40 protein-coding genes and 2 pseudogenes (1 of these 42 only partly in view) are annotated in these 45,446 nt (G+C 68.8%); 19 read left to right on the top strand and 23 right to left on the bottom strand.

The window, feature by feature from the left end; all coding sequences use genetic code 11:
- From MMG85_RS08220 to MMG85_RS08235, 4 genes are all read left to right on the top strand, one after another.
- Positions 1-507 carry the 3' end of a methyl-accepting chemotaxis protein gene (locus MMG85_RS08220; protein WP_241045601.1) on the top strand. It extends 684 nt beyond the left edge of the window, so only the last 507 of its 1,191 coding nucleotides appear in the window; its start codon lies beyond the left edge, outside the window; the stop codon is at positions 505-507.
- Between the two features lie 132 nt (positions 508-639).
- Positions 640-1,275 carry a histidine kinase gene (locus MMG85_RS08225; RefSeq protein ID WP_241045602.1) on the top strand — a complete coding sequence of 212 codons (636 nt, stop codon included), beginning with the start codon at positions 640-642 and terminating at the stop codon, positions 1,273-1,275.
- 65 nt (positions 1,276-1,340) lie between these two features.
- A complete protein-coding gene (locus MMG85_RS08230; protein ID WP_241045632.1) occupies positions 1,341-2,987 on the top strand; it encodes an EAL domain-containing protein in 1,647 nt (548 codons plus the stop codon).
- Complete coding sequence (locus MMG85_RS08235) at positions 2,980-3,246, top strand: GIY-YIG nuclease family protein (protein ID WP_241045603.1); 267 nt, start codon at positions 2,980-2,982, stop codon at positions 3,244-3,246. The genes MMG85_RS08230 and MMG85_RS08235 overlap by 8 nt, the downstream gene beginning before the upstream one ends.
- Before the next feature lie 122 nt (positions 3,247-3,368).
- Here MMG85_RS08235 and MMG85_RS08240 read toward each other — a convergent pair whose 3' ends face one another.
- From MMG85_RS08240 to flgA, 4 genes are all read right to left on the bottom strand, one after another.
- Positions 3,369-4,520 (bottom strand): ATP-binding protein, encoded by a 1,152-nt coding sequence (locus MMG85_RS08240; RefSeq protein WP_241045633.1) that lies wholly within the window; start codon positions 4,518-4,520, stop codon positions 3,369-3,371.
- A gap of 188 nt (positions 4,521-4,708) precedes the next feature.
- A complete protein-coding gene (locus MMG85_RS08245) occupies positions 4,709-5,053 on the bottom strand; it encodes a flagella protein (protein WP_055944397.1) in 345 nt (114 codons plus the stop codon).
- A gap of 5 nt (positions 5,054-5,058) precedes the next feature.
- Complete coding sequence (gene flgM, locus MMG85_RS08250) at positions 5,059-5,367, bottom strand: flagellar biosynthesis anti-sigma factor FlgM (RefSeq protein ID WP_055944394.1); 309 nt, start codon at positions 5,365-5,367, stop codon at positions 5,059-5,061.
- A 168-nt stretch (positions 5,368-5,535) separates the two neighbouring features.
- Complete coding sequence (gene flgA, locus MMG85_RS08255; RefSeq protein WP_241045604.1) at positions 5,536-6,186, bottom strand: flagellar basal body P-ring formation chaperone FlgA; 651 nt, start codon at positions 6,184-6,186, stop codon at positions 5,536-5,538.
- 1,078 nt (positions 6,187-7,264) lie between these two features.
- Here flgA and MMG85_RS08260 point away from each other — a divergent pair.
- The 12 genes from MMG85_RS08260 to flgL all read left to right on the top strand — a co-directional run bounded on the left by MMG85_RS08260 (position 7,265) and on the right by flgL (position 20,325).
- Positions 7,265-8,218, top strand: a complete 954-nt coding sequence (locus MMG85_RS08260) for a chemotaxis protein (protein WP_241045605.1) — start codon at positions 7,265-7,267, stop codon at positions 8,216-8,218.
- Between the two features lie 114 nt (positions 8,219-8,332).
- Entirely contained in the window at positions 8,333-8,719 is a 387-nt protein-coding gene (flgB, locus tag MMG85_RS08265; protein WP_055944391.1) for a flagellar basal body rod protein FlgB, read from the top strand.
- Positions 8,720-8,730: 11 nt separating this feature from the next.
- Positions 8,731-9,138 carry a flagellar basal body rod protein FlgC gene (gene flgC / locus MMG85_RS08270; protein WP_055944388.1) on the top strand — a complete coding sequence of 136 codons (408 nt, stop codon included), beginning with the start codon at positions 8,731-8,733 and terminating at the stop codon, positions 9,136-9,138.
- 27 nt (positions 9,139-9,165) lie between these two features.
- Positions 9,166-9,849: a flagellar hook capping FlgD N-terminal domain-containing protein gene (locus tag MMG85_RS08275; RefSeq protein WP_241045606.1), complete on the top strand. Its 684-nt coding sequence runs from the start codon at positions 9,166-9,168 to the stop codon at positions 9,847-9,849.
- A 37-nt stretch (positions 9,850-9,886) separates the two neighbouring features.
- A complete protein-coding gene (gene flgE, locus MMG85_RS08280) occupies positions 9,887-11,107 on the top strand; it encodes a flagellar hook protein FlgE (protein ID WP_055944383.1) in 1,221 nt (406 codons plus the stop codon).
- 110 nt (positions 11,108-11,217) lie between these two features.
- Positions 11,218-11,970, top strand: coding sequence for a flagellar basal body rod protein FlgF (locus MMG85_RS08285; RefSeq protein ID WP_241045607.1), 753 nt, complete (start codon positions 11,218-11,220; stop codon positions 11,968-11,970).
- Positions 11,971-13,297: 1,327 nt separating this feature from the next.
- The gene (gene flgG / locus MMG85_RS08290) at positions 13,298-14,083 is read left to right on the top strand and encodes a flagellar basal-body rod protein FlgG (protein ID WP_055944376.1); all 786 of its coding nucleotides are present in this window, start codon (positions 13,298-13,300) and stop codon (positions 14,081-14,083) included.
- A 31-nt stretch (positions 14,084-14,114) separates the two neighbouring features.
- Positions 14,115-14,801 (top strand): flagellar basal body L-ring protein FlgH, encoded by a 687-nt coding sequence (flgH, locus tag MMG85_RS08295; protein ID WP_241045608.1) that lies wholly within the window; start codon positions 14,115-14,117, stop codon positions 14,799-14,801.
- Between the two features lie 8 nt (positions 14,802-14,809).
- Positions 14,810-15,991, top strand: a complete 1,182-nt coding sequence (locus tag MMG85_RS08300; RefSeq protein WP_277399794.1) for a flagellar basal body P-ring protein FlgI — start codon at positions 14,810-14,812, stop codon at positions 15,989-15,991.
- Positions 15,992-16,226: 235 nt separating this feature from the next.
- Positions 16,227-17,228 carry a flagellar assembly peptidoglycan hydrolase FlgJ gene (flgJ, locus tag MMG85_RS08305; RefSeq protein ID WP_345778844.1) on the top strand — a complete coding sequence of 334 codons (1,002 nt, stop codon included), beginning with the start codon at positions 16,227-16,229 and terminating at the stop codon, positions 17,226-17,228.
- Positions 17,229-17,242: 14 nt separating this feature from the next.
- Positions 17,243-19,126, top strand: coding sequence for a flagellar hook-associated protein FlgK (gene flgK / locus MMG85_RS08310; RefSeq protein ID WP_241045609.1), 1,884 nt, complete (start codon positions 17,243-17,245; stop codon positions 19,124-19,126).
- On the top strand, positions 19,123-20,325 hold the full coding sequence (flgL, locus tag MMG85_RS08315) for a flagellar hook-associated protein FlgL (protein ID WP_055944367.1): 1,203 nt from the start codon (positions 19,123-19,125) through the stop codon (positions 20,323-20,325). The genes flgK and flgL overlap by 4 nt, the downstream gene beginning before the upstream one ends.
- Positions 20,326-20,809: 484 nt before the next feature.
- On the opposite strand, the gene MMG85_RS08320 is transcribed toward flgL, so the two are convergent.
- The 8 genes and pseudogenes from MMG85_RS08320 to MMG85_RS08355 all read right to left on the bottom strand — a co-directional run bounded on the left by MMG85_RS08320 (position 20,810) and on the right by MMG85_RS08355 (position 32,087).
- Entirely contained in the window at positions 20,810-21,421 is a 612-nt protein-coding gene (locus MMG85_RS08320; protein WP_241045610.1) for an alpha-ketoglutarate-dependent dioxygenase AlkB, read from the bottom strand.
- Between the two features lie 7 nt (positions 21,422-21,428).
- Positions 21,429-24,686 (bottom strand): error-prone DNA polymerase, encoded by a 3,258-nt coding sequence (locus MMG85_RS08325; protein ID WP_241045611.1) that lies wholly within the window; start codon positions 24,684-24,686, stop codon positions 21,429-21,431.
- Positions 24,683-26,101 carry a DNA polymerase Y family protein gene (locus MMG85_RS08330; protein ID WP_241045612.1) on the bottom strand — a complete coding sequence of 473 codons (1,419 nt, stop codon included), beginning with the start codon at positions 26,099-26,101 and terminating at the stop codon, positions 24,683-24,685. Before MMG85_RS08330 ends, MMG85_RS08325 begins: the two co-directional genes overlap by 4 nt.
- A gap of 9 nt (positions 26,102-26,110) precedes the next feature.
- Complete coding sequence (imuA, locus tag MMG85_RS08335; protein ID WP_241045613.1) at positions 26,111-26,737, bottom strand: translesion DNA synthesis-associated protein ImuA; 627 nt, start codon at positions 26,735-26,737, stop codon at positions 26,111-26,113.
- A 1-nt stretch (position 26,738) separates the two neighbouring features.
- Positions 26,739-27,344 (bottom strand): transcriptional repressor LexA, encoded by a 606-nt coding sequence (gene lexA / locus MMG85_RS08340; RefSeq protein WP_241045614.1) that lies wholly within the window; start codon positions 27,342-27,344, stop codon positions 26,739-26,741.
- A gap of 171 nt (positions 27,345-27,515) precedes the next feature.
- A complete protein-coding gene (locus MMG85_RS08345; protein ID WP_055944350.1) occupies positions 27,516-28,634 on the bottom strand; it encodes an HDOD domain-containing protein in 1,119 nt (372 codons plus the stop codon).
- 205 nt (positions 28,635-28,839) lie between these two features.
- Positions 28,840-29,562: pseudogene (locus MMG85_RS08350) on the bottom strand (ribonuclease H-like domain-containing protein); the annotation flags it as partial.
- Between the two features lie 104 nt (positions 29,563-29,666).
- Positions 29,667-32,087 carry a DEAD/DEAH box helicase gene (locus tag MMG85_RS08355; RefSeq protein WP_241045615.1) on the bottom strand — a complete coding sequence of 807 codons (2,421 nt, stop codon included), beginning with the start codon at positions 32,085-32,087 and terminating at the stop codon, positions 29,667-29,669.
- Between the two features lie 176 nt (positions 32,088-32,263).
- Between MMG85_RS08355 and MMG85_RS08360 the strand changes: the two genes are divergently transcribed.
- The 3 genes from MMG85_RS08360 (at position 32,264) to MMG85_RS08370 (ending at position 33,776) form a co-directional block, all read left to right on the top strand.
- On the top strand, positions 32,264-32,617 hold the full coding sequence (locus MMG85_RS08360; RefSeq protein ID WP_055944345.1) for a hypothetical protein: 354 nt from the start codon (positions 32,264-32,266) through the stop codon (positions 32,615-32,617).
- 274 nt (positions 32,618-32,891) lie between these two features.
- Entirely contained in the window at positions 32,892-33,299 is a 408-nt protein-coding gene (locus MMG85_RS08365) for a hypothetical protein (RefSeq protein WP_241045616.1), read from the top strand.
- A gap of 150 nt (positions 33,300-33,449) precedes the next feature.
- The gene (locus MMG85_RS08370) at positions 33,450-33,776 is read left to right on the top strand and encodes a hypothetical protein (RefSeq protein ID WP_241045617.1); all 327 of its coding nucleotides are present in this window, start codon (positions 33,450-33,452) and stop codon (positions 33,774-33,776) included.
- A 33-nt stretch (positions 33,777-33,809) separates the two neighbouring features.
- Here MMG85_RS08370 and MMG85_RS08375 read toward each other — a convergent pair whose 3' ends face one another.
- From MMG85_RS08375 to MMG85_RS08425, 11 genes and pseudogenes are all read right to left on the bottom strand, one after another.
- Positions 33,810-35,315, bottom strand: a complete 1,506-nt coding sequence (locus MMG85_RS08375; RefSeq protein ID WP_241045618.1) for an ATP-binding protein — start codon at positions 35,313-35,315, stop codon at positions 33,810-33,812.
- 3 nt (positions 35,316-35,318) lie between these two features.
- Positions 35,319-35,759 carry a response regulator gene (locus MMG85_RS08380; RefSeq protein ID WP_241045619.1) on the bottom strand — a complete coding sequence of 147 codons (441 nt, stop codon included), beginning with the start codon at positions 35,757-35,759 and terminating at the stop codon, positions 35,319-35,321.
- Positions 35,756-37,558 carry a sensor histidine kinase gene (locus MMG85_RS08385; protein WP_241045620.1) on the bottom strand — a complete coding sequence of 601 codons (1,803 nt, stop codon included), beginning with the start codon at positions 37,556-37,558 and terminating at the stop codon, positions 35,756-35,758. The genes MMG85_RS08380 and MMG85_RS08385 overlap by 4 nt, the downstream gene beginning before the upstream one ends.
- Before the next feature lie 103 nt (positions 37,559-37,661).
- Entirely contained in the window at positions 37,662-38,801 is a 1,140-nt protein-coding gene (locus MMG85_RS08390; protein WP_241045621.1) for a GGDEF domain-containing protein, read from the bottom strand.
- A 181-nt stretch (positions 38,802-38,982) separates the two neighbouring features.
- A complete protein-coding gene (gene mtnA / locus MMG85_RS08395) occupies positions 38,983-40,041 on the bottom strand; it encodes an S-methyl-5-thioribose-1-phosphate isomerase (protein ID WP_241045622.1) in 1,059 nt (352 codons plus the stop codon).
- Positions 40,042-40,090: 49 nt separating this feature from the next.
- Positions 40,091-40,840 carry a DUF3011 domain-containing protein gene (locus MMG85_RS08400; protein WP_241045623.1) on the bottom strand — a complete coding sequence of 250 codons (750 nt, stop codon included), beginning with the start codon at positions 40,838-40,840 and terminating at the stop codon, positions 40,091-40,093.
- Between the two features lie 108 nt (positions 40,841-40,948).
- Positions 40,949-41,920, bottom strand: coding sequence for an EF-P lysine aminoacylase EpmA (epmA, locus tag MMG85_RS08405; RefSeq protein ID WP_241045624.1), 972 nt, complete (start codon positions 41,918-41,920; stop codon positions 40,949-40,951).
- A 157-nt stretch (positions 41,921-42,077) separates the two neighbouring features.
- Positions 42,078-44,414, bottom strand: coding sequence for an NAD-dependent DNA ligase LigA (gene ligA, locus MMG85_RS08410; protein ID WP_241045625.1), 2,337 nt, complete (start codon positions 44,412-44,414; stop codon positions 42,078-42,080).
- Positions 44,415-44,449: 35 nt separating this feature from the next.
- Positions 44,450-44,797 (bottom strand): type II toxin-antitoxin system PemK/MazF family toxin, encoded by a 348-nt coding sequence (locus tag MMG85_RS08415; protein WP_241045626.1) that lies wholly within the window; start codon positions 44,795-44,797, stop codon positions 44,450-44,452.
- A 14-nt stretch (positions 44,798-44,811) separates the two neighbouring features.
- Positions 44,812-45,063, bottom strand: coding sequence for a hypothetical protein (locus MMG85_RS08420; RefSeq protein ID WP_241045627.1), 252 nt, complete (start codon positions 45,061-45,063; stop codon positions 44,812-44,814).
- A gap of 276 nt (positions 45,064-45,339) precedes the next feature.
- Positions 45,340-45,446, bottom strand: a pseudogene (locus MMG85_RS08425) (IS110 family transposase); the annotation flags it as partial.

The raw sequence follows: 45,446 nt of genomic DNA on the forward strand, positions 1-45,446 counted from the left end.
CGCTCCACCGCCTTCAACGAACAGATCCGCAAGCTGGCGCACAGTTCCAAGGAATCGATCGCCAAGGTGCGCGACACCGTCTCCAACATGGCCTCGCGCGACCTCGACCGTTCGCGGGAAGCCCGCTCGGAAGCGGCCGGCATGCTCAACCAGGTGGCGGCGATCAACGCCTCGCTGGGCGATGGCATGCGCGAGGTCTCGATGTGCGGCCACGCCATCGACGCCAGCGTCGCCGACGCGGTCCGCTCGCTGCAGTTCGAGGACATCGCCACCCAGTCGCTGGGCAGCGCGACCACCCACCTGGACCGCCTGACCGCGATCAACAAGGAAGCCGTCGCCCTGCAGGAACTGCTGCACCGCACCGGCGGCGCTACCGACAACGAACTGCTGAGCGCGCTGCGCCTGATCGGCAACCGCCTGCGCGACCAGCGCACGGAATGGGAGCGCCCGCCGCACAAGCCGGTCGCGCAGCAGAACATGGGCGCCGGCACGGTCGAGCTGTTCTGATCGCGGCAGACGCGGCACACGATTGACCACGACGGGGCGGCCACGGGCCGCCCCGTCGCGTTTCCGCACCCTGCCCGCCCGACCTCGAAGTCGCGCTGGCATACTGCGGCCACGCCCGCACCGTCGCTGCCGATGCCGAACCCGCCTTCCTCCTCTGCCTTGCTGCTGCAGCTGTTCCGCCTGCAGGAAGCCGAGCGCCATCGCGTCGGCCGGGCCCTGCACAACCAGGTCGGGCAGGCGCTGTCGGCGATCCGCATGGGCGCCCACCTGGTGCAGTCGGAAGACGATGCCGACCTGCGCGCGGAGGACTTGCAGGAGATCATCCGCGCCAGCGACGACGCCGTCGCCATCGTGCGCGACCTGCATGCCACGCTGCATCCGCCGCAACTGGATTCGATCGGCCTGGACGCCGCGCTGCGTGCCGAGCACGAACGTGTGTTCCCCGGCGCCGCCCTGACCCTGGCACCGCTGCCGCACGCGCCGGCAGCCGACCACGCCCTGGTCGCGTTCCGCATCGCCCAAGGGGTGATGCGTGCCGTCGCGCAGGCGGGAAGCACACTGGCCGTGTCGCTGGCAGGCAGCGCGGAGGGATCGGGCGCCTTCACGCTGGACCTGCAGGCCGAGGGCGCGACCGACCTGCCCGAGCTGCCGCTGCTGCAGGCACTGGCGGGCGCGGCCGGCGGCGGCCTCGATGCCGTTTCCGGCACGCACTGGCGACTTCGCCTACCCTATGGCCCCACGTCCGCAACGCCTGCCGATCCCGCGTGAATACCGAGCACGCCCACCTGCCCCGCCTGCCGCGCCTGGGCGCCGGCGAACCCGACCTGCAACGCATGGTCGACACGGCGACCGCGGACGGTACGCCGCTGATGCTGCTGTACCTGGACATCGACCACTTCCGCTCGATCAACGAGAACATGGGCGTGGAAGTCGGCGACGAAGCGCTGGCGATCCTCAGCGACCGCCTGCAGCGGGCGCTCGGCCCGGAAGCGCGGGCGTGGCGCCACGGCAGCGACGAGTTCATCGTGGCGGTGCCGCGCGTGGCCGGCACACTGCCGCCGGAGCGCTTCGGCGACATGCTGCGCGAGCAGATCGAACTGCCGATGACGGTGCTGCCGTACACCCTGTTCCTGACCGGCACGCTGGGCGTGGCGCTGTGTCCCGAACATGCCGACACCGCCTCGGGCCTGCTGCAATGCGCGGAAAGCGCGATGGAACAGGCCAAGCACGAAGGCATGAACCTGGTGCGCCTGTACCGGCGCGGCGCGGCGATCACCGCGCGCAGCGACAGCATCATCGCGCGGCAGATCGTCAACGCCATCCACCACAACGAACTGCGCCTGTTCTACCAGCCGCAGATCAACGCGCACGACGGCCGCGTGGTGGGCATGGAAACCCTGCTGCGCTGGTACTCCCCCGCGCTCGGCCTGCTGGTGCCGGAGCGCTTCATGCACGTGGCCGAGAAACTCGGCGTCATCGTGCAGATCGGCGACTGGGTGCTGCGCAACGCCTTCAAGCAGGCGCGCGTGTGGCGCGACTGGGGCTTCGACGACTTCGAGATCGCGGTCAACGTGTCGACGCTGCAGCTGCTGCGTCCCAGTTTCGTGTCCGAGGTGCTGGAAGCGATGCAGGAGGCCGGCATCCCGCCGCAGATGGTGGTGCTGGAAGTCCGCCAGAACGCGCTGGCCAAGGACATGAACCTGGTCCATCGCACGCTGGCGCATCTGCACCGCGAAGGCGTGCGGCTGACGCTGGACGACTTCGGGATGGGCGATTCCAACCTGGATTCGCTGGTCCGCTTCTCGGTGGACAAGATCAAGATCGACCGCAACTTCGTGAAGGGCGTGCCGTCCAGCCCGCGCGAGGTGGCCATCACCTGCGCCATCATCGCGATGGGCCACCAGCTGGGCATGAAGGTCATCGCGCATGGCGTGGAGACCGACACGCAGCTGGGCTTCCTGCGCCGCAACCAGTGCGACATGTTCCAGGGCCACCTGTTCGGCGAACCGATGTCGGCCGAGGATGCCGGCGCCGTGCTGCGCCGCCGCTACCTGCGCGCGGACGCGTTCGCCGCCACCAAGCCGGACCGCACCCTGCTGCTGCTGGACGACGAGGAGAACATCCTGCGCTCGCTGGTGCGCCTGTTCCGCCGCGACGGTTACCGTATCCTCGCCGCCAGCAACGTCACCGACGCCTTCGAGCTGCTGGCGACCAACGACGTGCAGGTCATCCTGTCCGACCAGCGCATGTCGGACATGAGCGGCACCGAGTTCCTCGGCCGCGTGCGCCTGCTGTATCCGGACACCGTGCGGCTGGTGCTGTCCGGCTACACCGACCTGGCCACGGTGACCGAGGCGATCAACCGCGGCGAGATCTACCGCTTCCTGACCAAGCCATGGAACGACGACGACCTGCGCGAACACATCCGCCAGGCCTTCACCACCTACGAGAACCAGCCGCACCACCGCGCGCATGCCTGACGCTTTCGCGCCGATGCTGGAGGGCTGGTGCCTGTATCTGCTGGAATGCCGCAACGGCACGTACTACGCCGGCATCACCAACCGGCTCGAAGCACGCTACGCCGCGCATGTCGCCGGCACCGGCGCCAAGTACACCCGCGCGAACCCGCCGCTGCGCGTGCTGGCGACTCGTGGCTATCCCGACCGCAGTGCCGCCTCGCGCGCCGAGGCGCAGCTGAAGCGGCTGCCCCGGGCGAAGAAGCTGGGGTTCTTCGAATAGTCGGCCGTCATTCCGGCGAACGCCGGAATCCATCTTGATCCTGCGCTTGCTGCTCAACAGAGGAAGATCAACATGGGTCCCAGCGTTCGCTGGGACGACGAAACATCACGGAACAGGACCACTCACACCGCGTCGAGACTCGGCTGCCGGATCGGCAGGGTGATGCGGAAGCAGGCGCCGGCGCCGGGCACGTTGCGTGCCTCGATGCGGCCGTTGTGCTTCTTGACGATGCCGTAGGAGATCGACAGGCCCAGGCCGGTGCCGCTGCCGACCGGCTTGGTGGTGAAGAACGGGTCGAAGATGCGCTGCAGGATCTCGTCCGGGATGCCGTGGCCGCTGTCCTGGATGTCCACCCAGACCTCCTCGCCCTCCACGCCGGTGGTGACGTGGATCGTGCCGCGTTCGTCGATGGCATGGCTGGCGTTGAGCAGGATGTTCATGAACACCTGGTTCAACTCGGACGGGCGGCACTGCACCAGCGGCAGCTTGCCGTAGTGCTTCTCCAGCGTGACCTTGTACTTCAGCTCGTTCCAGATAATGTTGATGGTGGAATCCAGGCCGGCGTGCAGGTCGGCGGATTTCCAGCTGTCGTCGCGTCCGGAGTACGAGAAGTCCTTCAGGTTGCGCACGATGGCGGTGACGCGTTCGATGCCCTCGCGCGATTCGGACATCAGCTGCGGCAGGTCGCCGGTGATGAAGTCGATGTCGGCGCGCGCACGCAGGTCTTCGATCTCGGGCAGCATCGTCTTGGGATCGGGCAGGCGCAGCGCGCGCTCGTAGACCTCGATCAGCGAGAACAGGCTGTGCAGGTATTCCTGCAGCGAGCCGAGGTTGGAGTGCACGTAGCCGATCGGGTTGTTGATCTCGTGCGCAACGCCGGCGGCGAGCTGGCCGATCGAGGCCATCTTCTCGGACTGCACCAGCTGTTCCTGTGCACCAGCCAGCCGCACCAGCGTCTGCCGGAGCTGGGCGTGGCGGCGCTGCAGTTCCTGCTGGCGCGCATGCGCCTCGCTGACGTCGTGGAACACGACCAGGCAGTGGCCGCCGCCGGGATTGTCGTGGAAGTAGGCCCGCACCTGCAGCACCAGGCCGTCGTCGAGCGTCAGGTCGGCGTTCCAGCGACCGGTCTCGCGCGCGGTGCGGATCGCATCCGCCGGCAGCAGGCGCGACAGGGCGGCAAGGGGATCGACATGGTCGTTGACCAGCGCGCGTGCCGCCGCGTTGGCATGCAGCGGACGCGCATCGCCACGGCAGAGCAGATAACCATCGTCCATCAGTTCGGCCAGCGCCTTGAGGTCGGCGAAGGTCGGAATGTCGTCCACGGCGCAGGCGCCGGGGGACGTGTTCAATGGCGGGACTGTGGCCACGGATGCATCGGGTGGCGGCGATGGGGCGCCAGTATCCGGCGCGGCCGCGGGAGCGGCAAGGTGCGGTGTCGCAGTTTGCGGATCCGGCACCGGGCTCAGGCGACCGCGAGCGGACGCGGCGCGGACGTCGTGGACGTCTGCCCCTGCGCATCGTAGGCGCCGTGGCTTTCGGTGCGGCCCAGATGGCGCAGCGCCCAGTTCACTTCACGACGGCGACGCGCCAGCAGGATGCCGTTGGCATGGTTCTTCTCGGCCAGCTCGGCCAGCTGCTCGCGCAGGTCTTCCGGGAAGCCGAAGCCGGCGGCCGCGGTTTCCAGTGCGCGCAGCGCATCCAGCTTGTCCTGCGTGCAACGCACCAGCGCTTCCACGTCGTGCTCGACGATGGCGCGCCGTTCCCCTTCCAGGGCCGCGGACAGTCGCTGGAGGGAGGCATGGCTCATTGCGCTCAGCCGCCCAACTGGTCTTCCAGGCCCAGCATGCCGTCGGCGATCGCCTCGGCATTGACCTTGTAGGTACCGGCCTGCAGCGCTTCACGCACGGCCTGCACGCGGGATTCGTTGATCGCGGGCGCGTTGGACAGCTCGCGCTGCATCGCCTGCAGGCTGGCGGCCTCGCCGGTCAGGCGCAGACTGTCGCCGCCGGCACTGGCTTCGACCGGCCGCGAACGTTCGGCACCCGCCGGCGCAACACGGCCGCCAACGGGGCCGGTGGTGCGGACGGCGGCAGGGGGAGTGCCTTCGATTTTCTGGCTCATTTCATTCACCTGTCACAGGGTTCATAGGAGTTATCGGCCGCGGCCCTTCCGACTTTAGTGACGGAGGCCACAATCCGCGGAAGTGCCGGATCGTGCCCGGCCTGCTTCCACCCACGTTCGATATCGGCCACCCCCGGCATACCTTGAGGGCGATGTGGCCATGATGCGTCATCGGCTGACCCAGACGTCGCCGCCCGGCCCCACCACGCCCTGCACCACGCGGCGCGAGGACAGGTTTTCCACGGTGACCCGCTCATTCTCGCCGCCATCGGCGAGCGCCTTGCCGGCCACGCGCACTTCCACCCCGCCGCGACGGGACACCAGCGCCACGTTGTCGCCGCGCCGCACCAGCCGCTGCGCAACCAGGTCGGTCGAGGCCAGCACCGCGCCTGCCGAGAGCATACGACGCGCGACCCGGCCCACCGCCTGTGCCGGATCAGCGACGGCGGCGCCGACGATGCGCGAGGCATCGCGACGCTCGGCGACGAAGGCGTCGGCGGTGATCGTTTCGCCCGGGGCGACGCCTCGCGCCAGCACCAGCACGGTCTGGCTGCGGCGCACGCGCACGGGCACGAACAGGCGCCACCCGGCGTCCTGCGGGCAACTGACTTCCACGCTGTTGCTGCCCTGGATGCGCGCCACCAGCGCCGCACCGCAACGCGGCAGGCGCAGAGCGGGATCCAGCGTGGCCTCGGCTTCGCTGCCGGCAGGCAACGCGCCCAGGGCGGCGGCCTTGATGCTGTCGACCGGCTGGAAGTCCGCGGCCAGCACGCTGCACGCGGTCAGGCCGCCGATCAGGGCGAAGGTGAGGCGCAGCATGGGCGGCATCCGGAGGTTCATCGGCGGGGAAGCTGCAAGCGGTGTGCCAGAGCCCTCGACTGTCGCGGGGTCCGAGGTGTTGTCTTTCTGACGCGCTTGAGCCCCTCTCCCCGCGGGAGAGGGGTTGGGGAGAGGGCCAACGAAGCCAGCGCGTTCAGGCTTCCTGTACTGCGACCATCTCCACGATGGCTCTTGGTTTTGATGGTCTTGCGACAGGGGTTTTCTTCTCGGGCACATGGCGCCGCTCGCCGCGGGGGCAGACGCTCAAACCCCCTCTCCCTGCGGGAGAGGGGTTGGGGAGAGGGCCAACGAAGTCAGCGCGTTCAGGCTTCCCGTGCTGCGACCACATCCGCGATGGCTTTTGGTTTTGATGGCCTTGCGACAGGGGTTTTCTTCTCGGGCACATGGTGCCGCTCGCCGCGGAGGCCTTACTTTCTTTGCTTGTGCAAAGAAAGTAAGCAAAGAAAGCACACCCCGGCGGTCCGCCCGCCGCTACGCGGCGGGTGCGCAGTCCCGGCGGGAATTTTCGTGCGGGGCATCGTGCCCCGTACGAAAACGCCGCACATCCTTGTGCGGCGCCCCTTTGGGGTTTTACCCGCCGTGACTGCCGGACCTCAGGGGGCCCGACAGCCAAAGCCGACGCGTCGCCGTTGCTCCTGCTTTTCGGGGCCCCCATGAGGCACGGCGGGTGGGCCGGGTAAAACCCTAAGGGCGCCGCCCCGGATGGGCGGCGTTTTCGTATGGCACATGGATGTGCCTTACGAAAATTCCCGGACCGCTCGCGGACCCTGCGCAAAGCGCAGGGCGTGCCGCCTGGGGCGTGTTTCTTTGGTTCCTTTCTTTGCACGAGCAAAGAAAGGAATGCCCCCGCGGCGAGCGGCACCATACATGCGGGAATAAAGCCCCATCCCGCAAGGCCATGAAGCCAAAACCCATAGCGGATGCGGGCCACGCCATGGAGATCGAAGAAGCGGACCTCGTTGGCCCTCTCCCCAACCCCTCTCCCGCAGGGAGAGGGGCTTCAACAAGCGCCGCTCCCCCGGCTCAAGTGCCCTATCCCGCGGCCGATATGCTGTGCATGACCCAGGATCTGCTCAACCGCATCGACCAACGCACCCGCCTGGCCGGCCACAACCGCCTCGCCCTGCTGCTGTTCCGCCTGGGCGGGCGTCAGCTTTTTGGCGTCAACGTCTTCAAGGTGCAGGAAGTCCTGCGCCGGCCCTCGCTGTTCCAGCTCCCCGGCCTGCCGGGGGAGTTCGTCGGCGTGGCCGACGTCCGCGGGCGGTCGGTGCCCGTGCTCGACCTGGGCCTGAGCATCCGCCACCCCGAGCGCGACCCCAATCCCGAGAACGCCCCCAACTACCTGGTGGTCACCGAGTTCAACCGCTCGGTGCAGGGCTTCCTGGTCAGCGGCGTGGAGCGGATCGTCAACATCGCGGTGGAGGACATCCATCCGCCGCCGGAGCTGGGCGCGGAAAACAGCTACCTGACCGCCGTGACGCGCTTCCAGGGCGAGCTGATCCAGGTGATAGACGTGGAAAGCGTGCTGGCCGACATCTGCCAGTCGCGCATGGACGCCACCCTGGCGCCGGAGATGGCCCTGCCCGCCGATGCACCGCCGATGCAGGTGCTGGTGGTCGACGACTCGCGCGTGGCGCGCTCGCAGATCCGCAGCGTGCTGGAGCAGTTGGGCGTCACCGCCACCCTGCTCTCGGACGGCCGGCAGGCACTGGACCACCTCTTGCAGGTGCATGCCGCCGGCGAGAACCCGGCCGAGCGCTACGCCATGGTCATCTCCGACATCGAGATGCCCGCCATGGACGGCTACACCCTGACGACGGAAATCCGGCGCCACCCGGGCCTGGCCGGCCTGTACGTGCTACTGCACACGTCCCTGTCGGGCGTGTTCAACAACGCGATGGTCGAACGCGTGGGCGCCAACGCCTTCGTGGCCAAGTACAGCCCCCACGAACTGGCCGAACACGTGCTGTTCCGCCTGAACCAGGTGGTCCAGGCCCGACTCGCGGCGTAAAGCGCCCCTCATCCGCCCTTCGGGCACCTTCTCCCCGCGTCGCAGGGAGAAGGAAGCGCGCGTTCTGGCACACGCCTTGCAACTGCCCCGGCAACGGTCTGCCGGAGCGGTGCCATGTCCAATCCCATCTCCAGTTACCTCGGTGTCCACGCCGCGGCGTTGCCGCTGCGTGAGCAGCGCATGCAGCTGATCGCCAGCAATCTGTCCAACGCCGACACGCCCAACTTCAAGGCCAAGGACCTGGACTTCCAGGCTGCCCTGGAACAGGCCGCCGCCAAGGCCGCGCCGCTGAGCAGCACAAACGAGCAGCACATGACGCTGCTCAACGCCTCGCCGCGCATCTTCGAGCGCGACGGCGTGCAGCCCAGCCTCGACGGCAACACCGTCGACGCCGACACCGAGCGCGCCGCCTACGGCCGCGCGGCGCTGGAATACCGCGCCTCGCTCAGCTTCATCGAATCCAAGGTGCGCACCATGCTCACCGCGATCACCGGCCAGTAAGGGGGAATGCCATGAGCAACCTGCCGATCTTCGACGTCGCCGGTTCCGCGCTGCAGGCGCAGTCCGTGCGCCTTAACACCATCGCCAGCAACCTGTCCAACGCCGATTCCATCGCCTCCTCGCCGGAGGCGGTGTACAAGCCGATCGAACCGATCTTCCAGGCGCGCAAGCTCAATGCGGACGGGTCGCTGACCTCGGTGCAGGTGAAGGAAATCACCCAGAGCGAGGCACCGCCGATCAAGCGCTACGAGCCCGGCCATCCGATGGCCGATGGCGATGGCTACGTCTATGCGCCGGATGTCGATCCGGTCGCGCAGATGGTCAACCTGATCTCCGCCTCGCGCGGCTACCAGGCCGGCGTGGAAGTGCTGAACACCGCCAAGGAACTCGCCCTGGCCACGCTGACGATGGGCCGCTGACGCGCCCTCCCCTGACCGAGCACACCCATGACCACTGTCAACGGCGATCCGTTTGCCGCCCTCAACACCAGCACCACCGGCGCCGCGACCACCGCGAAGAAAGCCGACACCCTGGGCCAGGCCGACTTCATGCGGCTGATGACCGAGCAGCTGAGCAACCAGGACCCGCTGAAACCGCTGTCCAACAGCGAGTTCGTCGCCCAGCTGGCGCAGTTCTCCACCGTGCAGGGCATCAGCGACCTCAACGGCACCGTCAACGGCTTCACCGCCGCACTGACCGGCGACCAGGTGCTGAAAGGCGCCGCGCTGGTCGGCCACTCGGTGGTGGTGCCGTCCGAATCCATCGCCCTGCCGGCCACCGGCAACGCCAGCGGCCTGGTGATGTCGCCCGGCGCCGGCAAGGTGACGTTCGAGATCAAGGACGCCAGCGGCATCGTGGTGGACACCATCGAAGTGGACGCCACCGGCAAGGGCGAAACCGCGTTCGCCTGGGATGGCGTGAAGGCCAACGGCGAACGTGCCGACGCCGGCGCGTACACGATCAAGGCCACGCACACCGCCAGCGATGGCACCGGTACCGCCCTCAACACCTACGTCGACGCCACCGTGGACAGCGTGACCATCGGCTCCGACGGCCTGTACCTCAACCTGCCCGGCCTGGGCACCGCCCCGCTCGACTACGTGCTGCGCATCGGCAAGTCGGCGTCCTGACACCCACGCTCCCACCGCATCCCGCAAGGAGTCTTCCATGGCATTCAACAGTTCCCTGTCCGGCATGAGGGCGGCCAACGCCGACCTCAACGTCACCTCGCACAACATCGCCAACGTCAACACCACCGGCTTCAAGGAGTCGCGCGCGGAGTTCGCTGAGGTGTTCTCGTCCACCGGCTACGGCCTGATGCGCAACGGCATCGGCGCCGGCGTGAGGCTGACCAACGTGGCCCAGCAGTTCTCGCAGGGCGACATCAACCAGACCGGCCGTTACCTGGACATGGCGGTGGACAAGGAAGGCTTCTTCACCGTCAGCAACAACGGTACCAACGTCTACACGCGCGCCGGCAACTTCCAGCGCGATCCGAACGGCTTCGTCACCACGCCGGAAGGCTACCGCCTGCAGGTGTTCCCGCCGCGTGCCGACGGCATCGGCTTCGACACCGGCAACATGACCGACCTGCGCCTGCTGACCACCGACAGCCCGCCCTCGCCGACCACCGCCGTGGAACTGGGCGTCACCCTGCCCGGCAACGCCGCGCAGCCGACGATCGCCCCGTTCTCGCCGACCGACAGTGCCAGCTACAACGAAACCACCTCGGTCACCGTGTACGACTCGCTGGGTGTGGCCCACCAGCAGACCGTGTACTACGTGAAGACACCGAACCCGAACGAGTGGCAGATGCACACCTATGTGGATGGCGCTTCGATGGGCGCGCCGACCACCGTGCAGTTCGACAACAACGGCACGCTGACCGCACCGGCCAATGGCCAGGTGGCGCTTGCCCCGTTCACGCCCAGCACCGGTGCCGGCGTGTTGAACATGACGCTGAACATCAGCGGCACCACGCAATACGGTGAGCAGTTCGCCAAGCGCATCCAGAACCAGGACGGCTACGCCACCGGCAAGCTCAACGAGTTCAGCGTGTCCGAAACCGGCGTGGTCTACGCGCGCTATTCCAACGGCGAAGACCAGGCGCTGGGCCAGGTGGCTCTGGCCAACTTCAGCAATCCGCAGGGCCTGGTGTCGCAGGGCAACAACACCTGGACGCACAGCTACGCCTCGGGTGAGCCGCGCATCGGTGCACCGGGCACATCGGACTTCGGCCAGGTGGCCTCCGGCGCGCTGGAGGCCTCGACCGTCGACCTGACCGAACAACTGGTCAACATGATCGTGGCGCAGCGCAACTTCCAGGCCAACTCGCAGGCGCTGTCCACGCAGGACCAGATCACCCAGGCGGTGATCAACATCAGGTGAGGCGAGGAGTGAGCGGGGAGGAGTGAGGAGTGAGTGGAATCTACCGCACTCGCTGACACACTCCCCCGCCTTTCCTCACTTCTCACTCCTCTTCACTCTGGACTCGCCTCATGGACAAAGCCCTCTACGTCGCAATGACCGGTGCCCGCGCTTCGCTGCAGGCGCAGGGCACGGTGTCGCACAACCTGGCCAACGTGGACACCAAGGGCTTCAAGGCCGCGTTGGCGGGCACCGAGGCGTTCAAGATCCAGGGTCAGGGATTTCCCTCGCGTGTCGATGCGGTGCTGATCGATCCCGGTTTCGACGGACGCACCGGTTCGCAGATGGTCACCGGACGTTCGCTCGACGTGTCGCTGCAGCCCAACCGCTGGATGGCCGTGCAGGCCGCCGATGGCGGCACCGCCTACACGCGCAACGGCGAGCTCAACGTCACCCCGAACGGCCAGCTGGTGACGGCCGGCGGCCGCGCGGTGCTGGACGACAACGGCAACCCCATCGCGATACCGCCGGCGCAGTCGATCGACATCGGCGCGGACGGCACGGTGTCGATCATCCCGCAGGGCGAAGGCCCGCAGACGATGGCCGTGGTCGGTCGCATGCGCATCGTGGAAGCGGCGCAGTCGCAGCTTGCACGCGGCGGCGATGGCCTGATGCGTCCTTCGGACCCGCAGGCGCCGGCATTGCCGGTAGCCAACGGCAACAGCCTGACCATGGGCGTGCTGGAAGGCAGCAATGTGGATGCGGCCGGTGCGCTGGTGCAGATGATCCAGTTGCAGCGGCAGTTCGAGATGCAGGTGAAGGTGATCCGCAGCGGCGACGAGATGGCGCAGTCGTCCAACCAGTTGCTCCGTCTGGGCGGTTGACGCATGAAGCCTGAAGCCTGAAGTATCTCTCCCTGTGCTGGGAGCCCCTCTCCCTGCGGGAGAGGGGTTGGGGTGAGGGCCAACGAAGTCCGCGTCTTCGCTCTGCATGGTGTGGTCCGCATCCGCTATGGGTTTTGGCTTCAGGGCCTTGCGGGGTGGGCTTTCTTCTTGGAGGCATGGTGCCGCTGGCCGCGGAGGCCTTACTTTCTTTGCTTGTGCAAAGAAAGTAAGCAAAGAAAGCACACCCCGGCGGTCCGCCCGCCGCAAGCGGCGGGTGCGCAGTCCCGGCGGGAATTTTCGTGCAGGGCATCCTGCCCTGTACGAAAACGGCGCACATCCTTGTGCGCCGCCCCTTTGGGGTTTTACCCGCCGTGACTGCCGGACCTCAGGGGGGGCCCAGGAGCGACGTCTGAAACATACCGTGCAGCCGCTTTGCTCTTGCTTGCTTTTGGGTCCCCATGAGGCACGGCGAGGGGGCCGGGTAAAACCCGAAGGGCGCCGCCCCGGATGGGCGGCGTTTTCGTATGGCACAGGGATGTGCCTTACGAAAATTCCCGGACCGCTCGCGGACCCTGCGCAAAGCGCAGGGCGTGCCGCCTGGGGCGTGTTTCTTTGCCTACTTTCTTTGCACGAGCAAAGAAAGTAGGGCCCCCGCGGCGAGCGGCACCATGTGTCCGAGAAGAAAACCCCTGCCGCAAAGCCATCAAAACCAAAAGCCATCGTGGATGTGGTTGCAGCACGGGAAGCCTGAACGCGCTGACTTCGTTAGCCCTCTCCCCAACCCCTCTCCCGCAGGGAGAGGGGGTTTGAGCGACTGCTCCCGCGGCAAGCGGCACCATGCGTCGGCGGCAAAAAGCCCCATCCGGCAAGGCCATCAAAGGCAAAAGCCCATGGCGGATGTGGCAACCGCCAGCGCGGGCAGAAGACATGGACTTCGTTAGCCCTCTCCCCAACCCCTCTCCCACAGGGAGAGGGGCTTTGAGCGTCTGCCTCCCCGGCGAGCGGCACCATGCGTCGGCGGCAAAAAGCCCCATCACGCAAGGCATCAAAGGCAAAAGCCCACGGCGGATGTGGCAACCGCCAGCGCGGGCAGAAGACACGGACTTCGTTGGCCCTCTCCCCAACCCCTCTCCCGCAGGGAGAGGGGCTTGAACGAGGCCCCGCCGACTTTCTGGCGCGCCCGTGGCAGGCCATGCCCCACCCTGCCGCGCGACCTCAGCACCCCGCGCCAGAACCACGGCACCCATTCCGGCACAGGACTTGCCTGAGAAGACGCGAGGAACCGCATCGCGCGGCCCCACCCCTTCCACCCGCGAGGAACCACGCCATGAACCAAGCCCTCTGGGTCGCCAAGACCGGACTGGACGCGCAGCAGACGCGCATGTCCGTGGTCTCCAACAACCTGGCGAACACCAACACCACCGGCTTCAAGCGCGACCGCGCCAGCTTCGAGGACCTGCTGTACCAGCAGGTGCGCCAGCCCGGCGGCTCCACCTCCTCGCAGACCCAGCTGCCGTCCGGCCTGCAACTCGGTACCGGCGTGCGCGTGGTGTCCACCTCCAAGGATTTCCAGCAGGGCAACCCGCAGCAGACCGGCCGCTCGCTCGACGTCATGGTCAACGGCCGCGGCTTCTTCGAAGTGCTGCTGCCCGACGGCTCGCCCGCCTACACGCGCGATGGCTCGTTCCAGATCAATGCGCAGGGCGAACTGGTCACCAACAGCGGCTATCCCGTGCAGCCCGGCATCCAGGTGCCCGAGGGCGCGCAGTCGCTGACCATCGGCAACGATGGCACCGTCAGCGTGACCATGGCCGGCCAGGCGCAGGCGCTGGAGATCGGCTCGCTGACGCTCACCGACTTCGTCAATCCGTCCGGCCTGCAGGCCAAGGGCGAGAACCTCTACCTGGAAACCACCGCCTCCGGCCCGGCACAGAACGGCACGCCGGGCCTCAACGGCCTGGGCAGCGTGGTGCAGGGCTCGCTGGAAGGCTCCAACGTCAACGTGGTGGAAGAGCTGGTCAGCATGATCGAAACCCAGCGCGCCTACGAAATGAACGCCAAGGCGATCTCCACCACCGACTCGATGCTCGGTTACCTCAACAACAACGTCTGACGACGGCCATCGTCACGCCACGGGACATGCCATGAAGCGCTCCACGTCCGCCACCACCCTCGCCTGCGCGCTGATGCTGCTGCCGGGCTGCGCGCGCTACGTCGGCGACGTGCGCCCGTACGCGCCGATGCAGCCCATCCAGCCCATCGTCGCCGCGCAGGCGCCGGCCACCGCCGGTTCCATCTACCGCGCCGGCCCCGGCCTGAACCTCTACGCCGACCGCCGCGCCCGCGACGTGGGCGACCTGCTGACGATCAACCTGGTGGAAAACACCACCGCGCAGACCTCGGCCACCACCTCGGTGGACAAGAGCAGCGAGATCGCGCTGGCCGCGCCCAACATCGCCGGCGCACCGGTCACGCTCAACGGCCGCGACATCCTCAGCGCCTCGGTCAATGGCGAGCGCGGCTTCAACGGCGCCGGCAACAGCGCGCAGAGCAACCGCCTGCAGGGCAGCGTGACGGTCACCGTGATCCAGCGCCTGCCGAACGGCAACCTGGTCGTGCAGGGCCAGAAGAACATGCGCCTGAACCAGGGCGACGAGCTGGTGCAGATCCAGGGCATCGTGCGTCCGGCCGACATCAACCCGGACAACACCATCTCCTCCGGCAAGGTCGCCGACGCACGCATCGCCTACGGCGGTCGCGGCGCCATTGCGCAGTCCAATTCGATGGGCTGGCTGGGCCGCTTCTTCAATTCCCCGATCTTTCCGAACTGAGCGCCGTGATGGACACCAACGACTCCAACCACGCTGCGCCGACGCCGACGAAGAAGCCGCGCCGCATCGACACCTACACCCTGCTCGGCCTGCTGGCGTGGATCGGCCTGGTGCTGATCTGCCTGGCGCCGGCCGCGCGCGCCGAGCGCATCAAGGACCTGGCGCAGGTCGGCGGCGTGCGCAGCAATCCGCTGGTCGGCTACGGCCTGGTGGTGGGCCTGGACGGCAGCGGCGACCGCACCAGCCAGGCGCCCTTCACCGTGCAGAGCCTGAAAAACATGTTGGGCGAACTGGGCGTCAACGTCCCGGCCAACGTCAATCCGCAATTGAAGAACGTGGCCGCCGTGGCGATCCACGCCGACCTGCCCGCCTTCGCCAAGCCCGGCCAGCCGATCGACATCACCGTGTCCTCGATCGGCAACGCCACCTCGCTGCGCGGCGGCAGCCTGCTGATGGCGCCGCTGCGCGGTGCCGACGGCGAGGTCTACGCCATCGCGCAGGGCAACCTGGTGGTCGGCGGCTTCGGCGCGCAGGGCAAGGACGGCTCGCGCGTGTCGGTCAACGTGCCCAGCGTGGGCCGCATTCCCAACGGCGCCACCGTCGAACGCGCGATCCCCAATGCGCTGGACAACGGCGAAGGCACCATCACCCTCAACCTGCACCGCGCCGACTTCACCACCGTCTCGCGCATGGTGGCGGCACTGGAGCAGAACTTCGGTGCCGGCAACGCGTACGCGCTGGATGCGGTGACCGTCGCGGTGCGCGCGCCGGCCGACGTGTCCCGCCGCATCAACTTCCTCGCCCAGGTCGAGAACCTCGAACTGACGCCCGGCAGTGCGCCCGCCAAGGTCATCGTCAATGCGCGCACCGGCACCGTGGTGATCGGCGCGCAGGTGCAGGTGATGGCCGCCGCGGTGACGCACGGCTCGCTGACGGTGACCATCACCGAATCGGCCAACGTCAGCCAGCCGAGCGAATTCTCCCGCGGCGGCCAGACCGTGGTGACGCCGCAGTCCAGCGTGTCGGTCACCCAGGAAGGCAACCGCATGTTCAAGTTCGAAGGCGGCACCTCGCTGGACGAGATCGTCCGCGCGGTCAACGAAGTCGGCGCCGCCCCGGGCGACCTGATCGCGATCCTGGAAGCACTGAAGCAGGCCGGCGCCCTGCGCGCGGAGCTCGAGGTGATCTGATGGACGCCGGGATTCGCGATTCGGGATGCGGGATGGCGGGGGTGGACTTCGCGCACGCCGCCGCGTCCTGCCCCATCTCCGACGTCCCTTCGGCACAGGACTTGCCTTACCCCCTGCGGAACCACGCTTTTCCGAATCCCGAATCCTCCATCCCCCATCCCGGCCCCTGACTGCCATGGCCAGCATGCCCATCGGAACGTTGAATCCCGCTCTGCCCCTGGCCGACGCCAGCGGCATGCCGGACAACGCGCGTATCCACGACGTCGCCCGCAAGCTGGAAGGCCAGTTCGCGCAGATGATGATCAAGTGCATGCGCGAAGCAGGCTTCGGCGACTCGCTGTTCCCGGGCGAGAACCAGGTGTTCCGCGACATGTACGACCAGCAGCTGGCCACCGCCATGTCGCAGGGCCGCGGACTGGGCCTGGCGCCGATGATCGCGCGCCAGCTTGGCGCGACCGATGCCAGCACGCCGGCCGTGCCCGCCAGCACCGCGCTGTCGGCGTACAAGCGCCTGCTGCCGGGCAACGAGGCCGATTCCATGCTCGACGCCATCGCCGGCCGTGGCATCGGCAGCAGTGCGCGCCACGATGCCGGCATGCCGGCCACCATCACGCTCGACACCATCACCGTGCGGCCCGACGTGGCCTGCGACGAGGTGGAACAGGTCGCTTCGGCCGATCCGTCCAGGTACGCACGCAACACGCCGGAACGCTTCGTCGCCGAGATCTGGGACCACGCCAAGCAGGCGGCGAAGGAACTGGGCGTGGATCCGCGCGCCCTGGTCGCGCAGGCCGCGCTGGAAACCGGCTGGGGCAAGCGCCAGATCAGGACCGGCGATGGCGGCAGCGCGCACAACCTGTTCGGCATCAAGGCCACCGGCTGGAAAGGCGAACGCGCCCGCACCGCCACCCACGAGTACACCAACGGCGTGAAGCACACCGAGACGGCGGACTTCCGCGCCTACGCCTCGCCCGCCGAAAGCTTCGCCGACTACGTGCGCCTGTTGAAGACCAACCCGCGCTACCAGCAGGCGCTCGCCGCCGGCAAGGACATCGCCGGCTTCGCGCGCGGCCTGCAACGCGCCGGCTACGCCACCGACCCGACCTACGCCAACAAGATCGCCTCCATCGCCAACGGCCCCACCCTGGGCAAGGTGCTGTCGGCGATCGGCACCACCGTGGCCGGACCGGTCGGCAACGCCGTGGGCAACGCCATCGGCAACGCGCTGCGGCGCTGACCTGGGGAACACGCATGTCCAACCTTCTCGCCACCGGCAGCAGCGCCCTGATCGCCTTCCAGCGCGCCCTGTCCACGGTCGGCCACAACGTCGCCAACATCAACACGCCGGGCTACTCGCGCCAGCGCGTGGAGTTCGAGGCGCGCGACGGCACCTTCTTCGGCTACGGGTACCAGGGCAACGGCGTGCAGATCGTCGATGTGCGCCGGATGGCCGATTCGCTGGCCACCTCGCGCCTGCTCGACAGCGGCGGCGAACTCTCGCGCCTGCAACAGCTGTCCACGCTGTCCACGCGCCTGGACCAGCTGTTCTCCGAGAAGGCCACCGGCATCAGCGCGCCATGGTCCAGCTTCTTCGACTCGGTCAACGCGCTGTCGTCCAACGCGGCCGGCTCGGCCGACCGTGAAAGCGTACTGGCGCAGGCGAATGCGCTGGTCACCCGCTTCCACCAGGTCGACAAGCACCTGGATGGCCTGGATATCGAGGTCAACGCGGGGCTGACCGCCGCCACCGGCGAAGTGAACCGGTTGGCCAAGGAGATCGCCCAGCTCAACGGCCGTATCGGCGGCAACACCAGTCCGTCCGGCGACCTGCTGGACCGTCGCGACCAGCTGATCACCGAACTGGTCGGCTACACCGGCGGCAATGCCGTGGTGCAGGACGGCGGCCTGGTCAACGTCTTCAGCGCCGGCGGCCAGCCGCTGGTGGTGGGCGCCACCGCCAGCACCCTCGTCACCGTGCCCGACCCCTACCGTCCCGAGCGCCTGCAGGTGGCGCTGGAAACCAACGGCCAGCGCACCACGCTGGACAAGCGCGCGCTCGGTGGCCAGATCGGCGGACTGATCGAGTTCCGCACCACCGTGCTGGATCCGGCCTCGGCCGAACTCGGCCGCGTCGCCACCTCGCTGGCGCAGACGTTCAACGCCGGCCATCGCGCCGGCATGGACCAGTACGGGCAGATGGGCGCGGATTTCTTCAGCCTGCCGGCCCCGCGCATTTCCTCGAACGCAGGCAACACCGGCAACGCCGTGCTGCAGACGTCGGTGGGCAATACCGGCGCGCTGAACGCGCAGAACGTGCTGCTGCGCTTCGATGGCGCCGCCTGGGTGGCGACCCATCCGGACACCGGCGCGAGCATTCCCATGACCGGCACCGGCACCGCGGCCGATCCGCTCATCGTCAACGGCATCGAACTGCGGCTGGCAGCGGGTACCACCCCGGGCATCAACGACCGTTTCCTGCTGCAGCCCACCGCGGGCGCGGCCGGCAACCTCGGCGTGGCCATCACCGACCCCGGCCGCATCGCCGCGGCGACGCCGGTCAAGGCCAACACCGACCTGGCCAACACCGGCAGTGGCAAGGCCAGCGGTTTGAAGGTCACCGATGCCGCCGACCCCAACCTGTTGGCGCCGGTCGACATCGATTTCCTCGACGCCACCCAGTACACGATCAACGGCACCGGCCCGTTCCCCTACACGCCGGGCCAGACCGTGGCCTACAACGGCTGGAGCGTGGTGCTGGATGGCGCGCCGGCGGCGGGCGACAGCTTCCGCGTGGGCCCGACCGGCGCGAACTCCAGCGACAACGGCAACGCCAAGCTGCTGTCGAACCTGGACGATGCGCGCGTGCTCAACGGCGGCACACTGACCCTCAACGGCGCCATCGGCGGCCTGACCACGCAGGTCGGTTCGGCCGCGCGCCAGGCGGACTACTCCGCGCAGGCCCAGCAGGTCATCCACGACCAGGCACAGGCCTCGCGCGATGCGATTTCCGGCGTCAACCTGGACGAGGAAGCCGCCGACCTGATGCGCCTGCAGCAGGCCTACCAGGCCGCGTCGCAGATCATCGCCACCGCCGACACCATCTTCCAATCGCTGCTGGCGGCGACACGTCGATGAACTACCGCATCTCCACCAACATGATGTACCAGCAGTCGATCAACACGATGCTGGCCAAGCAGGCGAAGCTGGCGCACACGCAGCAGCAGCTCGCCAGCGGGCAGCGGCTGGTGACGGCCAAGGACGACCCGGTCGCCGCCGGCACCGCCGTGGGCCTGGACCGCGCGGTCGCCGAACTGGAGCGCTTCGGCCAGAACGCCAACGCGGTGCAGAACCGCCTGGGCCTGCAGGAGAACGCACTCACGCGCGTGGGCGATGCGATGGCGCGCATCAACGAACTGGTCATCCAGGCCAACAACGCGGCGATGGGCGACGACAGCCGGCAGGCGATCAGTACCGAGCTGAAGGCGATCCATGCCGGCCTGCTGGACCTGGCCAACAGCACCGACGGCGCCGGCCGCTATCTGTTCGGCGGCACCAGCGACGGCAGCGCGCCGTTCGCCCTCAGCGGCGGCAACGTGATCTACAGCGGCGACCAGACCCAGCGGCAGGTGGAAGTGGCGCCGGACATGTTCGTCTCCGACACCCTGCCCGGCAGCGAGGTCTTCCTGCGCCTGCGCACCGGCGATGGCCGCGTCGATGGCCAGCCCGCCAGCGGCAACACCGGCACCGGCCTGCTGATGGCGTTCGGCGTCACCGACTCCACGGTGTGGAACGGCGGCACCTACACGCTGTCGTTCGGCGCCAACGACAGCTACCAGGTGCTGGATGCGGGCGGCAATCCGGTCGCCGCCGGCACCTACGCCAAGGGCGAGAGCATCGCCTTCGCCGGTGCGCAGATGCGGATCGACGGCCAGCCCGCCAACGGCGACAGCTTCACGCTGGGGCCTGCGGGCAGCCGCGACATCTTCGCCACCGTGCAAGGCCTGATCGACACGCTGGACACCAGCCCCACCACCGACGCGCAGCGTGCCGCCATGCAGAACAGCCTGCAGGGCGCCATGCGCGACATCGGCACCGCGCAGGGCAGGATGATCGACGCACGCGCCAGCGGTGGCGCGCAGCTGTCCGCCATCGAGACCGCCGCGTCGCTGCGCGAAGCCAACAACATCACCCTCAAGGACACCCTGTCCGGCCTGCGCGACCTGGACTGGGCCGAGGCCATCGGCCGCTACCAGATGGAGAACTCCGCCCTGCAGGCCGCGCAGACGGTCTTCATGCAGATGCAGTCGCTCTCGCTGTTCAAGCTGATGGGCTGACGACACCCTTTTTCTTTCCAGCAGTCCTTGCCCTCACGCCGCGATGACCTCGCGGCGATTTTTTTGCTGTTCCTTCTCCCTGCGCGCGGGGAGAAGGTGCCCGGAGGGCGGATGAGGGGCGCTCTTGGCGCCCAAACGTATGCGCCCTGGGTGCAGGCGAATGCTGGCCATTGATCTCAACGCAAACATCCCCTTTCCGTTCGCCCCTCACCCGCCCCCGTATCAAGTACGGGACAAGCTTCGGCACCCTCTACCCACTGCGCAGGGAGAGGGCAAATCCACCTGCCATCAGGATCAGAAGCATGGCACCAACGCTTTTCCTTCTCCCTGCGCAAGCGGGGAGAAGGTGCCCGGAGGGCGGATGAGGGGCGCTCTTGGAGACGAAGCATCCGCGCCCTGGATGCAGGCGAATGCTGGCCATTGATCTCAACGCAAACATCCCCTTTCCGTTCGCCCCTCACCCGCCTTCGGCACCCTCTCCCCGCTACGCAGGGAGAGGGGCTCTCTCCGGCCTCACCCTAAACACCACACTGATCCTCGGCCCCTGCGCTCGCCGGGTCTTCGGAATGCCATGTTCATGGGTGCGCTGCGACACATGGCTCATCGACAGCACGCTGCCGGGCGCGAGATCCACGGCCAGTGTTTCGCGGCGGCCTTCGCGGGCGCGGATCAGCATGCGCCGTGGTGCGCCCAGCGACACCAGGGTGATCGGGTGTCGTGCCGCCACGGTGTGCAGCTTGTCGCCGTGCATGGCGACGCTGTCATCGCCGTCGCGATAGAGGTTCATGCCGATGTGCGAATACGGCGCCGACGCCTTCGCCTGCACGCAGGCCAGCAGCTCCGCCAGCGGCAGGTCGTCCGGCAGCGCGTCCACCGCGTAGTTCGCCAGCAGCCGCGGCACATCCACGATGCGGTCGTACATCGGCCGCTGCAGGTGGGTCCATGCCGCGCGTGCCTGCAAGGTGTCGAACCAGGCATGCGCCGTGGCGGGAGGGATGACGTCCGGCCAGTAGCGGATGCCGCCTTCCGCGTCGTCCACCAGTTGCACCATGGCGGGGGCGAACAGGTCGTCGGTGAGCGTGGGCAGCGCGTGCATCGCCGGCTCAGTGGAAGTCGCGCGAGCTGGTCTGCAGCTCGCCCAGCAGGTGGCTGAAGTCCTCCAGCCGGCGTGCGATCAGGTGTGCGACGCCGTCCACCTGCTCCCAGCGTCCGCGCACGGCCAGCAGCCGCGCCCCCAGCAAGGCCTTGCGATCGCGCAGTGCCACGTGCGACCACACCACCACGTTGACCATGCCGTGCTCGTCCTCCAGGGTGATGAAGATCGTGCCTTTCGCCGTCGCCGGCCGTTGCCGCTGGGTGACGATGCCGGCGGCCAGCGCACCGCGTCCATGCGGCAGTGCGCGTAACTGGCGGGAATCGACCACGCGCTGCCGCCGCAGGCGCTCGCGCAGCAACGACAGCGGATGCGCGCCCAGCGTCAGGCCGGTGGCGCGGTAGTCCGAGGTGACGTCTTCGCCGGCCGCTGGCGCGGGCAAGGCGATGGCGTCCTCATCCGGACTGCCCGGCAGCAGCGGACGCTGCCGTTCGATGCCGGCCACCGCCCAGCGGGCCGCATGACGATGCCCGGCCAACGAGTGCAATGCGCCTGCTTCGGCCAGGGCGTGACGGGCCTTGCCGTCCAGGCCCGCCCGCAAGCACAGGTCGCGCACATCGGTGAACGCGCGTTGCGCGCGCGCAGCCATGATCGCTTCGCCCGCCGCCTGCGACAGCCCGTTCACCTGCCGGAACCCGAGCCGCAGCGCGGCCTGGCCACCGTCATCGACGCCACGCCGCGCGTGCCCGCCCTCCAGCGTGTTGTCCCAGTCGCTGCGGGTCACATCGACCGGAAGGACCTCGATACCCACGCGCCCGCCCTTGCTCCGGCGTGCGTCCTGCACGATTTCGCTCGGCGAATAGAAGCCCATCGGCTGCGCGTTGAGCAATGCGCAGGCGAAGGCGGCCGGTTCGTGCCGTTTCAGCCAGCAGCTGATGTAGACCAGCTTGGCGAACGAGGCCGCATGACTTTGCGGGAAGCCGTAGGAACCGAAGCCCTTGATCTGCTCGAAGATCTGGTCGATGAATTCGGATGAATAGCCCTTCTTCTCCATCAGCTCGCGGATGCGCAGGCGATGCGGCTCCATGTCGCCGCCCCGCTTCCACGCCGCCATCGAACGGCGCAGCCCGTCGGCCTGCGACGGCGTGTAGCCGGCATGGATCACCAGTTCCATCACCTGTTCCTGGAACAGCGGGATGCCCAGCGTTTTCCCGAGGATCTCTTTCACGCCCTCGGAGGGATAGGTCACCGGCTCCTTGCCCTGTCGGCGGCGCAGGTAGGGATGCACCATGCCGCCCTGGATCGGGCCGGGCCGCACGATCGCCACTTCCACCACCAGGTCGTAGTACTTCGCCGGCTTCAGTCGCGGCAGCATGCTCATCTGCGCGCGCGACTCGATCTGGAACACGCCCACGGTGTCGGCGGCCTGGATCATCTCGTAGGTCTTTTCATCGTCGTTGGGCAGCCGGGCGATATCCAGCCTGAATCCGCGATGCCGCTCGACCAGGTCCACCGCCTTGCGGATGCAGGTCAGCATGCCCAGCGCCAGGCAATCGACCTTGAGCAGTTGCATGGTCTCCAGGTCGTCCTTGTCCCACTGGATGATGGTGCGGTCGTCCATCGACGCGTTCTCCACCGGCACCACGGTCGACAGCGGCGCGTCGCCGATCACGAAGCCGCCGACATGCTGCGACAGATGGCGCGGGTGGTCGCGCAACTGCGCGGTGATCGCCAGCACGCGCTGGATCAACGGGTTTGCGGGATCGAAGCCGGCCTCGCGCAGGCGCTGGTCCATCGGCGCCTCGCCATTGCCCCAGCCGTAGCACTCGGACAGCAGCGCGATCTGGTCCGGCGGCAGGCCGAAGGCCTTGGCCACGTCGCGCACGGCGCTCTTGCCGCGGTAGCGGATGACGGTGGCGGCCAGCGCGGCGCGGCGACGTCCGTATTTTTTGTAGACGTACTGCAGCACTTCCTCGCGGCGTTCGTGCTCGAAGTCCACGTCGATGTCGGGCGGCTCGTCGCGTTCCTCGGACAGGAAGCGCGCCATCAACAGGCGGCTTTCGGCCGGATTGACCACGGTGATGCCCAGCGCGAAGCAGACGGCCGAATTCGCCGACGAGCCGCGGCCCTGGCACAGGATGTCCTGCGACCTGGCGAAGCGGACGATGTCCTCCACCGTCAGGAAGAAGGCCTCGTACTTCAGCTTTTCGATCAGTGCCAGCTCACCCTCGATCTGCGCAGCCACCGGCGGCGGCGTGCCTTCCGGCCAGCGTTCGCGCATGCCGCGTTCCGTCAGTTCGCGCAGCCAGGTGGTCGGCGTGTGTCCCTCGGGCACCAGTTCGTCCGGATACCGGTAGCGGATGTCGCGCTTGAGGTCGAACGTGCAGCGCCGCGCCAGCTGCACCGCCGTATCGAGCAGATCGCGGGGGTAGATGTTGCCCAGCGCCCGCCGCGTACGCAGATGGCGTTCGCCGTTGCGGAACAGGTGCGCGCCGCAGTCCGCCAACGGCGTGACGTGGCGGATCGCGGTCATCGTGTCCTGCAGTGCGCGGCGGCGGCGGACGTCCATGTGCACGTCGCCAGTGGCCACCGGCGTCATGCCAAGGCGTGCCGCGGTGCCCAGCAGGCCCGCAAGCCGCACGGCATCGTCCTGCTCGCGGTGTAGTTCCACCGCCAGGTGCGTGCGCTCGCCGAACACCGACTGCAGCCAGCGACCCTCTGCGTCATCCGGGCGCTGTGACGGCAGCCACAGGGGGAACAGGCCGCAGACCAGCGGATCGACATCGGACACGATGCGCGCCACGTCCTGCCGCGTCAGCCGGTAGCCCTTCTTGTCGACCGCGCGCCGCGCCGTGGTGATCAGTTCGCACAGCCGCGTGTAGCCGGCGGCGGTTTCCACCAGCAGCACGCACTTCAGGCCGCAGGCCAGGGTGAACTCGCTGCCGACGATGAGTTTCACCTCCGTCGCGCGCGACGCCTCCCAGCCGCGCACGATGCCGGCCAGCGAGCACTCGTCGGTGATCGCCAGCGCCTCGTAACCAAGATCGCGCGCACGCTCGAACAGTTCCTCCGCGCTGGCGGCACCGCGCAGGAACGAGAAATCCGACAGGCAGTGCAGTTCCGCATAGGCAGGCCATGCGTCCTCGCGCGGCGCGTCGTCATTGGCGGCGCTGGCAAGACGCAGGCGCTGCGCCACGTCCCACGCGCGCGGGGGACGACCGCCGGGCGTATCGCGATCCACACCGTCCACCGCATCGTCCCAGCTCATGCGAACCAGCCGTGCAGCATCCAGCCGCCCTGCTCGCCCGGCGGCGCGAACGCCCACGCGCGCTGGCCCTGCGAGGTTTCCAGCACGTAGTAGTCGCGGCGCGCGTCGTCGCCATCCCACCAGCCGCTTTCCAGGCGCTCCGGCCCGGAGAGGATGCGTGGGTGCGGGTCGCGCAACGGTACCGGCTGCGGCAACAGCCAGGCCGGCCGCGGCGGGCGCACCGGTGCATCGCCGATGCGCGCGCCGTCGCCCTCCACGCGTCGCCATGCACGTTCCGGGCGCGGATCGCCGGAAGGTGCCACACGGTGCACGGCGTCATCGCCCAGGCGCGCACGCAGACGTTCGCGCAGCTGCGGCCACGGCAGTTGCTGCTGCGGGCGGGTATCGAACAGGTCACGTGCCGCCGGCACGAACGGCGGCAGCTCGCGCGCCAGCAGGCGCATGCCGACCACCGGCTGCTCGATCTGCACGCGTTCCAGCCGGTTGCGGGTCAGCTCGAACAGCATCGCCGGCTCGCGTTCCGCCGCCAGCAGACCGACCTCGACATCGGTATGCCCTGCCTCGTGTTCCAGTCGCAGCACGAAGCGCTGCACGCCGCCGTCGCGGATGGACAGGTAGGTGCACAGGTCGCCGATCAGCCGGCGCAGCGGGAACAGCAGCGCGGTATGGGCTTCGACTTCGTAGCCGAGTTCGACCCGCGCATCGAAGTGATCCGGCGGCGCGTAATACGCCAGCGGATCGTCGGCCTGCCCGTACAGCCGGTCCAGGTGCTCCAGCACCGGCAGGCCGAAGCGGCGGCGCAGGCTGTCGCGCGGCAGTTCGCGCAGCGTGCGCAGGTCGCGGATGCCCATGCGGTGCAGGCGCTCGCCGCTGTCGTCCGGCAGGCGCGCGCGCCGCACCGGCACGCGGTCCAGCAGCTCCGACATCGCCGCCGGCTGCATCACCGCCAGGCCGTCGCGCAGCCCGGCGAACACGTGCGCCGCGCGCGGCGTGGGCGCCAGCGCGATGCGGTGCTGGAAACCCAGCAGGCCCAGTTCCTCGCGCAGGCGCGCCTCGATGCGTGGCCACGGTCCCAGCAAACGGAAACTCGCGCGCACCTCCAGCACCAGGCAGCCCGGCCACTGCGCGCTGACCAGCGAGCTGTGCCGGTACGCCCACGCGGCGAGGAAGCGCTGCCAGCGCGCTTCGGCCGGCGGGTCGTGTTCGACCATGGCGAAATCCGGCAGCAGCGCATGCGCAGCCGTCAGACGCATGCCGGCGCGCAGGCCCGCCTGCGCGGCCGAGGCGTTCACCGCCTGCAGGGTGCGCAGTTGTGCGGCGCCGCCCACCAGCGCGAGCGGCGCATCGGGATCAGGCAAACGCCGGAGGACGGCGTCCAGCGCCAGCTGCGGCAGCAGTACACAGGCCCAGAGCATGGCGGGGCCTCAATGCGCGACCAGCGCGAACGACTGCGCGGGCGCCGGTCCGCCGCGGCACTTGCGTACCTGCCACGTGGTCCCGCCCTGCGCATCGCGCGCCGCTTCCAGCCGCAACGCGGCCGCCGACGGATTGGCGGCATGGCGCCGGTCGCGCAGTGCGAAACCCAGGCACTCGCCGCTGTCGGCCGCCACCTGCAGGCGACGCAATGCGGGACCGTCGGCGTGCACCGGCCAGCCGAGCACGGCCGCGCAGGCACCGCTGCGCAGGCATTGCTCGAAGGCCCACAGCGCATCGCGCGGTGAGGCGTCGACGATTTCCAGCATCGCCAGATCCACGCCGGCGGCCTGCCAGGCCGGCGCATACGGGATGTATGGCGGTGCGATCACCGCCACCGTGCTGCCGGCCTGGGTCAGGCGTGCCAGCGTGGGCAGCAGCAGCGCCAGTTCGCCCACGCCGTCGGCGGGCAGCAACAGTTCGGTCAGGGCGCGGCGCGGCCAGCCGCCCTGCGGCAGCAGCGCATCGAGCGCGGCGTGCCCGCTGGGTTCGCCATCGGCGGCGATGGTCGCACTGCGTCCGGCATGCCACAGCGTGCGCGCGGCCAGCAGCGTGTCGAGGGCGACGACGGCGCCCATCTCAACCGCGCCGCACCAGGCCGCAGTAGACGCCTTCGATGGCGAAGTCCTGCCCGGGCTGCACGTCGATGGGCGCGTGCGCCGGATTGCGCGGCAACAGACGGATGCGCCGCCGCTCGCGCTGCAGCCGCTTGATGGTCAGTTCGCCGTCGATGCGCGCCACCACGGTCTGCCCGTCGCGCGCGTCCGGCGTGCGGTGCACGCCGACCAGATCGCCGTCGACGATGCCGTCGTCGATCATCGAATCGCCCTGCACCTTCAGCAGGTAATCGGGTTGCGGCGAGAACAGCCGGCGGTCCAGCCACAGCTGTTCGTCCAGGCCGATGTCGGCACCGATCGGCTGGCCGGCTGCGACCCGCCCCAATACCGGCAACGGCAGCAGGTCGGCCATGCCCCCGGGCAGGCGCAGGCCGCGTTTCTGCCCCGGCGCCTGTTCCAGCAGGCCGTCGGCGACCAGCGCCTGCACGTGCTTCTGCGCCGCATTGCGCGAGGCGAAGCCGAAGGCGGCCGCGATGTCCGCCAGGCTGGGCGCCCGCCCGGCCGCCAGCTCCCGGCGCAGGAAGGCCAGGACGGCGGCACGCTGGGGAGGAAGGTCGACGGGGCTCATAGGTGTACATTTGTACACCTGTTGGTCGCACAAGGCGAGACTGGCGAAGCCACCGGCTATCGGTTAATGACGTAGCCTGGGTAGAGCCGAGGGCGAAACCCGGGGAATGGCGCGTCCGAACAATCCGCATCCCCGGGTGCGGCCTGCGGCCGTAGCCGGGCTACGCGGATCTCAGGCGGCCTCTTCGGCCCGCTCGACCATGGTTTCGGCCATCTGCCGCCAGCTGGGCAGTTGGTCCAGCACGCCCAGCGACTTCAGGTAGCCCTCGTCCACCGGCTCGTTGCTGGCCAGTGCGCCGGCCACGTGCACCGCGCCGGGCACCCAGAAGCTGCGCAGGCTGGAACGCTGCGGTTGGCGGTGGAAGGCGACCGCTTCGACGATCGGCATCGGCAGGCCCCACAGGCCCAGCAGGTAGGCGCCGGCCTCGGTATGGCCGGGGCGGTCGTCGCCCTCGCTGGCCGGGGTGTCGCGCTCATCGCGCACGCCCGGCAGCAGCAGGCCGATGTCGGCCAGCAGCGCGGCGGTGGCGCCGAGTTCGGAACTGGTGCGCGGCAGGATCTTCGCCGCCAGCCGCGAGGCCAGCAGCGCACGCTGCTGCAGCGCGCCGCGATCGATGCTGGAGGCGGTCTTCATCGAGAACACCTCGCTGGCCAGCACCAGGTCGCGCAGCGTGCCCAGGCCCAGGCGCGTCACCGCGGCGCGCAGGTCGGTGATCGAACGGCCATTGGAGAAGTACGCCGAATTGCACAGCTGCAGTACCTTGGCGGCGATGGCGGGATCGCCGGCCACCAGCGTGGCGATGTCGTTGGCCGTGCCTTCGTCTTCTTCCAGCGCGCGGGTCAGCGCGAAGTACAGGTGCGGCGGCGACGGCAGGTGCTCGACCCGGCCGATCGCGCGGCGCAGGCGCGGGCTGTCCAGCAGGTCGCGCAGTTCTTCCAGGCTGTGGATCGACTCCAGCACCGTTTCCGACGACAGCGGCAGCGGCAGGAAGCGGTGCGCCACGCCGATCAGCTTGATCGGCGCGGACAGGCTGTCGGCACTGCCTTCCAGCAGCGCGATGCGGATGGTCTCCGCGCGCAGGGTGCGGATCTGCCCCAGCAGCGTGGCCGGCGGCAGGTCGGGCAACGCCGGCCCCACCATCACCACGTCGACCGGACCGTTGGCCACCGCGAACATCGCCGACTTCCCGTCGGCCACCGTTTCGACGGTCCACTCGTCCCCCATGTCGCCGATGTAATCGGCCAGGTCTTCAGGCAGGCAAGCGGTGTCGCCAACGTACAGAATGCGCAAGGCACGTCCCCTTCAAGTGTCGCAAGTTCGATGCATGCCTTCCGCGGGCGGAGGCACGGCTCATGTGGAATCTAGCAAGGGTGTCGGCCGCGGCCGCGCATTCTTGAATCGCGATGCAGGGAATGCGCAACGCTTCACACTCCGCTGTCGGTGGATTACCGACAGCCTGCGTACCGGTGCCGTCCCTGGCGTCGCACGGGTCGCATCACGCCTCCACTGGCGCCGACAGGTGCAGCAGCAGGTGCGCCAGCGTCACCACGTCCTGGAAGTTGTGCATCAACACGCGCCGCAGCAGGCCGGCGTCGCCGCCGCGCAGGTACTGCAGCCATGCACCGGGCGCTTCCGACCCGGGCAGGTCGTCCTCGCGCACGATGCCCAGCGCGTGGCGCTCGATGGTGGCCAGCCGGCAGTTCTCCCACACGCCGCGGTAACGACGTCGCGTGGGGAACAGCAGGTCGAGGTGTTCGATGCCGGCCAGCGGCATGCCCTGCCGCGCCAGCCGGTAGCGCGCGGCCAGCAGCGGCGCGTCGTAGCAGCGGCCGTTGTAGCTGACCAGCCGCGTGTCTTCCGCCAGCCAGCCAGCGAAGGCGCGCAGCATCGCCGGCTCGGCGGAGAGATGGGTGATGAGCAACTGGCGCACGCGTAAGCCGCCCGGCACGAAGTCCGAGGCGCCGACCATGAACGCACGCGTGCCGGTGCCGCCGGACAGGCCGGTGGTTTCGGTATCGAAGAACAGCAGGTTGTCCGTGCGGAACGCCTCCATGCGTGCGAACGCGCCGTCGACCTGCGGCGTCACCGCGTCGAAGGGCAAGGTCTGTTCCAGCAGCAGCAAGCCCGGTGCGATCTCGTCGCCGGGCAGCGTGCGATCGCGTGCACGCGCGGTCGCGGGCGGCGCGCTGCGCTCGCGGATGCCCAGCATGCGACGCAATGCAGGCAACGGATCGTGTGCGGGCGGCAAAGGAGCCGACGACGCCGCGGCGCCACCGTGCCCTGCCTGCCTGCGCAGCCGTTGCAGCTTCTCCAGGCTGACGCTCATGCGGCGTCCAGCAGCTGCAGCACACGCGCAGCCAGTGCACGCGGCGTGGTCTCGGCGTCCTCGTCGTTCGCCAGCACCGGGCCCACGCAGGCCGGGCAACCGCCCTTGCAGTCGCATCCCGACACCAGTTGCACCGCACGCTGCACCAGCTCGCGCTGGCGTCGCCACAACGGCTCGCTCAGGCCGATGCCGCCGGGGTAGTTGTCGTACAGGTACGCGGTGGGGATGAAGCGCTCGCCCGACACCGGCGACAGCACCTGGCTGTCCGTGCCGCGCAGCTGGCCACGGCCCTGCGTGTCCGGCAGCGCGAACCAAGCGCCGTCGCCGTCGCCCACCGCCTTCTGCAGGTCGCGGCCTTCGGCCATCACCGCGACCGTGGCGGCGATATGCAGCGCATACGCCGCGCCGAGGAACCCGTCCAGCGCGTCTTGCCGCGATTCGAACGCGGACTCCAGCAATGCCGGCGGCAACTGCCACCACAGGCTGGTGGTGTGCATCTCCTGGTCGGGCAGGTTCACCGGGCCGTAGCCGATGTTCTCGTGCGTGTAGTAGCGGATCTTCTTGTAGCCGGCCACCCGTCGCACCACATGGACTTCGCCGTGGTGGCAGGTGCCCTGCCCGGCGATACAGCCATCGAAACGCTCCAGCACCTTCAGCTTGGTGTAGTCGATCGCGTCGGTGTAGTAGTCCACGTGGGTGCGGGTGACGTAGGCCTTGCGGCCTTCCCAGTCCAGCCGCTCCACCTGGTACGGGGTGGACTGGATCATGTGGATGGCGCCCTCGTACAGCGTCAGCGGCGCAGCGCTGAAATCGACTTCGGCGATGATCACCTGGCGCCCATCGGTGCGGTCGACGACGACGAAGTTGCCGTCCGCCACCGAGCGCAGGCTGACCGCGTTGGCGGGATAGCTGTCGGCGATCCACTCGTAGCGGTCGCCTTCGCGATGCACCACGCTGTCCTCGTCCAGCAGTTGCAGGAACGGCGACGGATCGACCGGGCCGAACGGCTCGCCGGCCAGGAACGGCAGCTCGAACGCGGCGCAGCGCACGTGGTCGAGCAGGATCATCGGCTGGTCGGGCGCGATGCGCGCGTGTTCCGGCGGACTGTCGGCGAAGAACTCCGGATGCCTCACCACGTACTGGTCCAGCGGCTGCGAACTGGCCACCAGGATGCCGAGCGAGGCCTGTTGCCGGCGCCCGGCGCGGCCGAAGCGCTGCCAGGTCGCCGCGATGGAACCGGGATACCCGTTCAGCACCACCGCATCCAGGCTGCCGATGTCCACGCCCAGTTCCAGCGCGGAGGTGGAGACGATGCCGTCCACGCGCCCGTCGCGCATCGCGCGCTCCGCTTCGCGCCGCTCGGTCGGCAGGTAGCCGCCGCGGTAGGCGCGGATGCGCGCCGGCAGCCGCGGATCGCTGTCGAAGACGTCCTTCAGGTACTTGGTCAGCACCTCGACCATGGTGCGCGACTGCGCGAACACCAGGGTCTTCAAGCCCGCCTTGATCGCCAGCCGCGCGATGCGGTTGCTCTGCGAGCGCGCCGACGCGCGCAGGCCCAGGTCGGGATTGACCACCGGCGGATTCCACAGCAATACGTGCTTCTCGCCGGTCGGCGCGCCGGACTCGGTGATCGCATGCACCGGCCGTTCCAGCAGCGCTTCCGCATGCGCCTGCGGATTGCCGATGGTGGCCGAGCAGACGATGAACTGCGGGGTGGCGCCGTAGAACGCGCACACGCGCCTGAGCCGGCGCAGCACGTTGGCCACATGGCTGCCGAACACGCCGCGGTAGGTGTGCACCTCGTCGATCACCACGTAGCGCAGGTTCTCGAAGAACTGCGCCCACTTGGTGTGGTGCGGCAGGATGGCCTGATGCAGCATGTCCGGATTGCTGACCACGATGTCGCCATGCAGGCGGATCGCCTGCCGCGCATCGCCGGGGGTGTCGCCGTCGAAGGTGAAGGCCTTCAGGCCCAAGTCGCCGGCCCTGCTGAGGTCGAGCAGTTCCGCCACCTGGTCCTGCGCCAGCGCCTTGGTCGGGAACAGGTACAGCGCCTTGCCGCGCCGCGCCAGCGCCGAGGCCACCACCGGCAGCGTGTAGCACAGCGACTTGCCGGAGGCGGTCGGCGTGACCACCGCGAGGTGATCGCCGGCCTGCGCGTGTCGCCATGCCTCGCCCTGGTGCGAATACAGCCGCTCGATGCCGCGCTGGCGCAACGCCGCGGCCAGCGCCTGCGGCAGGTCTTCCGGCAGCGGCTCGTACCGCCCTTCCCGTGCGGGAATGACGAACTGCCCGGTCACCCGGTCGCGGTACTTGCCGGCAAGGCGTTCGGCCAGCGCGCTGCCGTCCGCGGTGGTCACGGGCAGCAGGGCGGCGTCATCGGCATGGCGGCGGATCAGGGCGGTCTGGGCGGGCATGGGGACGTCTCGGCAGCGGACCGCCATCTGACGCGGGGCGCGTCTCACCTGCTGAGACTGACGGCCGGCTGATCGCGCCCGTCGCCCCGCGGCGCGGTGATCGGATAACGAAGGACTTTCTCACCCGGCGATAACGCGTCCCGCGTTACCACGTGCCTGTCACATGGAGACCCCACATGGATCGACAGCTCTATCGCGAACAGCTCGACACGCTGCGGCAGGTTCCCCTGCGCACGGCCGCCGCGGACAGCGATGCGTTCGCCGCCTTCACCGCCCACGATTACGGCCGCCGCCGTCGCCTGCACCCGGACGTGGCCTGGGAAGACGCTTGCAGCGCCTACGCGTTCGCCGCCGCGTCGCATGTGCAGCACGCCGGCCGGCTGGACCTGGATACCGAACTCGCCCTGGAAGACGACTGGGAACGCCTGCGCGGCGACGCAGGCCCGGCGTGGCCGGTGACCCGCACGCTGCTGCGCGAAGCCTGGCGCTGGCTCGACGAGCACGGCCCCCTGCCCGCGCGCATGCATTGACGCCGCGGCGCCACAGGCAGGCACGACGAACGGTTGGCCGCTGCGCGGACATCGCCCCGTCTACCTCAAGGCAGGGGCGACAACAACGACAAGCACCGGCACGGCAAGGGGCCACGCATCTTCGTCGGCGAAGATCGGCGGCACGTTGCCAGAGGGGTCCCGCGCGTTCCGCCACGGTCGCGGCAACGGCAACAGGCGGCTGTCATCTGCTGGCAGGCCGCGTGTCATCCCGCGGGTCCACCCTGGGCCAGGTCTTGCGCCATGGAGGGAACCCATGCCGTGCCCGCCCGATCCGTTCGCCCACGCCTGGCAAGACGACGCCATGCCGTGCGCGGTCATCGACATCCATTCGGAACTGCGCTTCTGGGCGGAGACCTACGCCCGCCAGCCCTTCCATCGCTCCGGCACGCCGTTCCGCCATTACGTGCCCACGCTGAAGTTCGCCTACGACACCTACCTGCTCTCGCGGCGACGCTCGCTGCAGGAACTGCTGCCCACGCTGCCGTCGCGCTACGAGGCCGCGGCGCTGAATGGCGTGCGGCTCGACTGGCCCGTCGCCTCGAACGTCATCGCCCGCGTGTGGGAGCGGCTCAACGCGCCGCTGGAAGACGATCCGCCGTTGTTCGCGCCTGCCGTGATGGACGAACGCGTGCTGCTGGAGCGCACGATGCAGCATCGTTGAGCGGCAATCTTCACGCGTTGCTGGCAAAGGTGAACCGAAAAACCCCTGCACGGTTAAACGCGGGTTAAAACGGCCTTTATTTCACTTAAGCCTCACTGCGCCAACCAAAAAATCACCCCTTCACCACCACATCGACACAGGGGATTCACCATGGCCAGCCTGCACACGCGCAACATCGACGCCACCGCGCAGATCGTCGACATCGACGCCGAACTCGCCTACTGGAAGACCCGTCTGAATGAAGACACGTTCCAGGTGGTCGGGGCCACGGTGGGCGATCTGGAGCGGTGCCTGAAGATCGGTTACGACGCCTACCTGCTGCACCACCGGCAGGAGTTCGACGAGATCGCGCCGTCGCTGCGCGACCGTCTGCAGCGGCACTGCCCGGACACGCCGATCGGCTGGTACCGCGCGCAGCCCATCATGCGCGCGGTGTGGCAGCGGCTGAAGCCGGCCACCACGGTCGGCCACGTCTGATCGATCGGCGGCGCGCCGGCGTCCCCCGGGACGTCAGGCGCGCTCGCGTAGTGCCTGTTCGATCGCCCCGAACAGCGACTGCACCTGCACGGGCTTTGCCAGGGTCAGCGTGCAGTCGCGGTCGTCGCTCGGCACGCCAGGTTCCCTGAGGCGGATCACCGGTCCGTCGAACCCCGCCTCCTGCAGCACCGCCAGCACATCGGCCGCGGACAGCAGCAGGATGTCGTCGTCGATGATCGCCAGCGCCGGCAGGCCGTCGCGGGCGATCCGCTGCAGCGCGTTGGCGCCGTCCGGCGCCATCATCGGGTCGTAGCCCTGCGCCGCCAGCGCGTTGCCCAGCAGCGACAGGCGGGTGGCATCGCCATCGACCAGCAGGATCCGGCGTCCTTCACCATCCAGGAATGCCGCGTCTTCCATGCCTGCCCATTCGTCGCCGGGTGCCGGCAGATGCAGCTCGAAGGACGTGCCCTGCCCCAGCGTGGTGCTGACTTCGATGCGTCCGCGCACCGATTCGACGATGCGCTTGCAGGACATCAGGCCCAGGCCGGTGCCGCTGGCCTTGGTGGTGAAGAACGGCGTGAACAACTGCTGCCGGGTCGCTTCATCCATGCCGCTGCCTTCGTCGGCCACGCGCAGCACCACGTAGGGCTGCCCGTCCGGCGCGACCGTCGGCGTGGCCGACAGGGTGAGCCGGCCGCCACGTTCGGCCATCGCCTGGATGCCGTTGAGGCACAGGTTGATCAGGCACTGCTGGAATTCGGTGTAATTGCCTTCGATCAGCAGGTCGTCCGGCGGCAGTTCCACCGTCAGCTGGACCTGCCGCGACAGGCTGCCCTGCAGCAGCAGCTGCACGGCACTGAACAGGGCCGCCACGCTGATGGTCTCGCTGGCCTTACGCGAGCCGCGGACGAACGACAGCATCGAATCGGCCATCTCGTGGCCGCGCTTGCCGCTCTCCGAGATCACCGCACCCAGCCGCAGGATCTTCGGGTCGTCGCTGTAGGTCGACAGCAGGTCGGGCACGATCAGCAGCGGCTGCAGGATGTTGCGCAGGTCGTGGCTCAGGCCCGCGGCCAGCATCGCCAGGCAGTCCAGCCGCTGCGAGCGCATCAGTTCGCGCTCGGCATGTTCGCGCTCGCGCTCGGTGCGCGCTTCGCGGATGGCGCGTGCCACCGCCGCCGGCAGGCGCGCCGGCGAGTGCTTCAGCACGTAGTCGCTGGCGCCCTGCTGCAGCGCCTTGACCGCCGCGTCCTCGCCGATCGTGCCGGAGAAGAACACGAACGGCAGCCGCGGGTCGTGCGAGCGCAGGATCTCCAGCGCCTGGTAGCCGGAGAAACCCGGCAGTTCCATGTCCGACAGCACCAGGTCGAACGGCGGGCCGGCCAAGGCGGCGCGCATGTCGTCCGCGCCGTCCACGCGCAGGAATTCGGCCTCCATGCCGGCCTCCAGCAGCTGTTCGATCAGCAGCTCGGCGTCGAGCTCGGAATCCTCGACGAGCAGGAGGCGGACGCGCCCCAACGGTGATCCGGAATGCGGCACGACTCAGTCCAGGGTTGGCGTTTCGTTGATGACGGCCCAGAAGGTGCCGAGCGTTTTCACCGCCTGGAAGAACTGGTCGATGTCCACCGGCTTGACCACGTAGGCGTTCACGCCCAGGTCCCAGCTGCGGGCCAGGTCGCTTTCCTCGCGCGAGGACGACAGGATGACCACCGGCAGGTGCCGCAGGGTGTCGTGGTGGCGGATCTGCTTCAGCACCTCCAGACCGTCCATGCGCGGCATCTTGATGTCCAGCAGCAGCACCGACGGCATGCCTTCCTCGCGGTTGGCGTGCGCGCCACGGCGCAGCAGGTAGTCCATCGCTTCCACGCCATCCTCGACATGCACGATGGGGTTGGCAAGGTTGGCTTCGCGCAGCGCGTCGATCGCCATTTCGGCGTCGGCCAGGCTGTCTTCTGCCAGCAGGATGGTGCGGATGTCGCTCATGCGTCTTTCTCTCGGGAAGGCGGAGCGTCGAGCGCTGCCGGAAGGGTGAAGAAGAAGGTGGCGCCCTGGTCGGGTGCCGATTCGGCCCAGATGCGGCCGCCATGCCGGCCCAGCACGCGGCGCACGCTGGCCAGGCCGATGCCGGTGCCGGCGAACTCGCTGGCCTTGTGCAGGCGCTGGAACACGCCGAACAGCTTGTCCGCATACGCCATGTCGAAGCCGGCGCCGTTGTCGCGCACGGTGAACAGGTGGCTGCCGTCGTCCTGCGTGCGGTGTTCGACCTCGATGAGCGCGCGTTCGCGCTGGCTGCTGTACTTCAGCGCATTGCCCAGCAGGTTGCTCCACACCTGGCGCATCATGTTCTCGTCGGCCAGCACGATGGGCATCGGCGCGATGCGCCATTCCACGCGCCCGGCGCGGCCCTCGTTGGCATCGTTCGCATCCAGCATGGCGCGTGCCTCGGCCACCAGCGACTGCATGTCCACCGCCTGCAGGCGCAAGGCGCTGCGACCCAGGCGCGAGTAGACCAGCAGGTCGTCGATCAGCTGCGACATGCGGCGGGCGGAGCTGCCGATCACGTCCAGGTAATGGCGGCTCTTGTCGTCGATGCCCTCGCCCAGGTGGCGTCCCAGCTTGTCGGAGAAACCGGCCACGTGGCGCAGCGGCGCGCGCAGGTCGTGCGACACCGAATAACTGAAGGCCTCCAGTTCGCGATTCACCTCGGACACCTGTTCGACCTTGCCTTCCAACTGGCGGTTCAGCGCGGCGATTTCCTGCTGCGCGGTCTTCTGCAGCGAGATGTCGCTGACCGTCATCAGCACCGCGTGGTCGTCGCTGTCCGGCAGCGGCATGCGCCGCGCATTCAGCAGGACGGTCCGACGCAGGCCATCGGCGGTCTCCTGCTGCAGCTCGTAGTCCCACAACTCGCGACCGCGCGCCAGCACGTCGTCCAGGCGCTGGCGCATCACCTTGTCCTGCCAGGCGCTGCCCAGTTCGTCCAGCGAGGCGATCTTGCCGCCCTTCTGGATGCCATACAGTTCGGCGAACGCGCTGTTGTGCATCTGAATGTGCTGTTCGCCGTCCAGCAGCACGATCGGTTCACGCACCGTATCCAGCACCACCAGGGCGCGCTGGCTGGCCTGCGCGGTCTGCTTCTCGGCGGCCAGGCGACGCGCCACCTGCCGGCCCAGCGACATCAGCACCAGCGTCAGCAGCAGCAGCTGCGCGCCCAGCGCGGCCATCCGGATCCATTCCATGCGCCGCCGCTGGTCGTCCGCATCGCCACTGCGCAGCGCCAGCAACGCACGCTCGTCGGCGAGGATCTCGTCCAGCAGGCCACGGATCGGGAAGCGCGTGGCCAGCGGCGCCACCACATTTCCCTTGTAGGCATCGGGCGCGGCCAGCAACTGGTCCACCACTTCGATCCGGGCGCTCACCAGTTCGCGCAGGCGCCCCACGCGCACCAGCTGCTCGGGGTTGTCCACCGTCAACCGGGCCAGGGCATCGAAACGCGCGGGCAGCGACGCCCGGCCCGACACCAGCCGCTCACGCGCCAGCGGATGGTCCGCGCCCAAAGCGATCAGCATGGCCGAGCTTTCCATCTCGCGGACGTCCAGCGCCAGCCCGAGCACGGCGGCTTCCACCTCGTGGGTATGGACGACGACGTCGGCGGCTTCCTGGTTCGCCCGCGACAGGCTCTGCAGCAGGACGACCGGCACCACCACGATCAATACGACCACCAGCCCCAACAGTGGCAGGCGTGTTCTTTCCCACAACGTGCGGGTGCGTTCTTCGTTCATGTTCCCCTGGCGTCGGCTGGACGCGTCTAGGGCACCGACATGCCCGCGCGAACGTGCAGGGATGCTAGCGCAGGGTTGTCACATTTGGAATGACATTGGACGTTCAGAAAACGTCGGCGAGATGAACGCGATCACGTCCTTCACGCTTGGCGTCGTAGAGCGCCAGGTCGGCACGGCGCATCTGGTCGCGCAGCGATTCACCCGGCCGGTGAACGGCGATGCCGGCGGACAGGGTGGCCACCACCCCGCCATGCGCCTTGCCGAACTCGCGGCGCAACCGTTCAGCAAAGGCCTGCGCCGACACCGCGTCGTCACCGTCCAGCAGCACCGCGAATTCCTCGCCACCGATCCGCGCCGCGCAGCCGTTCGCCCCGGTGCGCGCGCGCATGAGGTCCCCCAGCCGCTGCAGCACCGCATCGCCGCCTTCGTGGCCGTGGTCGTCGTTGATGCGCTTGAAGTAGTCGATGTCCAGCACCACCACCGCCACCGGGCGACCCGCGGCCAGTGCCTGCGCATGCAGGGCGATGGCGCGCTCCGTCCATCCATTCCGGTTCAGCAGGCCGGTCAGCTCATCGGTATGCGCCTGCCGCACCAGCCGCCGCCGCATCTGCCAGGCAGACACGGCAAAGTCGGTCCGGTACCCCGCCAGCACCAGGCCGAAGCCGATGGTCATCAGCGTGTACAGCCAGTACAGCGCGCTGCCGGTTCCCGGTGCGCCGTACAGGACGATGCGCAACTGGGCCATCACCACGATCAGCAAGGCCAGCGCCAGCAGCGACATGGGCCGCACCGTCAGCGCCATCAGCGCCAGCGGCAACAACTGGAACAGGCCGGTGCGCAGCGCCAGCTGCCCGGTCGCGCCGGGCAACGGCATGCTCATGAAGATGCCGGTCAGCAGCGTGCCGGCCAGGATCAGCATCAACCGCTGCTGCCACTGGTCAAGGCGCGCGACACCGGCCGCGCAGGCCGCCACGCCCAGCGCCGCCAGCAACTGCGACCACACCGGATAGCCAATCGACGGGGTCACGTGCGACAGGTCGAACACCGCGATGATCGCCAGCAGCACCGCGCCGCACAGCAGGACGCCGCTGATGATCGGACGCGTGGCCCGCAACTGGGCCTGGGCCAGGTCTTCGCGTTCCGCCGCGGTGAGCGAACGGGTCGAACGGCGCGACAGCAGCCCGCGCAGGCTGTGGATCAGGCCCGGGACGGCGATCGGTGCGTGCAGCGGACGGGCGCGCATGCGCGGTTCCTGGGCGGGATGCGTCCCGCGCTGCAACCCGCGTGCCGCGTCGTCCGCGGCGGCGGAAGCCTGCCTGCGTCGGCGGCGCCTCAGCCGCCCCATGCCACCGGCATGCCGTCATCCGCGCAGGACCGACGCGCCACGTCGGTAGTGGCCCGTCGACGGTCGCGCGCCGGCCGCTTCATCCGCCGAACGCAGCCCGCATGCGCGCTTCGTCGGGCTGTTCGATCACCCCCTTCTCGGTGACGATGGCATCGATCAGCGCCGCCGGCGTCACGTCGAACACCGGATTCCACGCCGCCACGCCCTCGGCCACGATGCGGGTGCCGCCGATACCGAGCAGCTCGGCCGGATCGCGTTCCTCGATGTGGATCGCCTCGCCGTTCGGCGTGGCCATGTCGACCGTCGAGGACGGCGCCACCACCATGAACTTCGCACCGTGATGGCGCGCGGCAATGGCCAGCTGGTAGGTGCCGATCTTGTTGGCGGTGTCGCCGTTGGCGCAGATGCGGTCCGCGCCCACGACGACCCATTGCACGGCGCCGGTCTTCATCAGGTGCGAGGCGGCGGAGTCGGCGATCAGCGTGGCCGGGATGCCATCCTGCTGCAGTTCCCATGCGGTCAGCCGCGCACCCTGCTGCCAGGGACGCGTCTCGCCCGCATACACCTTGCCGATGCGGCCCTGCGCCACGCCGGCACGGATCACGCCCAGCGCGGTGCCGAAGCCGGCCGTGGCCAGCGAACCGGTATTGCAGTGGGTCAGCACGCCGCTGCCCTGCCCGATCAGCGCGGCCCCCAGTTCGCCCATGTGGCGGTTGGCGGCCAGGTCTTCCTCGGCGATCGCCAGCGCTTCCAGTTCCAGCACCCCGCGCCAGTCGCTGCCGGCGGTGCGCAGGGCGGCGCGCATGCGCGCCAGTGCCCAGGCCAGGTTCACCGCCGTCGGCCGCGCGTCGTTGAGGCGCTGCAGGGCGGGTTCCAGCTTCTCCAGCGCCTCGGCCGGCGTCGCCGCCAGCACCTCGCGCGAGGCCAGCACCACGCCCCATGCGGCCGCAATGCCGATGGCCGGCGCGCCGCGCACGGCCAGGTCGTGGATGGCGGCGGCCACTTCGTCGCTGGTGGTGCAGGCCAAGTACTCCACCACGAACGGCAGCTTGCGCTGGTCCAGCAGTTCCAGCGCGGTGCCGGTCCAGCGGATGGGACGGATGCGGTCGTAGCGGGCGTAATCGATGACGTCGTTCATGCCGCCATTGTAACGGCCCGCCGTGAGCGGGCCGTTGCCGTGGTGGAACTCACCAGCTACGGAATTCCGCGCGGCAGCCGCTGGTCACCCACACGCCCCGGTTGTCGCGGCCCCAGGTGCGGCCCTCGATGCAGGCGCTGCTCGACAGCTGGCGCACCAGTTGCACCCGTCGGCCGTCGACAGCGCAGGTGCGCGTGCGGCCATTGTCGGACTCGCAGCGGAAGGTGCGCCCGTAGTTGCCGTTGTTGCCCCAGCCACCGCCATTGCCCCAGCCGTTGCCACGGCCGCGCACCTCGAACTCGGCACGGCAGCCCTGCGTCACCCACACTCCATTGCGATCCTGGCCCCAGGTCTGCCCTTCCACGCAACGCGCACTGGACAGCTGGCGCACCAGGCGCACGTCGGCACGTGCGGGAACCGCACACGTGCGCGTGCGGCCATTGTCCGACTCGCAGCGGATGCGCTCGCCGTTGCCGGACCAGCCGCCCCCATTGCCCCAGCCACCACCGCGCCCGGCGGTGAACTCGGCACGGCAGCCGCGATCCACCCACACACCGTTGCGGCCCTGGCCCCAGTTGCGGCCCTCCTCGCAGCGCGTGCTGGACAGCTGGCGGGTCAGTTGCACGCCGCCGCGGGTATCCATCGGGCATTCGCGATAGCGGTTGCTCGGCGACTCGCAGCGGACGGTCTGTCCCCCGCCCTGATAGCGGTCGCCGTACTGCGGCGCGGCGTGCGCCGACGCCGTGCCGAGCAGGGCGGCCGTTCCAAACATCAGCGAAGCGATCAGTCGGCGTTCCATGGCGTGTGTCCTCGTGGGTGTTGGATCGCAATCTACGCAGGAAAAATGAATGCGGCCTCACGTAACCGTTTGCAGCCACGCCGCGCTTGCGGGGTGTTTGGCTGGCTTTCAGGCGCGGGCGAAATCGAAGGCCAGTACGTCGGCGATGCGTGGGGTATCGCGCATCGCCATCATCAGCCGGTCCACGCCCAACGCCACGCCCGCGCACGCGGGCATGCCCTGCTCCAGCGCGGCCAGCAGCGCCTCGTCCATCGGCGGCGCGATGTCGCCACGCGCCTGCCGCACCGCCACGTCGCGCTCGAACCGCCCGCGTTGCTCCCGCGCATCGGTCAGCTCGTGGTAGCCGTTGGCCAGTTCCAGCGCCCCCAGGTACAACTCGAAGCGCTCGGCCACCGGCACACCGTCGCGTTCGACCACCCGCGCCAACGCGGCCTGGCTGGCCGGATAGTCGTGCACCACGGTGATGTGGCCCGGGGCAAAGTCCGGTTGCAGGCGGTGCGTCATCAGCAGGTCCAGCCAGTCATCGCGGGTCAGCCCCTCGCCATCGATGGCGATGCCGGCTGCAGCGTTGCGCACGGTCTCCAGGTCGGCCGTCATCGGGTCGATGCCGAGCCGCTGCACGTACAGCGCACGGAAGCTGGTCCGCGCTACGGTCGCCTCACGGCCGATCATCGCCAGCGCCGCCTGCACCAGCGCCACGGTCTCGTCGATCAGCGGATTGAGCGTCCAGCCCACGCGGTACCACTCCAGCATCGTGAACTCGGGATTGTGCCGCCCGCCGGCTTCGCCATCGCGGAACACGCGGCCCAGTTCGTAGCAGTCGCCCACGCCCGCCGCGAGCAACCGCTTGAGCGGAAACTCCGGCGAGGTCCGCAGCCAGCGCGTCCGCGGCGCCCCATCGGTACGACCGGCAAATTCCAGCGAAAACGACGCGATGTTGGGATCGGTATTGCCGGCGCGCGACATCATCGGTGTTTCCACCTCCAGCACGTGACGCGCGTGGAAGAACTCGCGGACAAGGCGGTTGAGCGAAGCGCGCAGGCGCAATGCGTCGAGGGAGGCGGTGGGTTGCCAGCTCATCGCGAGATACCCGCATCTGCTGCAGGAGCGACGTCAGTCGCGACCACACGCCACCCGTGCCCGGGCGCTTCAACGCATGCGACTTTCCCATGCAGCATGATCGGACAATCCTTCCGGTCGCGACTGACGTCGCTCCTACAGGGGAGCGGACTGACCGTCATGCATGCTGCTCCAGAAACGCCAGCAGCTGCGCTTCGTCCCACACTTCGATACCGAGTTCCTGCGCCTTGGCGAGCTTGGAACCGGCGGCTTCGCCAGCGATGACGAGATGCGTTTTCTTCGACACGCTGCCGGCGATCTTGGCGCCCAGCGCTTCCAGCTTCTCGCCAGCTTCGTCGCGGCTCATCGCGGCCAGGGCGCCGGTGAGCACGACGGTCTTGCCGTCGAGTGGGCCGACGGAGGCCGCCACGTCTTCCGGCGTGATCGCCCGCAATTCGTCGAGCGCGGCGCCGCTGCGCGACAGCAGCGTTGCATTGGCCGCGTCTTCCAGCCACGCAGCGAAGGCGTTGGCCGACTCGCTGGGCAGGCCAGCGGTGACGAAGTTGTGCACCGGCGCATCCAGCAGCGCCTGCACCGAGGGGAACGCCGACGCCAGTTGCTCGGCACGCACGCGGGTGACCTTGGGAATCTCCAGGTCGACCAGCAGCGTGGCCAGATCCAGGCCGGCGCGCAACTTGCCCGAGGGCGGATGGGTGTCGCCGATCACCACCCCGCGCGCCAGCAAGTCGTCGATGGCCTGCTGGTTGCCGGGCTGGTCGAGGAAGTGGCCCAGCGAGCGCGCCACCTCGCCGCCGATGTCCGGCACCAGCTTGAACACCGGCCACGGCAGGCGACGGATCAGTTGCAGGTCGCCGAACCACTGCGCCAGTGCCTTGGCCGTGCTCTCGCCCACATGCTGGATGCCGAGCGCGAACAAGAAGCGCTCCAGCGTGGTCTGGCGACTGCGGTCGATGGCCTCGATCAGGTTCTCGGCCCACTTGGTCGCGACCTTGCCGGTCTTCACGGTTTCGGGCGTGGTGCCGTCGCGCTCGTCGACGCGCCGCTTCATCTCCAGCAGGTCGTCCACGCTCAGCTTGTAGAGGTCGGCGACGTTCTGCACGAAGCCCAGATCGCTGAGATCCTCGACGAAGCGCTCGCCCAGTCCTTCGATATCCATCGCCCGCCGCGAGGCGAAGTGGATGATGGTTTCCTTGCGCTGCGCCGGGCAGGTCAGTTCGCCACTGCAGCGCCACACCGCCGCGCCCTCCTCGCGTACGATCTCCGAGCCGCAGATCGGGCAGGCCGTGGGCATCTGCCAGGGCTGCGCGCCCGCGGGGCGGCGTCCGGCCACCACGCCGACCACCTCCGGGATCACGTCGCCGGCGCGGCGCACGATCACCGTGTCGCCGTTGCGCACGTCCAGGCGTGCGACCTGGTCGGCGTTGTGCAGGGTGGCGCGGGTGACGGTCACGCCGCCCACGTGCACCGGCTGCATCAATGCCCACGGGGTCACCGCGCCGGTACGGCCGACGTTGACCTCGATCGATTCCAGCACGGTCATCTGTTCCTGCGCCGGGAACTTGTGCGCGATCGCCCAACGCGGCGCGCGCGAGACGAAGCCCATCTCGCGCTGCCCTTCCCCGTCGTCCAGCTTGTAGACCACGCCATCGATGTCGAACGGCAACGCGTCGCGCGCCTCGCCGATGCGGCGGTAGTACGCCAGCAGGCCGTCCACGCCTTCGACCACGTCGCTGAGGCTGCTGACCGGAAAGCCCCACGCACGCAGTTGCTTCAGCGTGGCCGAATGCGAATCCGGCAGCTCGCCGCCCTCGACCAGACCGGTGCCGTAGGCGAAGAACGCCAGCGGCCGTTGCGCGGTGATGCGCGGATCGAGCTGGCGGAGCGAGCCGGCGGCGCCGTTGCGCGGATTGGCCAGCACCTTGCCGCCGTGTTCGCGTGCCCAGGCGTTGTAGGTCTCGAACGCGGCGCGCGGCATGTACACCTCGCCACGCACTTCCAGCACCGCCGGCCAGCCGCTGCCGCGCAGGGTCAACGGGATGGCCTTGATGGTGCGCAGGTTGAGGGTGACGTCCTCGCCGGTGGCGCCGTCGCCGCGGGTCGCGCCCTGCACGAAGGCGCCGTTTTCGTAGCGCAGGCTGATCGCCAGGCCATCGAGCTTGGGCTCGGCGGAGAACGTCAGCGCCGGCCGCTTCAGCCTGTCGGCGATGCGGCGGACGAAGTCCTGCACTTCCTCGTCGCTGAAGGCATTGCCCAGCGACAGCATGGGGATGGCGTGGCGCACCTCGGCGAACTTGCCGGCCGGCGCGTTGCCGACGCGCTGGGTGGGCGAATCGGCGGTGACCAGGTCGGGATGCGCGGCTTCCAGTTCGTCCAGTTCGCGCAGCAGACGGTCGTACTCGGCGTCCGGGATGTTGGGCTCGTCGAGCACGTGGTAGCGGTAGTTGGCGTCCTCCAACTGGCGGCGGAGGTCGGCGATGCGGGCGGCAGGTTCCATGGCGCGATTCTACCGGCCGAAGCGCGATGCGAGCGTCACTCCAGGATGGCGCGTACTGCGTCCAATGCCTCCTGTACGAGACCCTCTGGCGCCTTCTCTATCCGCTTGAACGTGCGCGCGCGCGCGTCCACCGTTCGCGTCTGATCGCACAGGACAACCCCCTGCGTGCGCAGCCCCGTGCCCATCAACGTCACGCTGAAGCCGTTCGCACGTGTCGCCTGGCCGCCCTGGGTAATCGGGGCCACCAGGAGCAGGCCGGACGCCTGGTTGAAGGCACTGGCAGACAACACGAGGACCGGACGGGCACCGCGGATTTCACGACCCTGCGTGGGGTCCAGGCTCAGTTCCAGGATGTCGCCGCGCTGTGGGATTCCCTTGCCCATGATGTCCACTCCTCCTAAAGCAGTTCGCGTCCGGTCGGCTCATCCTCGAGCCACGTTTCGTCCCGGCTCCATGCCGCGGGCGTGGCGGGGCTGGCAGCCAGGCGGTCCGACAGCGTGCGGCGCGCAGGCGACACGGTCAGGGTGCGGCCTTCCACCATCAACTCCACGACCGAACCCGCCTCGACGGCCAAGGTGCTGGCGATGGCCTTGGGAATGGACAGGATGATGGAACCGCCGGACTGGCGGAGGATCGCGGTACAGGACATGGAAGCGCCCCAGAAGTTTTACTCAGGTAAAACTTAGGCCACTCCCGCGGCAATTGCAAGCAAGCGGAAGGACGGACCGTTGCGACGTCGGCTGCACACGCATTGCCCTCCTGACGACACGCGACCATATGCCGCCAGAGGCTGACAGCCCCGATCGTTCCCCCCATCAAGGCATGCTGGCCCCAAGGTCATTCGCACCGGTACGAAGGGGCGGACGTCGGTGATGCTCAAGGCGGCTATGGCCGGATCCACGAACGGGAGAGCAACTGTCTTGATTCAGGCTGTTTGGGAGGCGTTGAGATGGTCCCGCATGCGGGCGTTGAGGATGACCAGCAGTTTGCGCATGGATGCCACCAGGGCCACCTTGGCGGGTTTACCTCGCT

The sequence above is a fragment of the Pseudoxanthomonas sp. LH2527 genome (assembly GCF_022539275.1).
In the GTDB taxonomy this organism is placed as follows: Bacteria; Pseudomonadota; Gammaproteobacteria; order Xanthomonadales; family Xanthomonadaceae; genus Pseudoxanthomonas_A.

What these genes read in the sequence shown, in the direction of transcription:
- MMG85_RS08225 (WP_241045602.1), top strand. Translation starts at nt 640, where the DNA reads ATGCCGAACCCGCCTTCCTCCTCTGCCTTGCTGCTGCAGCTGTTCCGC.
- MMG85_RS08230 (WP_241045632.1), top strand. Translation starts at nt 1,341, where the DNA reads ATGGTCGACACGGCGACCGCGGACGGTACGCCGCTGATGCTGCTGTAC.
- MMG85_RS08235 (WP_241045603.1), top strand. Translation starts at nt 2,980, where the DNA reads ATGCCTGACGCTTTCGCGCCGATGCTGGAGGGCTGGTGCCTGTATCTG.
- MMG85_RS08240 (WP_241045633.1), bottom strand. Translation starts at nt 4,520, where the DNA reads ATGGACGATGGTTATCTGCTCTGCCGTGGCGATGCGCGTCCGCTGCAT.
- MMG85_RS08245 (WP_055944397.1), bottom strand. Translation starts at nt 5,053, where the DNA reads ATGAGCCATGCCTCCCTCCAGCGACTGTCCGCGGCCCTGGAAGGGGAA.
- flgM (WP_055944394.1), bottom strand. Translation starts at nt 5,367, where the DNA reads ATGAGCCAGAAAATCGAAGGCACTCCCCCTGCCGCCGTCCGCACCACC.
- flgA (WP_241045604.1), bottom strand. Translation starts at nt 6,186, where the DNA reads ATGCTGCGCCTCACCTTCGCCCTGATCGGCGGCCTGACCGCGTGCAGC.
- MMG85_RS08260 (WP_241045605.1), top strand. Translation starts at nt 7,265, where the DNA reads ATGACCCAGGATCTGCTCAACCGCATCGACCAACGCACCCGCCTGGCC.
- flgB (WP_055944391.1), top strand. Translation starts at nt 8,333, where the DNA reads ATGTCCAATCCCATCTCCAGTTACCTCGGTGTCCACGCCGCGGCGTTG.
- flgC (WP_055944388.1), top strand. Translation starts at nt 8,731, where the DNA reads ATGAGCAACCTGCCGATCTTCGACGTCGCCGGTTCCGCGCTGCAGGCG.
- MMG85_RS08275 (WP_241045606.1), top strand. Translation starts at nt 9,166, where the DNA reads ATGACCACTGTCAACGGCGATCCGTTTGCCGCCCTCAACACCAGCACC.
- flgE (WP_055944383.1), top strand. Translation starts at nt 9,887, where the DNA reads ATGGCATTCAACAGTTCCCTGTCCGGCATGAGGGCGGCCAACGCCGAC.
- MMG85_RS08285 (WP_241045607.1), top strand. Translation starts at nt 11,218, where the DNA reads ATGGACAAAGCCCTCTACGTCGCAATGACCGGTGCCCGCGCTTCGCTG.
- flgG (WP_055944376.1), top strand. Translation starts at nt 13,298, where the DNA reads ATGAACCAAGCCCTCTGGGTCGCCAAGACCGGACTGGACGCGCAGCAG.
- flgH (WP_241045608.1), top strand. Translation starts at nt 14,115, where the DNA reads ATGAAGCGCTCCACGTCCGCCACCACCCTCGCCTGCGCGCTGATGCTG.
- MMG85_RS08300 (WP_277399794.1), top strand. Translation starts at nt 14,810, where the DNA reads ATGGACACCAACGACTCCAACCACGCTGCGCCGACGCCGACGAAGAAG.
- flgJ (WP_345778844.1), top strand. Translation starts at nt 16,227, where the DNA reads ATGCCGGACAACGCGCGTATCCACGACGTCGCCCGCAAGCTGGAAGGC.
- flgK (WP_241045609.1), top strand. Translation starts at nt 17,243, where the DNA reads ATGTCCAACCTTCTCGCCACCGGCAGCAGCGCCCTGATCGCCTTCCAG.
- flgL (WP_055944367.1), top strand. Translation starts at nt 19,123, where the DNA reads ATGAACTACCGCATCTCCACCAACATGATGTACCAGCAGTCGATCAAC.
- MMG85_RS08320 (WP_241045610.1), bottom strand. Translation starts at nt 21,421, where the DNA reads ATGCACGCGCTGCCCACGCTCACCGACGACCTGTTCGCCCCCGCCATG.
- MMG85_RS08325 (WP_241045611.1), bottom strand. Translation starts at nt 24,686, where the DNA reads ATGAGCTGGGACGATGCGGTGGACGGTGTGGATCGCGATACGCCCGGC.
- MMG85_RS08330 (WP_241045612.1), bottom strand. Translation starts at nt 26,101, where the DNA reads ATGCTCTGGGCCTGTGTACTGCTGCCGCAGCTGGCGCTGGACGCCGTC.
- imuA (WP_241045613.1), bottom strand. Translation starts at nt 26,737, where the DNA reads ATGGGCGCCGTCGTCGCCCTCGACACGCTGCTGGCCGCGCGCACGCTG.
- lexA (WP_241045614.1), bottom strand. Translation starts at nt 27,344, where the DNA reads ATGAGCCCCGTCGACCTTCCTCCCCAGCGTGCCGCCGTCCTGGCCTTC.
- MMG85_RS08355 (WP_241045615.1), bottom strand. Translation starts at nt 32,087, where the DNA reads ATGCCCGCCCAGACCGCCCTGATCCGCCGCCATGCCGATGACGCCGCC.
- MMG85_RS08360 (WP_055944345.1), top strand. Translation starts at nt 32,264, where the DNA reads ATGGATCGACAGCTCTATCGCGAACAGCTCGACACGCTGCGGCAGGTT.
- MMG85_RS08365 (WP_241045616.1), top strand. Translation starts at nt 32,892, where the DNA reads ATGCCGTGCCCGCCCGATCCGTTCGCCCACGCCTGGCAAGACGACGCC.
- MMG85_RS08370 (WP_241045617.1), top strand. Translation starts at nt 33,450, where the DNA reads ATGGCCAGCCTGCACACGCGCAACATCGACGCCACCGCGCAGATCGTC.
- MMG85_RS08380 (WP_241045619.1), bottom strand. Translation starts at nt 35,759, where the DNA reads ATGAGCGACATCCGCACCATCCTGCTGGCAGAAGACAGCCTGGCCGAC.
- MMG85_RS08385 (WP_241045620.1), bottom strand. Translation starts at nt 37,558, where the DNA reads ATGAACGAAGAACGCACCCGCACGTTGTGGGAAAGAACACGCCTGCCA.
- MMG85_RS08390 (WP_241045621.1), bottom strand. Translation starts at nt 38,801, where the DNA reads ATGCGCGCCCGTCCGCTGCACGCACCGATCGCCGTCCCGGGCCTGATC.
- mtnA (WP_241045622.1), bottom strand. Translation starts at nt 40,041, where the DNA reads ATGAACGACGTCATCGATTACGCCCGCTACGACCGCATCCGTCCCATC.
- MMG85_RS08400 (WP_241045623.1), bottom strand. Translation starts at nt 40,840, where the DNA reads ATGGAACGCCGACTGATCGCTTCGCTGATGTTTGGAACGGCCGCCCTG.
- epmA (WP_241045624.1), bottom strand. Translation starts at nt 41,920, where the DNA reads ATGAGCTGGCAACCCACCGCCTCCCTCGACGCATTGCGCCTGCGCGCT.
- ligA (WP_241045625.1), bottom strand. Translation starts at nt 44,414, where the DNA reads ATGGAACCTGCCGCCCGCATCGCCGACCTCCGCCGCCAGTTGGAGGAC.
- MMG85_RS08415 (WP_241045626.1), bottom strand. Translation starts at nt 44,797, where the DNA reads ATGGGCAAGGGAATCCCACAGCGCGGCGACATCCTGGAACTGAGCCTG.
- MMG85_RS08420 (WP_241045627.1), bottom strand. Translation starts at nt 45,063, where the DNA reads ATGTCCTGTACCGCGATCCTCCGCCAGTCCGGCGGTTCCATCATCCTG.